The organism is Pantoea sp. S18 (genome assembly GCF_045689705.1).
Classification (GTDB): Bacteria; Pseudomonadota; Gammaproteobacteria; order Enterobacterales; family Enterobacteriaceae; genus Pantoea; species Pantoea symbiotica.
The window spans coordinates 403,005-460,675 of record NZ_CP142688.1 but is presented as its reverse complement, the minus strand read 5'-3'; the positions used below and the strand labels follow the sequence as shown (position 1 = coordinate 460,675).

Below are 57,671 nucleotides of genomic sequence, written 5' to 3'. Positions count from 1 at the left end.
ACGCGCGCCGGTTGCCGCCAGCGCATCGATATCTTTGTTGGCCCAGCCCCAGATTTCGACGCCAAAGCCCAGTTCATGAATGCGTTTCACGCGCTCGACAAAAGGCAGATCGAGAAACACCATTTCGGCACATACCGACAGCTGATAACCGGCCATTAGCGACCTCCCAATTTGATCGGCTGCTGCTGCTGCACCGAGTCGATACAGGCCAGCGCGATCTCCAGCGCGTTACGCGCATCTTCACCGGTAGCGCGCGGCGTCTCGCCACTGCGAATGCAGCGGGCAAACTCTGCCATCTCCGCCACATAGGCTTCGCGCAGCAGATCTGAATCCATGCGTGAGGTTTCAATCGCGATGCCATCCTGGTGATAGCGCACGCAGTTGTTAACGTTGATGTGGCCCGCCTGCAACATGCCTTTGCTGCCGAACACTTCGCCGCGCACGTCGTAGCCGTATACCGCCTGGAAGTTGGCTTCAGCGGTGGCGATCGCGCCGTTATCAAAGCGTATGGTGACCACCGAAGTATCGAGCAAGCCTTTGTCTTTGAAATCCGGGCGCACCAGCGCATCGGCCAGCGCATAGACTTCCACCGGCTTCGCGCCAGGGTTGAAGTGCAGCAGCGTATCGAAATCGTGAATCAGTGTTTCGAGGAAGATCGTCCACTGCGGGATGCGCGAAGGATCGTGCAGGCCGGGATCGCGCGTCAGCGATCGGCTCAGCTGCGTGGTGCCATTCTCACCCGCTTTCACTGCAGCGATCGCCGCCGCAAAACCTGAATCAAAGCGGCGGTTAAAACCGACCTGCAACACTACGCCAGCCGCTTTCGCGGCGGCAATCGCGCGATCCGCCTCATCCAGCGTTACCGCCATCGGCTTTTCGCAGAACACATGCTTGCCGGCCTTGGCGGCTGCGATCACCCATTCGGCGTGCGTACGCGCCGGCGCGGCAATTGCCACCGCCTCAATCTCAGGATCCTGTAGCAGCGCATGCAGATCGCTGTAGGCTTTGGCGACGCCCAGCTTGTTGGTCAGCGCTTCGGCCGCGCCCGGTTGCGGATCGGCCACCGCCGCCAGGATCGCTCCCGGCACGCGCCAGGCCAGGTTTTCCGCGTGGAAGCTGCCCATGCGTCCGGCGCCAATCAGGCCGACGCGTACTGGCTTAAGATGAAATGTCATGACCTATTCCTTTTTGTTTTGGATGTGCTCATTCGAGCGTAGGGATGTGCAATCTGTAGTGCAAAGGCGATGCCAACTGCAATCCGCCGCTTTATGTGAGGCATAACACAGATATAGCTCACAATCTGGCAACAAAATTTACATGTCAACTTCACATGTCAATAAAATGGACATTCCATCTTGGTCAGGAGTGTTACATGCGTGCCAGTGAGCGTTTGCCGTTTAAAGATGAAAGCGATCCGATCTTCAGCTTGCCGGACAGCGCCGAGGTGGGTGAATGGGATACGTTGTTGTGGCAGGGCTGGCACAGCTTCGAACGCGGCGAACAGCCCGGCTGGATGCGGCACAGTATTTTGCAGTCGTGGCAGCGATCGCAGCAGAGCGCGATCGATCCCGCCACCTTCGCCTATGTCTCGCCGCCCGCAGCGGAACTGGCGGCGATCCTTGAGCACAACGCCGAGTTGATCCTCGCGGCGCGCAGCATCATGGAAAACCTGCTGGCGTATAACCCGGATGGCCACATCAACCTGACCGATGCGCAAGGCGTGACGCTGCATTTCTGCGGCGCGGATCTGACGCCGGTCGGCAGCATCCTGCGCGAAGAGGTGCTCGGCACCAACTGCACCGCACGCTGCCTGATTGAGCAGCGGCTGGTGTATGTATTGAGCGGCGAGAACTGGAAGCTGGATCTGCGCAAACGCCATCGCCAATGCGCCGCCGCGCCGGTGCGTGATGCCAGCGGCCAGTTGCTGGGCGTACTCACGTTGACCGCCACGCCCGACAACTTCAATGCGCACACGCTCGGCACGGTGCAGGCGGCAGCGGAAGCGGTCGGTCAGCAATTGATGCTGCGCCGTTTGCTGGCCGAGCAGCAGTCGATCCTCGAAACCCTGAACGAAGGCGTGATCGTCTGCGATCGCCACGGCCGCATCAAAACGCTGAATCGCTATGCCCGCCAGATCTTTAGCGGCCTCGATCCCAACGCCGGGCCGATCGACGTGCTGCTGCAACCACAAGGCGGATCGCTGCTCACCATGCCGTTCTGCAATGACCGTGAACTGCAATTTATGCCAGATGGCGTGAATCCCCTTTCCTGCCTGATTTCGCTGATGCCCGCGCCCGACGGCGGCCGCGTGCTGTCGCTGCGCGAAAACCAGCGTATCCGCGCCATTACGCGCCGTGTGATGGGCGTGGGCGCCAGCTACACCTTTGAGATGATTCGCGGGCACGCACCGCGCGTGCTGCAAGCGATTCAGAAAGCGCGCGCCAGCAGCCGCTCTGACAGCACCGTGCTATTAACCGGCGAAAGCGGCACCGGTAAAGAGCTGTTCGCGCAGGCGATTCACAACGCCAGCCCGCGCCAGCAGGAAGCCTTTATCGCGCTCAACTGTGGCGCGCTGCCGCGTGATTTGGTGCAGAGCGAACTGTTTGGCTATGTCGATGGTGCTTTTACCGGATCGCGGCGCGGCGGCTCAGCGGGCAAATTTGAGCTGGCGGATGGCGGCACCTTGTTCCTCGATGAGATTGGCGAGATGCCACTCGAGGCGCAAACCAGCCTGCTGCGCGTGCTGCAGGAAGGCGAAGTGGTGAGAATCGGCGCGGCGCATCCCATCAAGGTTAACGTGCGTATCATCGCCGCCACCCACTGCAATCTGCTGGATGCGGTGGAGAAAGGCGCGTTCCGCCGCGATCTCTACTATCGCCTGAATGTAATTTCGCTAGAGATTCCGCCGCTGCGCGAGCGTCAGGAGGATATTCCCGGCCTGGTGAATACCTTTATTCAGGCGCTCTGCACCCGATTAAAGCGCATCGCACCGCAGCTCTCCGCCGAGGCAATGAGCTGTTTACAGGCGTGGCACTGGCCCGGCAACGTGCGCGAGCTGGAGAATCTGGTCGAGCGCATGGTGAATTTGTGTGAAGGGCTGGAGATTGATCGCCACGATCTGCCGGAAGAGATGGTGCAGCGTAACGCGCCTGTCGCCAGCGAATTGAGCTCGCTGCAGGAGAATGAGCGCCAGCATGTGATGCAGGTGGTGCGCGAGCAGAAAGGCAACCTGCGCCAGTCCGCGCAGCTGCTGGGGATTTCACGCACTGCGCTGTATAACAAGCTGAATCAGTGGCAGGTGGATGTGGCAGAATTGCGACGCTGATTATGTAGGGTCGCCATTCATGGCGACCTGGTTTTCAACCGCACAACTTACAACGACGCCCCACCACAGATCACCAACTCCTGCCCGGTGATCGCATCAGCGGCCGGCGACAGCACAAATCCCGCCAGCGCCGCCACTTCCTCTGGCCTGATATAGCGCCCCATCGGCGGCAGCTTTGGCGGTGAACTGGCGCGGCCGGGCTGCAGCAGCATGGGCGTCTCCGTCGCGCCCGGCGCAATCACATTCACCGTGATGCCTTTGGGTGCCAGTTCCGCCGCCCAGCTGCGCGCCATGCCCACCATTGCCGCTTTGGTGCTCACGTACTGGCTGCGATTCGCCGCGCCGCGTGACGTGCGGCTGCCGATCAGCAAGATACGATCGCCCTGCGCCATCTGCGGCTGCAAGGCATTCGCCATGATCTGCGCCACCTGCACGTGCAAGTACCACAAACGCGTGCTCTGCTCTTCATCCAGCTCACCGAGCGGCGCAGCCGCCATCATGCCCGCGGCGTGCACCAGCGCATCCACCTTGGGCAGCGCCAGTAGCGCCTGCTTCAGCAGATTGGCATCCAGCAAATCCACGCTAACCGAGGTGAACGCCGAATGATCTTTCTGCACCGGTGTGCGGCTAAAACCGGTCACCTGCCAACCTTGCTGCAACAGATGGTCAGCGATCGCCGCGCCAATGCCAGAGCTGACGCCCGTCACCAGCGCGTGTCGCGGCCTGCTCATCCTTTCACCCAGCTTTCATCGACGCGCACGTATTTAATCGCCTGACGAAAATAGGTGTAAGCCACATGCAGCGCGCCATCGTCACTCTGCTTAATGCTTGGATAAGAGAACTCGCGGTTGAGCTTTTGCTGCGAATTATTGGTCATGCAGTAGCCATCGCCTTCGTCGAGATTGCGCTGCCATGGCCAGCTTTTGCCGCCATCGGCGGAAATCGCCAACGTCATTGGCGCGCGGGGTGCGCCCCAAAATGCGGTGCGTCCGCTGTGCACCACCGGCTCGGCCGCCACCGCCACATCGCCGTCATCCTCTTCATCTTCAATTTCGTCATACAGCGATAAACGGCGCTCGCTGGCATCTTTGGCGCTCATGGCATTAAACACCAGCGCCAGATGGCCGTTGCGCAGCGTAGTGACCTGAATCGACGAGTTGTTGTTTGGCAGTTCAGTCGCCAGCGGCGCACTCCAGCTTTCGCCGCCGTCGGTCGAACGGCTTTGATAGATAAAATCGGCCCAACGGCTACGATACAGCGCCAGCAAGCTGCCATCCTGCAGCAGCGTAATGTTCATATGCACGCAGCCCAGGCTGTCTGGCACCGCCACATCGCGCCAGCTTTGGCCTTTATCGCTGGAGATTTTCACCGCGCTGATATCATCGTTACCCACCCATTTCACGCCTGGCTGCGTTCGGCAATAAAACACCGGCAGCAGCCAGTTACCGTTTGGCAGCACCACAATCGGCTGGCGAATAAAGGTGCCGGGCTGATCGAGCAAGGTGTCGATGGCGCCCCAGCTGCGGCCGAAATCACGTGACTGACGGTAGCGCACAATCGCGGTGTCCTGATTGCCGGATTTCTGCGCCGTCCACAGCAGCCAAAGCACCTGTTCGGGATCGAGGAACAGCACCGGATTCTGCTCGGATCGCGTGGGATCGTCCGACAGCTTTTGCGCCTCGCTCCACTGCGTGCTGCCGTTTTCCAGCCGCGAGCACCACACAGAAATGTCGGCGATCCCTTCCTGCGTGCCACCAAACCATACGCACAGTAGGTCGCCATTGGGCAGCGGTAACAGATTCGCCGCGTGATTCTGTGGGCAGACCGAAGGCAGCATTGCCGTGAGCTGTTGCGCATCCTGTGTGTGCGGAGAGAGGTTACCGCTGCGTTCAACGGTAAGGATTAAATCACTCATTTCAGGCTCCACTGTTTTGCATTGAAGATTTCGGGGCTTTTTTCTCATCGGTTTGGCTTGACGGGATCAGGCGGTCAATCACCATGATCACCGCAGGCGTAATCAGCGCCACATACATGTTGTTGATACCAAAAGGATCGCCGAGCAGATACCACACCGAGGTCATGACGCAGGCACCAATCAGGCCGGCATTAGCGCCACGCGTGCTTTTAAAGAACGGCAGATAGAAGGCGATGATCGCCACCACTGAAATCGACAGACGAATGGCGCGGGTGAAGAATGAGAGCTTCAACACTTCCGGCACGAACAACACGAAAATCAGCGGCAGGAAACCGATCAGCAGCGACAGCCAGCGCGTCATGCGGAACTCGCGCTCCGGCGTCGGATTGCGATAGGGCACGTAGAAATCTTTCACCACCAGCGAGGCAATCGCCAGCGCTACGGTGCTGACACTGACAAAGATCGACGCCACTAATGAGGTGGTGACAATCCCCGCCAGCCACGGGCTCATGTCCTGCAGAAACACCGGCAACGCATAAAGACTTTTGATATCGGGATGCAGGTATTTCGCCGCCACGCCAATCAGCGCGATGGCAATGGCAATCGGCATGCAGAAGAAGAACGCCACCCAGGTCGCACGTTTGGCGGACTCGGCACTTTTGGTTGAGGCAATCGCCTGAATCACAAACTGCGTACAGAAGATCGAGCCGATGGTGCCAATCATCCAGGCGAAGATAGTGCTGCCGCCGACGTTGCCATCCCACGTCCAGTAGAAATGCGGCATCTCTTTGATCATCGGGCTGACGCCGCCGGTCATGTGCAGCGCCACGCCGAGAATGATCAGAATACCGATATATTTCAGTCCGCTGTGCAGCAGCGTGACCCAGGCGATGCCTTTCATGCCGCCGAACATAAAGTAGAACGTACTGACGATCGCGGTGATCACCGCTGCGGTGGTGAGATCGAGGTTGAGCACCGTGGAGATTGCCGCCGCACCGCTAACGTAGTTACCGACGTTAACCAGCAGCAGCGCATAGATCATGATCAGCGAGATGATGTTTTTGGTGGAGTTGCCATAACGTTCAGCGATCGCCGCAGAGATGGTGATTTTGCCGGTGTTGTAGATGCGTTTGACCAGCAGAAAACCAAACAGCGGGAAACCGATGGCGGCACCAATCACCGACCATGACGCGGCAAAGCCATCCTCGAAGGCCGCCTGAGCCGTGCCGATGGTGGATTTAGCGCCGATGTATTCCGACATCAGCATCACGCCCACCACAAAAGCCGGCATCACATTGGATCCGGCCATAAAGTCACCGCTGTTTTTACTGCGCAGGCGCCAGGTGAGCCAGGTGGTGAACAGGATGTACGCAATGACAATCCCGACGATAATCACCATCCCTTCTGTAGAGAATTGTTTCATTTCAGCCTCATCGATAACGTAGGGTCGTGGAACGCGCTGGGCTTCACGCGTTCCGTTGATGAGGTGGCCGATGTTGTTATTAACGCGTGTCTATGCACTTCGCCACCCCACTTACGCTTATGATTCATTTCGCTCAAACAAGAATGAATTTACGCATAATGGAGGCAATTTATAGGATAAACAGGGCTGAATTTGTTTGATACTGCTCACAAATCATCAATGATGATTGTAAATAATCAAAATAGACTTATTAATTACAGCTCCGTCTGCAGGAAATCAACAAACGCGCTGATGCGTACCGGCAGCTGACGCTGCGGCTGCCAGACGGCAAAAATGTCGCCATCAGTGGCGCTCCACTCTGGCAGCACATGCAGCAGTTCACCGCGTTTAATGCTGTGCTGCGCATCCCACCACGAACGCAGCAGAATGCCATGCCCATCTAACGCCATTTGCATTGCCACTTCGCCATCGTTGGTGATTAAGCTGCCGCGCACCTTTTGCGTCAGTTGCTGTGTGCCATCGCCCAAACGCCACAGCGCGAAATCACTGTCGAACTGGCGCAGTAAAATGCAGTTGTGCTGCGCCAGCCCGGCGATGCTTGCCGGCATGCCGTGGCGCGCGGCGTACGCAGGTGAGCAGCACAGCACGCGCGGATTAGTGCGCAGCTTACGCGCAATCAGTCGCGCATCGGGCGGCTCACCGACGCGGATGTCGATGTCCACGCGCGCATCGAGAAAATTGAGCGGCTGGCTGCTGAGCTGCAAACTCATCGCCAATTCGGGGTGCAGCGCGGCAAAACGCGACACGCAAGGTGCGACGTGACGCCGCCCAAAGCCGAAAGAGGCGTTGATGTTGAGCGAGCCGCGCAGCACCGAGGTTTGGCTGCTCACCGATTCCTCCAGCTCCGCCAGCTGATCCAGTAGCGGACGCGCACCTTCCAGATAGCGTTTGCCCTCCGCCGTCAGCTCCAGCCGCCGCGTGGTGCGCTTAAGCAGTTGCACGCCCAGCCGCTGCTCCAGCTGGCTCAGGCGCTTGCTCACCGCCGGAAGCGATAAGCCAAGTTCGCGTGCGGCAGCGGTTAAGCTGTCTAGCGCCGCCACGCGCACGAAGAACGCCAGATCGTCAGTTGAAGTGCGCGATTCTCTACTTTTATTCAACATTGGCTTATCGCTCAGGCTAATTATTTCCCACAGATGCATGGTTATACTGCGTACAGAACATCAACAGCAACCTGCGAGAAACCCTATGAGCGGCAAAACCTATAAAATCGCCGTCATCCCTGGCGATGGCATTGGCAAAGAAGTGATGCCTGAAGGCATCCGCGTGATGGATGCAGCGGCAAAGAAATTTGATATTGCGCTGGAGTGGCAATGGTTTGATTTCGCCAGCGCCGAATATTGGCAGCAGCACGGCAAAATGCTGCCCGATGACTGGTTCGCCACGCTCAGCCAGTTCGATGCCATCTACTTTGGCGCGGTGGGCTGGCCGGATGTGGTGCCGGACCACGTGTCGCTGTGGGGATCGCTGCTGCAATTCCGTCGCGAGTTTGATCAGTACGTCAATCTGCGTCCGGTGCGTCTGATGCCGGGCGTCAAAGCGCCGCTGGCCAATCGTCAGCCGGGCGATATCGATTTCTACGTGGTGCGTGAAAATACCGAGGGCGAATACTCGTCGGTGGGCGGCACCATGTTCCCCGGCACCGATCGTGAAGTGGTGATTCAGGAAACGGTGATGACGCGCGTTGGCGTCGATCGCATCCTGAAATTTGCCTACGAACTGGCGCAGAAGCGCCCGAAAAAACACCTCACGTCGGCGACTAAATCCAACGGCATCGCCATTACCATGCCGTATTGGGACAGCCGCGTGGAAGCGATGGCACCGAGCTATCCTGATGTGAAAGTCGATAAATATCATATCGATATTCTTACCGCCAACTTCGTGCTGCATCCGGATTGGTTCGATGTGGTGGTCGCCAGCAACCTGTTTGGCGACATCCTGTCGGATCTCGGCCCGGCTTGTACCGGCACCATCGGCATTGCGCCTTCGGCCAACATCAATCCGGAAGGTAAATTCCCTAGCCTGTTTGAGCCGGTGCATGGATCGGCGCCAGATATCGCCGGTAAAGGCTTGGCCAACCCGATTGGCCAGATTTGGTGTGGCGCGATGATGCTGGAGCATCTTGGTTACGCTGAAGCGGGCGCGGCGGTGCTGGATGCCATTGAGCGCACGCTGGCAGCGGGCAACAGCCTGACGCGTGACCTCGGCGGCAGCGCGTCAACCGAGGAGCTGGGCGCGGCTATCGCGCAGGCGCTGTAACATCCAGGTGCGCATAAATGCGCACCCTACGAAAACCTGTTTTACGATGTCAAAAATTCGCACCATGCCGTTGTAGGGTCGCCATTTATGGTGACCTCTATTATCGGTGCGCATAAATGCGCACCCTACGAAATCTGCACCGTTTCCGCATGCCAGCCGTGCGGCAACGGTTGCGGGCGCGCAATCACCACGTTATGCAACTGCAGGTTCTCCACGCCGCGTGCAAACACGCCCGGCAAGCCATCCGGATAGGCGGCAACGCCGTACGCTAAGCCCGATGCGCTATCCAGTTTATACGCATTATCGAGACCCATGCCGGTCGGCGATTCAGGGTTACACGGCGGGCGCACATCGTAATGCCCTTGATCCGCGCCTGTCGCCACCACTTGCCGCAGCTGCACATTCGCCAGCATCACATCACGAATCTGCCCCGGCTGTTCCGCATGCAGGTTAATTGCTCCTTCCATCACCCCGCTGACGTTGCTGAATTGCAGTTGCTCGATGCTGCCCGGTGCTATCGCCGGATCGCGCGCCCGCACCGAAACAAACAGCGCATCGGCTTTACCCCAATGACACGGCGGCGCATGGCGGCAGGCCAGCGTGATATTGCTGAACAGCAAACGGCGGAACTGGCCGCCATCGCGCGATAGCAAGCCAATCGCGCGGTTGGAATCAAAGATGGTGCAGCCGGAGACGGTGACGTCTTCCACGTCGTCGAAGGTTTCGGTGCCGATTTTGAACGCGCAGCTGTAAGAACGCAGCAGGCAGTTACTGATCATGATTTGTCGCGCGGCACGCCGCAGATGCGCGGGTTTGTGTGTAGTTTTGATGCAGATGGCGTCATCGGCCGCGCTCAGGTAGCTATTGCTGACAAACACCGCTTCACAGCTGTCGATATCCAGCGCATCGGTGTTCGGCATGCTCATGCTGTTATCGATGGTGAGATGATCGACGTGCACATGGCGGCAACTCACCAGATGTACCGTCCACATCGGCGCCTGGATAATGGTGAAATCTTCCAGCGTCACCTGCTCGCAATCCTCAAACACCACGATGCGCGGGCGCTGCGGACGCGGCAGGCGATATCCCTGATCGTCCTTTTCTGCGGCAAACCAGGCATCGCCGTTACCGTCGATCACTCCTTTACCACTGATGCGGATATTGCGCTGTCCGGCGGCGTAGAGCAGCACATGCTGTGACAGTTCAGCCTGGCTCTGCGCCAGCTGCTGCTGATAATCCTCAACGCGGGAACTGGCGAGCAGCGTGGCGCCCGCTTCGAGATGCAGATTGATGTTGGAACCCAGCGTCAGCGTGCCGAGATGATAGCGACCGGGCGGCACCGACAAAGTGCCGCCGCCGCGCGATGCCAGATGATTTAAAGCGCGCTGGAAGCAGTGAGTATCCAGCGTTTCGCCATCGGCGATGGGATAGAAATCAGCCAGTGAAACGTGCATGCGGTTCTCCTGAATAGCGGCGATGCGCTATTGCAGCACGCGCCGCATGACCAAAACCTTTTGCTGGTGGACAATAAGTGCCGTTATGTATCGTGCGTTCATCACGAAGGTCGCCATAAATGGCGACCCTACGACGGTGGTGTGTGGATGTTGTAGGGTCGCCATTCATGGCGACCGTGATGATTGTGGTGTGCGACCCTACTTGACGGCGCCTTCGGTGACGCCGCTGATAAATTTGCGTTGGAACACCAGGAACACCGCCACCAGCGGCAGAATGACAATCATCGCGCCCGCCATCAGCACCGGAATATCGATGGTATTTTTGTTCTGGAAAAACATCATGCCGATCGGCAAGGTGCGCAGCTCGTCTTTGTTCACCAGAATCAGCGGGATAAGGAACTCGTTCCACGTCCAGATAAACAGCAGCAGCGCCAGCGTGGACAGCGTCGGCCAGATTGCTGGCACCAGCAAACCCCAGAGAATTTTACGGCGCGATGCGCCATCCATCACCGCCGCTTCCACCAGCTCGCGCGGCACCTGCTGCAACGCGGTGGCGATCATCAGCGTGGTAAACGGCAGCGACAAGGCGATTTGCGGCAGAATCAGCGCCAGATAGGTGTTGGTGAGCCCCATCCAGCGCAGCTCGTGATAGAGCGGAATAATAAAGGCTTCACTCGGCAGCACCATGCCAAGGCCCAGCAGCGCGGCAACCACCGTTTTGCCGGGGATCTTCAGCCAGGCAAAACCGAATCCCGCCAGAATGCCGAGCAGGATGCTGCAGATCACCACCGGAATCACCACCAGCACCGAGTTCATGAAGTAGACGTTGAAATGTCCCTGCTGCCACGCGGTGACATAGTTTTTAAAATTGATTGATGATGGCAAGGTGAACACGCCCTGAAACAGCTCCATCTGGGTTTTGAACGAGGTCATCAGCGCCATTAAAAACGGCAGAATGGTCATCAGCGCGACAATCCAGATCAGCGCGCGTGAGACAGTTGGCGTGCCGCGCATCAGTGACGCTCCCGTAAACAAAGATGAATTAAGCCGTTGATCATCAACACAATCAGCATACTGAATACCGCCACGGCGGAGGCGTAGCCGAAGTAGTGCAGATCAAAGCCCTGCTTATACATAAAGATGTTGGTCACCATGGTTGACGTGCCCGGTCCGCCCTGCGTCATCACGTAGACCAGATCGAAAGCTTTGAGGCTGGCGATCACCGTCAGCAGCAGCGCGATGCGCAGTTCGGGACGCAGCGACGGCAGCGTGATGCGCATAAATTTCTGGCGGCGTGATGAGCCATCGAGATCGGCCGCTTCCAGCAGTGAGGGATCCATGCGCTGCAAGCCCGCCATAAACAGCACTAAGCAGAAACCGAAGAAGTACCAGGTGGCAACAAAGCCCACGGCGGGCAGCGCCCAGGTAAAATCGCCCAGCCACGACTTCGCCAGCTGCGGCAAACCGACGGCACGCAAGAACTGATCGATCGGACCAAACGCCGGGTTATACAGCCAGCGCCACACCACACCGAGCACCGCCATCGGCATGATGTACGGCAGGAAGAAGAGGATACGCAGCACGCTGCGCTCTTTGTTATTGCGCGTCTCATACAGGAAGCTGCACAACAGCAGCCCAACACCAATCGGAAACAGCGTGTAAAACAGCATCAGCAAGGCGTTATTGCCGAGCGCCACCCAGAACACTGGATCCTGGAACATGCGCAGATAGTTGCCCATGCCGATGAAAATCGGCCACGAAGTGCCGTCCCATTCAGTAAAGCTGATCCCTAACGAGGCCAGCAGCGGCAGCAGCAGAAACACCGCATACACCAGCACCGCGGGCAGAAGATAGAGCGCATTGCGCCAGGCAGATTTATTCAGCATAACCGTACTCGCTTGCGGGCCTGTTCGCGGCCCGGTCACTTACACCGGGCCGCACGTCATCAGTGCTTGAGGGTTTTCAGGTAACGTTGATAGTTGTTATCGAAGTTGATCACCATCTGATCGGCGGTCTGACGTCCCGCCAACAGCAGCTGCACATTCTGATTCAGTTCAGCGTTCATGGTTGGTGTGGCCCAGTCGAGATAATGGCCGAGACCATCGTTGTCATTCAGCGTGACCCAAACCTGATACGCTTCCGCCAGCAGCGGGTTGTCCGCTGGAATCTGCGCATTTTTGCTGGTGCCAGCCGGCAGGAAGCCCACTTTTAACCAGCGGTTCGCCATCTCATCCGAGACGATGTAATCGATGAATTTCGCCGCTGCGTCCTGCTGCGCTTTGTCTTTAGCGGTGCTGGTGATCGAGAACGCCAGATCGGTGCCGCCCACCATCAGCGGATGCTGCACGCCCTCGCCCGCTGGCATCGCGGCGAAGTGCAGATCTTTGTTGTCTTTAAACTGGCCGAGATACCAGGTTCCACTGACCAGGAACGCCGCCTGACCATTCTGGAACAGGGTCGCAGCATCATCGTGCCCAATGCCCTGGAAGCCGGGGAACAGATAACCTTTGTCGTTCCAGCCTTTCATCAGATTGGCGGCTTTCACCAGCTTGTCGTCTTTAAAGGTGCCGCCCACGTCGTAAATCAGATCGTCGAGTTTTTTCCGGTCGCTGCTCTCAATCTGCGCTTCCCACAAGGTGCTGAGCAGCTGCTGGCCCATGTTGCCGTCGAGCAGACCTAGCATCATCGGCGGCGTGCCGGCGGCTTTGAGTTTCTCCATCGCCTGCTCAAGTTCCGGCAAGGTTTTAGGCACCGCAACACCGGCTTTATCCAGCAGCGCTTTGTTGTAGTACAAACCCACCATCTCGCCGAGGCTTGCCACGCCGTAGAGTTTGCCGCTGCCGAAATCTTGTTTATCTGACCAGCGGTTACGTTTCAGGATCGAATCCGGGAAGCGCGTGGTCCAGCCGTAGGTTTTGGCGTAATCATCCAGCGGCCACAGCAGCTTGTCTTTCACCAGCGAGCCCATATCGCCGCCGCCCTGATTCACCTGCACAATCTGCGGCCCGTCACCGGCGGTCAACGCCAGCTTGAGCGGAATGCGTGTGTCTTCAAAGGAGTGCACCGAACGCTGAATCACAATGCCCGGATTCTTTTGCTGGAACGCTTTTACCGCTTCATCCACCGCTTCGGTCTGCTGCGGATAGTTGTAAATATCCCACTCATTCAGGGTGACGGCCTGCGCGGCTGCCATGGTCGCACCGAGCAAAATCCCGGCGGAGACCAGACGCGACACGGTGCGCAGTGAGCTTTGCAAACGGGAAGGACGATTGGTTGAATCACACATCATGCTCGGTTTCTCCAACAGATGACTGGCATCCCTTCATCTCGACACCTGCGATTCCCGGCAGGTTGATTCAGCAGCGACAACGCACATAATTCATACTTACTTTATGCACAAAAGAAAGTCAAACATCGCCACTGCGGAATTTTTGCTCTGTGATACAGTGCAAAGAGTAAGAAGAAAAGCCACTGGAACAGCAGAGGATGCTGCGATTCAGTGCGCAAACCAGACGGCGTTGAAGATTAAAGCCTGAGCATCAGTATAAATCACTCAGGCAAACGAAGCGCTTTAACTCACTGATAGAGCATATGAAAATCCTATAGTTATTATCATTACGCTGCGAGAGCCAATGGCAATGTGTCGTGATCTGGCGTGTGAACAGGCGTGGTGCGTGAGTTTGTCAGGCGTTCCGTCATGCTTTGTGGTTATAGTTCGCATCAGCTTTGTGCGCCAGCGCAATTATTACACCTTGAAAACTAAGTCGGCTTTCTTTACCGTAAAATCTGTTCATCTCCTGACCACAGAGGCTCCACCATGACGGCTGAAGGTGTTATTCGTCGCGCCAGCGAGGCTGATTTCCCCGCCTTGTCGCGCATCTGCTTAGAGACCGCCAATGCCGGCACCGATGCCAGCGCGCTCTACTCCGATCCCGCGCTGCCCGGCCTGCGCTTTGTCATTCCCTACGCGCGCTTTGCGCCCGAATTTGCTTATGTGCTGGAACAGCACGGCGAGGTAGTCGGCTACGCGGTTGCCGCGCCCGATACGCGCGCCTTCGAAGCAAAGCTGAATAGCGATTGGTGGCCACAGCTGCAGCAGCAGTATCGTGATTACGCGCCGCAGGCTGCGCTCGACAGCAAAGTGCTGGAAGCGATTCATCAGCCCGATGCGGCTGCGGATCAGTTGGTGACGCAGTGGCCTGCGCATCTGCACATCAATCTGCTGCCTGCCGCACAGCAAGGCGGCTGGGGGCGCAAGCTGATTGAACAACTGCTGCACGATCTGCGTGCTGCAGGCGTGCCGGGCGTTTACCTCGGCGTCAGCCTGCAAAACGAGCAGGTGTGCGGTTTCTATCAGCGCCTCGACTTCACGCCGATTATGCGCAGCAACGCCATTTATATGGGCCAACTTCTCTGATTCGAGGCATCGCATGACTAGCCTGCATCTGCAAAACGTTAAGAAGTCCTACGAGAATGTGAACGTGATTCACGGCATCGATCTCACCATTAACAGCGGCGAATTCGTGGTGTTTGTCGGTCCTTCCGGCTGCGGGAAATCCACGCTGCTGCGCATGATTGCCGGGCTGGAGGAGATCACCGACGGTAAGTTGCTGATTGAAGGTGCCGACATGACCGATCAGCACGCCACCGAGCGCGGCATCGCCATGGTGTTTCAGTCCTATGCGCTCTACCCGAACATGACGGTGCGCGGCAATCTGGCCTATCCGCTGGAGGTGATGAAGCGCCCGAAAGCGGAAATTGAACAGGCGATACAAAAGACGGCGGCTCGTCTGCATCTCACTGAATTCCTTGATCGTTTACCACGTGCGCTATCAGGCGGGCAGCGGCAGCGCGTGGCGATTGGCCGCGCGATTATCCGCCATCCGCGCATTTTCCTGTTTGATGAGCCGCTGTCGAACCTCGATGCCGAGCTGCGTTTGCAGATGCGCATTGAGATTGCTCGCCTGCATGCCTCGCTGGGCAACACCATGATCTACGTGACGCACGATCAGCTGGAGGCGATGACGCTGGCGGATCGCATTGTGGTGCTGCGTCAGGGCCGCATTGAGCAGGTTGGCGCACCCATGGCGCTGTATCGCGATCCCGACAACCTGTTTGTCGCCGGATTTATTGGCTCGCCGAAGATGAATTTCCTCAATGCCGAAGTGGCGGCGATCGCGCCGGGCGCGGTGCAGTTACGTGTGCCCGCGCTGGGCATCAATCAGCTTACGCTGCCGATCGCCGCGCCGTGCCGCGAAGGGCAGAAAATCACGCTGGGCGTGCGCCCGGAGCATTTCCAGCCGGTAGGCAGCAACGATGATGCCGTGAGTTTCAGCGGCGAATTGTCGTTTAGCGAGATGCTGGGACACACCAATTATCTCTATCTCGATATCGGCGAAGAGAAGCTGCTGGTGATTGAGGAGCGTAACGTGGCGGAACACGCGATTGGCGAGAGGATGAGTTACCAGCTGCGCGCCGAGCATTGTTTGCTGTTTGATGAGCAGGGTTTGCGATTACGTTGAGGGGTGCGGTGCGTTGGTGATGACGGTCGCCATAAATGGCGACCCTACGAAAATCCCGCAGAATAATTGTAGGGTCGCCATTTATGGCGACCGTCCCAACGCGCGCACAAAATCACGACGCGATATCCTCATCTGCCTGCGCAGCCAACAAATCCAGCAACTTATTCACCGCAAACCCGGCAGCGCCCTGCGCCCACATGCGGTTGGATTCGGTGAGGAACTGCAGCGGCGTCATGTGCGGCGTCAGCTTCAAACGGTAGGTCTGGAAACTCTGCGTAATATGATCAAGCAAAATGCGCGAAGCCATTTGCGGCTCCATCGCCAGATACACCACGTCCGGATCGTAAGCCACCGACAGATTCGCCAGCGACATCCCTAAATGCTGCCCGGCCTCGGCCAGCGCGCTCAGCACCTCCGACGTTGGACGCACATCGAGATCGCGCAGCGTGAGCGGCGCCTCTTCTTTCGCGGTGGCCGCCACGCGCTGTAAAATCGCCTGCGACGATGCCACATCCTCCAGCAAACGCTCAGAACCATCGCCCAGCAGCGACACACCAATCTCACCGGCTTTGCCGTGACGACCGCGATAGAGCTGGCGATCGAGCAGAATCCCCGCGCCGATGCCTTTGCCGAAGGTAGCAATCACCGCCGACTGCGCGTGACCAAGCTGACCAAACACCAGCGCCGCCATTGCCAGCGCGTTAGCATCATTTTCAATAAATACCGGCAGCGAGAAACGCTCTTCCAGCAGCCGGGCAATCGGCACGTTATCCCAGCCCAACGCGCGTGACAGCACGCAAACGCCGTTGCTGGCATCAACCAAACCCGACAGCGCCAGACCAATCGCCCCAACCTTTTTGCCTTCAACGCCGCGCAAAAACTTCGCCAGCGCATCGCCCAGCTGCTTGGGCGTCATCGCGCCAGAAGGAATCTGCTGTTCACCGATGATGTTACCGCTGAGATCGGTCAACACCATCAGATTGCGTTCGGCGTTGAGCTGAATCCCCACCACGCTGGCGTGATCCGGATTAAGGCCAAGCAGCGTTTTGGGTCGCCCCATCGAGACGCGACGCAGCCCCAATTCCTGCACAATGCCGCCGGTCAGCAGACGATTGGTGGCTTGCGATACCGTCGACATGCTTAGGCCGCTGCGCACTTTGAGATCGGATTGACTAATAGGCGCATTTTCGACAATCAGCCGCAGAATGCGCGCGGTTACGTTGGGAGCGCTCATGAGCCTCTTTATCTGAAATTAAGCGGGAAGTGTCAGGCTGAACTGCGTGGCGAGGCGAATCGCACCGCTCAGCGCATCGCCCTGCGGCGGCACCAATAGCGCAGCGATATCCGCCGGCAGCCACGCCTGAATGGGTTCGGCTAATCCGCCCATTAAGGCCAGTTTGCCGTGGCTGCGCGCCAGCAGCGGCTGCACCATCTGCACGATATCCGCTGCGCATTGAGTTACCAGCGCAATGCCGTGCACATCGCCCTGCTGCGCGGCAGCGAACACCTCAGGCACCACGCGGCCCCAATCGGCAGGCGTCGCCTGTTTCGACCAGATCAGCAGTTGTTCCGGGCTGTTTTGATAGCTTGCCATGATGCGTTGCGTTAACGCCGAGGCGGGCACAATCTCTTCGTGCGCCAGCAGCGCCAACCGCAGCGCGCGTTGGCCGAGAATCGCGCCCGAACCGGCATCCGACAGGGCAAAACCCCAGCCGCCGAGCAGCGTGAAGTGCGCACCATCCCAGGCCGCGCCCTGGCTGCCGGTGCCAATAATAAACACCGCGCCAGGCGCACCGGCGTGTGCACCGGCACAGGCGATTTCGACATCGGTAAATAGATAGCGCGCCTGACAGCGTGGCTGCCAGCTGGCGAGACGGGTTTGTACCGAGGCGACATTCGCGCCCGCCAGCCCGGCGACAATCACCGTGCGGTCGCGCGCTTCAACGGGTAAATTCGCCTGCGTAAACAGATCGTCGATGACCTGTTCAATGGCCACAATGGCGGTATCAAACTGCGACCAGACGTTAGCAGGACCGCCTTTGGCTTCCGCCAGCAGCCGTCCGGCGCTGTCGGTCAGGCGTCCACGACAGTGCGTACCACCGCCATCAATACCCAGCATTAGTGATTGCACGCGCTTCCTCCTGCCAGCCCGAAACGGTATGACGCTTATAGATGTGCGAAAGATAGGGGAAAAAAACTTAAATCGCAATAACAAATAAATAGGCAATCCGTATAGTTAATTAAAATAGATATAAATCATATAAATAACAATTTTTCACCAATTGAGATCCGCCACACGGATTGACATTAGTTTTTCTGTCGTAATAAGTTAACGGTCAGATTATCAGCAGCCTGACAGGTCGGGCGGCTTACAGGCAACGGGCTTCAGGGGTACAACATGAAAGTGGGCATTATTGGTCTGGGCTTTCGTCTTTCCCATGTGGTGAAAGAGTTCAACAAAGCCGACACAGCGTTTTCCGTAGTGGGTTATGTCGACCCCGCTCCGGCAGGATTACCGAATCTGCACAGCTTTGGCATCGATGCGGGCACCGCGTTTGACAGCGTGGATGCGCTGCTGCAACACGGCGGCTTTGATCTGCTGCTGGTGGGTTCGCCGAACTTTATGCACCTTGAACATATTCGTCAGGGCTTAGCGGCGGGCTACACAGTATTCACCGAGAAACCGGTGGTGATCAACGAAGAGCAGACTATGGCGATGGCACAGCTGGTGCAGCAATATGGTCACGAGCGCATTCTGGTCGGTTTGGTGCTGCGCTACTCGCCGCTCTATCGCGACCTGCTCACCGCGCGCGATGAAAATCGCCTCGGCGAAATTACCTCAATTGAAGCCACCGAACATATCAAGCCGTATCACGGTGCGTTCTTCCAGCGCGACTGGCGTCGTCTGGAGAAGTACGCTGGCCCGTACATTCTGGAAAAATGCTGCCACGATATCGATCTCTATCAAGGTTTGGTCGGCGAGCGTCCAGTGCGCGTTGCCAGCTTTGGCGGACGCAAAAACTTCACGCCGCAGCATGCGCCTAAAGGTGCGGTAACGCCGCAGTCTGAGGTGTATCACGTTAAGCCGAGCGGCTGGTCAAGCACCGATGCGGTGTTTGATGGCGATGCCGATATCGTCGATTACCAAACCGCGCTGATTGAGTATGCCGGTGGCGCCACCCTCGCCTTCCACGCCAACCTTAACGTGCCGGATGAGTTCCGCCGCTTCTGCGTGATGGGCACCGATGGCATGGCCGAAGGTGACTTCGTGCGTAACTATTTCCGCGTGCACAACGCCCGCACCGGCGAGCGCGAAGTGGATACCGAGTATGACGGCAACGCTTATGACGGCCATTACGGCGCCGATGCGCTGATGGCAGAAGAGATTGTGAAACACATTACGCAAGGAACGCCGCTGAAGGTTTCCGTGGTGGATGCGCTGGAAGCGGGCCTCACCGCGATCAAAATCGATGAAGCGCGAAAATCGAAAACCGTGGTGGATATGACGGAGAGCTGGAAAACCTTTGACGCCAGCCTGGGGAAAGCAATAAAGGTGTGATGTTGGGGGATCGTGCGGGTTGTGAAACGGTGCGCATAAATGCGCACCCTACGCCGTAGGGTCGCCATTCATGGCGACCGTCAAAATGGACGAACGAAGTCATGACGACCAACCCATCAAACCACGGTTTCGTTTTCCAGCTTCTGACGCTTACGCAGATGCGGGAAAATCGTCATCCACACGCCCACCACGATCAGCGTGCCGATGCCGCCAATCGCCGCTGCGGGTACCGCGCCCATCCACGCCGCCAATAAACCTGACTCAAACTCGCCGAGCTGATTCGAGGTATTAATGAAGATAGCGTTGACCGCATTGACGCGGCCGCGCATGTCATCCGGCGTATCCAGCTGCACCAGCGCGCCGCGAATCACCATGCTGACCATATCGAATCCGCCCAGCGCTGCCAGCGCGATCACCGACAGCCACAGCTGGGTGGAGAGCGCGAACACCAGCGTCGCCACGCCAAAACCCGCCACCGAACCGAACATGATCATACCGACGTTCTTTTCCAGCTTATGACGACTCAGCCACACGCCAACCAGCAGCGCGCCGACCGATGGCGCACCGCGCAGGATGCCCAATCCCCACGGCCCGGTATGCAGGATATCCTGCGCGAAGATCGGCAACAGCGCAGTCGCACCGCCCAACAGTACCGCGAACAGATCGAGTGAAATCACGCCGAGCACATCTTTGCGATCGCGGATAAAGCGTACGCCGGCAAACAGGTTCGGCAGATTCATCGGCAAGCGCGCCTGTGGCGGCCGCTCATAGCGCAGTCGGCTCACCAGCACGATGGAGAACAGATAGAACAGCGCCGAGACGCCATACACCACATCCGGACCCGCAACATAAAGGAAGCCGCCGAGCGTTGGGCCGATAATCACCGCCGCCTGTCCGCCCACCGAACTGGCGGCCATGGCGCGGGCCAGAATCGGCGGCGGCACCAGCGCGGGCAGCATCGAGGTAATCGCTGGCCACTCAAGCGCCTTGGCCACGGAGATCAGGAACACCAATCCCCAAATCTCAATCTTGCCCGCCCAGTTCATCAGCGTGAGCGCAACCAGCCCCAGCAGCGCCAGCCACTCAATGCATTGCCCGAGCAACACGATGCGGCGACGGTCGAGCTGATCCGCCAGATGTCCGGCGGGCAGTGCCAGCAACACGGAAGGTAGAAATTGCATCAGACCGATCATGCCAAGCGCCATCGCGCTGTGGGTCAGCGCGTAGATTTGCCAGCTGACCGCGACCGAGAACATTTGAAAACCAAACGATGAACAGGTGCGCGCCAGCCAAAAGGCGACAAACGACCTGTGCCGCAGCAACGAATCCTCTGCTGCGGATACTGTAGAGCCCATAGTTTTATCCCATCCTAAATCATTACATCGGTTAGCGTCGTTGCACCAACCTGGTGAAAAGCCACATCATGGCTTCCGCTTTATTTTTTCAGGCCACAGAGTGCGGCATCTTGTTGAGCCAGGCAATGGCTAGCCGTGCTGTTTAAAAACAGAAGCTTATCCAAAATTTAGCTAAGCATAGCGCTCTTAATATTAGCCGGCTGATGGTTATAACGTGAAAATATCATCACAGATAAGATGAGTGTGAATTATCGCAACCGCTTCACTTAATATCTCTCTATCAGAGACAATTAAAAAAGCTCAACTTTATTAAGTAAAGGGTTTATATTGTCGCGATTAAGATTTCACCAGACGCCCGTTCTTATAATAATTAAGACGTTCCATCCAATTAATTTATTCACAGAGATAAATGGAAAACAGATCTTATAATCCTTATGTTACTGAGCGCATTCGCCGTTTCGACGGTGCGCTAGCTGGCGTGTGTTATTCAGCACCTTTTATGCATTGCGAACAGGAAAGCACGACAACACTTAATGGATGCAACATAATTTCGCTGCATAACCAGTTGCCGGATGCACCCGAATTAATAATCATCCCGTTAACGGGAAATAACCTTCTACGCTTTTTACAGGCACCGGATAATTATTCCTGCCTGCAGAATGAGAATGTACAACTGGCGATCAATTATGCCGATTTAGTTCAGCAAGATAGTGCATTACGCCAGGCCGCAGAGCGTTTCTCATTTTGGCTATATGATTTAGCACCACCCGGCACCTGCTGGAAGAATATATCCACCTTTCCTTTTCGCGGTATTGTGCTGACCGATGAGTTTTTTAACGATAATTACCTCAAGTTCAGCTTTCCTTTTCTGCTGGAGTCCTGTCGCGAAAGAGAAGCGGAGGTAATATTACGTACCCAGCAGTTAACGCTGCCTGCTGAACACTATGCGCAACTTAATTTGAGTGGCTGGCAACAGCAACGTACCAGCAGCATGCTGCTCGAAGGGTAAACGTTTACACAAAGTGTTGCTCTTAGGTGTTATGGCCCGATCTAACCGGACATAACACCTTTATTCCCCCATAAAATGTCGCACTACTTCCTCCCCACGAGTGCAAAGCACTAAAAATATCAAACCCTTTAACGTTTTTAAGATAAAATTTAACGCAAAGGGAACATCTCGCCGCACGGAAAGCGTCGTTCGAACCGTTTCGTTATTTCGTACTCTATGTCGGGAAGCAACCCAACGCGTTGTTTCCTTTTTAGTTTTTAATGGCAAAGAAAGAGGTCAATATTATGGGGAAAGCTTCCTCATCTTTTGGCGTAATCCGTTTTCTCACAGTGCTGTTTGCACTGCTGACGGGCGCGTTTATGCTGGTTGGTGGCGTTTGGTTAGCCGCCATTGGTGGTTCCTGGTATTACGTTATTGGCGGTGTGGTCATGTTGATCACCGCTATTCTGCTGTGGCGCCGTAGCGGCTCAGCATTACTGCTGTACGCATTGCTGCTGTTGGCAACGCTGGTGTGGGGCGTGTGGGAAGTCGGTTTTGACTTCTGGGCGCTGGCACCGCGTACCGATGTGCTGGTGATCTTCGGCATCTGGCTGGTTCTGCCGTTTGTGTATCGCGGTCTGAATAATGCCGGCAAAGGCGCTCTGGCGCTGTTGTCAGTGGCGCTGCTTGCCAGCGTACTGGTGCTGGCGTGGGCAGTGTTCCACGATCCACAAGAGCTGAACGGTGAAATTCCAGCGGCAGCCTCAAATGCTCCGCAGGCACAGCCGCTGAGCAAAATCGATGATGCTGACTGGCCTGCGTATGCACGTGACCAGCAAGGCACCCGTTTCTCGCCGCTGAAGCAGATCAACACCGGTAACGTTAAAGAGCTGCAGGTTGCCTGGCAGTTCCAGACCGGCGATTTGAAGACGCCAAACGATCCGGGCGAAATCACCGATGAAGTCACGCCAATCAAAATCCGCGACACCCTGTATCTGTGCTCACCGCACCAGATTCTGTTTGCGCTGGATGCCAAAACCGGTAAGCAGAAGTGGAAATTTGATCCGGGTCTGAAGCCGAATCCAACCTTCCAGCACGTGACCTGCCGTGGCGTTTCTTATCACGAAGTCCCTGCTGCAGCTGATGCGGCCAATACCCAACCTGCGCTGTGCTCACGCCGTATTTACCTGCCGGTAAATGATGGCCGCATGTTCGCGCTGGATGCGGAAACCGGTGAACGTTGTGCTGCCTTTGGCAACAACGGTGAACTGGATCTGCAGCACAAGCAGCCAGTATTGACCCCAGGTCAGTACGAGCCGACGTCACCGCCGGTCATCACCGACACCACCATCGTGGTAGCAGGTGCGGTCACCGATAACTACTCAACCCGTGAGCCGTCTGGCGCCATCCGTGGCTTCGACGTTAACACCGGTAAACTGTTGTGGGTGTTCGATCCGGGCGCGAAAGATCCAAACGCGATTCCACAGGATGAACACACCTTCACCATGAATTCACCGAACTCATGGGCACCGGCGGTGTACGATCCGAAACTGGATATCGTTTACCTGCCAATGGGTGTGTCAACGCCAGATATCTGGGGCGGCAACCGCACAGCAGAGCAGGAGCGTTATGCGAGCAGCGTACTGGCGCTGAACGCCACCACCGGTAAGCTGGTGTGGTCGTATCAGACCGTGCATCACGATCTGTGGGATATGGACCTGCCGTCGCAGCCGACGCTGGCCGATATCACCACCAAAGATGGCAAAACCGTACCGGTAATTTATGCACCGGCGAAAACCGGTAACATCTTTGTGCTGGATCGTCGTACCGGCGAGCCGGTTGTCCCTGCGCCGGAAACCCCGGTTCCACAGGGCGCCGCTAAAGGTGACCACGTTTCACCGACTCAGCCGTACTCCGAACTGACCTTCCGTCCGAAACAGAATCTGACGGACAAGGACATGTGGGGCGCGACTATGTACGACCAGCTGGTGTGCCGCGTGATTTTCAAGCGTCTTCGCTATGAAGGTCCGTTCACCCCGCCGTCTGAGCAAGGTACGCTGGTATTCCCAGGTAACCTCGGCATGTTCGAATGGGGCGGTATCGCGGTGGATCCACATCGTCAGATTGCGATTGCTAACCCAATGGCGCTGCCGTTTGTTTCCAAGCTGGTTCCGCGCGGTCCGGGCAACCCGATCGAGCCACCGGCTGACGACAAAGGTGGTTCAGGTACTGAAACCGGTATCCAGCCACAGTACGGCGTACCGTACGGCGTGGAGCTGAATCCGTTCCTGTCACCATTTGGTCTGCCGTGTAAACAACCGGCCTGGGGCTATGTCTCAGCGGTTGACCTGAAGACCAACGAAACCGTGTGGAAAAAACGCATTGGTACGGTTCGCGATAGCGCGCCAGTACCATTGCCGTTCAAAATGGGTATGCCAATGCTGGGCGGCCCAATCACCACCGCAGGTAACGTGTTCTTCATTGGTGCTACTGCAGATAACTATCTGCGTGCCTTCGACACCAATACCGGTGAAATGCTGTGGCAAGCACGTCTGCCAGCAGGCGGCCAGGCAACGCCGATGACCTATGAAGTGGATGGCAAGCAGTACGTTGTTATCGCGGCAGGTGGTCACGGTTCGTTTGGTACCAAGCTGGGCGATTATGTGATTGCTTATGCACTGCCAGATGCGAAGTAAGTTTTCGCGTTGAGGTAACAAAGCGGGCTTAGGCCCGCTTTTTCGTAGGGTCGCCATTTATGGCGACCTTCATGATGGGCGCACAGCACCGCAAGTTTGTGCGGTTTTTGCAAAGGTCGCCATGAATGGCGACCCTACGAGTTAGCGTTTACGCAGCACGCGGGCGTTTAACAGCGCGCACAGCGCCATAATGACGCAGGTCGCCAGAAACACTGGACGCATACCAAACGCGCCGCCAATAAAGCCGCCGAACAGCGGACCTGAAACCTGGCCGACATACTGCGCCGAAGTGGAATAACCCAGCATCTTACCCACCTGCGACTGCGGCACGCTGTGACGAATCAGCGCCGTAACGCACGGCATCAATCCCCCCAGCGCCATGCCCATCAGAAAACGCAGCACCACCAATTGCCACGCTTCGCTGATAAACGCCTGCGGGATCAGCAGCAACGCGCAGGCTATCAATCCGTAAACCAGCACGCGACCATGTCCAACGCGATCGGCCAGCCGTCCCAGACGCGGCGCGGAGATAATGCTGCCGAGCGCGGCGGCGGCCATCACCAATCCGGCGGTGACGGTTATTGCGTGATCGCCACTGACAAACTGACCGATATACAGCGTGATGATCGGCTCAATCGACATATTGGCGAAAATCAGCAGCATGCCCGACAGCCACATCAGGCGCACCACCGGCAGATTCGGCGGTGCCTCATCGGCTGCACTGCTTTGCACGGTTTTCTTACCGGAGGAGCGCGGCACCTCTTTCAGTAAAAAGGTGGTGGCGAGGAAGGCGAGGAAAATCACCGCGCCGGTCAGCCAGAAGGTGTGACGAATGCCAATCAGCGGCGGCAACACGCCGCCCAGCAGCGGCCCCACCACGTTGCCCGCCATAATGCCGGACGACAACACGCCGAGCGCCCAGCCGGTTTGCTCTTTCGGCGTTTGCGCCGCCACCAGAATGGTCGATCCCGAGGCATAACCGCCGAGCAAACCTGCCAGTAAGCGCAGCGCCACCAACTGCCACGGCGCGGTGGCCATGCCAATCAGCGACATCGCAATCGCCATGCCGAGGCTGGCGCGGATCAGCATCAGTTTGCGGCCATAGCGATCGGCCAGTTTGCCCCACAGCGGCGCGGTCAGGGCGGCGCTGAGGAAGGTGGCGCCGTAGGCTGCACCCGACCAGCGCGCAATCGCCGCCGGTTCCTGCACGCCGAGTTGCTGTACGTAGAGCGGCAGAAACGGCAACAGTAGCGTCATCGCCACGATGGTGCTGAACGAACCCAGCACGCAGACAAATAAATTTCGCTTCCAGTGTTGCTGTTCGGGCGCTAACGCGAGTGGAGGTTGCTGCATGGTGATATCCCTGTTTTTTGCTTTTTTAGCAGGCTAACAGCGAGCAATCAGAGAAAACAGGGTTGTGATGATAATTGCCAGGCGGCGCAACATTGTTGCCAGATAACAACAATTACGCTGTGCTGAGCGCATTAATTAATGCATCGCACAGCAAGGTTACCGGCGAAGAGGGTTGCGGCTGCTCTTTCAGCAGCAGATAGCTGTGCAGGCGATCCATTTGCCATTCCGGCAGCACCTGCTGGATTTCGCCGCGCGCTAAGGCATCCTGCGTCATATAAGCGGGCAGATAAGCGATGCCGGTGCCCGCCAGCGCCGCATTGAGCAGCGCCATGCTGTTGTTAGCGCGGAAACGGCTATGTACATCCAGCGCCAGCCGCTGTTTATCACGGCGGAACGGCAGCGCGGCGGTGTGCGCAGGACCGTGAAACAGCAGTAAGTCGTGGCGCGTCAGGCGGTCGGGATGATCGATGGGCGCATGCGCCGCCAGATAATCCGGCGTGGCGTACAAGCCCCAGTCAATGCTGGCGAGTTCACGATAATTGGCTGCATCGGGCGCACGCGCGCGGATGACAATCGCCACGTCGGCGCTGGGTTGCGGGTCATCGCTGGTGGTGAGTTCGAGATCGACATTGATATGAATATGGCGGCGAATAAAGTCATTCAGCGTTGGCACCACGCACTGGCAGCCGTAGGTGATTGGCGCCTGCAAGCGCACGTTGCCGGCGGGCAGTTGATGCACCTGCTGCACAAAGGCGTCGGCGCGATGCATCTCTTCCAGCATGCGCACACAGAACGGATAGTAAGCCTGGCCGAGCTCCGTCAACACCACTTTGCGCGTGGTGCGCTGCAGCAGCTTGATGCCGAGTCGCACTTCCAGTCGCGCCACTTCGCGGCTGACGTGGGATTTGGAAACGCCTAAAGTGCGTGCGGCTTCGCTAAAGCTTTGTCGTTCCACTACGCGTGCAAACAGCATCATGGCGGAGAGATTGTCGCTGTTATCCATGTTCTCTGGCAGTTAAGAGAGTGAGAACAGCAGATTACAACACATCCCCGAGCCCGGTCGCCATTGGGTTTGTGCGGTTGGTGAAACGGTCGCCATAAATGGCGACCCTACGCGACCGCCAATGGGAACAATAAGCGATCTGGCTCGACGCGACGCTGGCGGCGCAGCTGGCCTGGCGTGACCATGAAGTAGTTTTTGAAGGTGCGAGTATAAGCCTGCTGCGTATCGAAGCCGTAACTCATCGCCACCTGCAAAATCGCCTCATCGCTGTTAATCAGCGTCAATGCAGATTCGGTTAAGCGGCGCTGGCGAATGTACTCGGCCAGCGAAAAACCGGTGTGCTGACGGAACAGACGTTGCAGATGCCAGCGGGAGTATCCCGAGCGGCGTGCTACTTCATCCAGATGAAGATCGTGCCCTAAGTTATTCTCTATCCAGTCCAGCAAACTACGGATAAATTCGCGCTGATTCATGGGATTCTCCTGCGTTGGCAATATGTCCAGTGCAGCCACAATAGCGCGTTAAATTTATCCCTTAATTAGCAGAAAATTAGCGCAGAATTAGCAAACGGGAAAACGGGTATAATTCTGGCCTAATTATCTGTCGCTACACTGCGTTCAGTTAAGTTGGAGGGCATCATGCGTGTGCTGCTGGTAGAAGATGACGAAATGATTGGCGCGAATCTGCAGCAAGCGCTGGAAGCGGCAGGTTGGTCGGTGGATTGGGTACGCGACGGCGTCTACGCCAGCAATGCCTGGGCCGAAGGCGGCTATACCTGCGTGTTGCTGGATCTTGGTTTGCCGCGTGAAGATGGCCTGCAGGTGCTGCGTCGAGCGCGCACGCGCGGCGACATGACGCCGGTGCTGGTGCTCACCGCCCGCGATACTGTGCAGCAGCGCATTCAGGGATTGGACAGCGGCGCGGATGACTATTTGCTGAAACCCTTTGATCTGCAAGAGGTGCTAGCACGTATGCGCGCCATTACCCGCCGTCGTCACGGTGCGGCAGATTCTCTGCTCGGCAGCGGCGATGTGCAGATCGACATTATGACGCGCGAAGTGCTGTACAAAGGTCAGCGCGAACAGCTCACCGCACGCGAATATGCCCTGCTCTACGCCTTGCTGGAGCGACCCGGCGCGATCCTCTCACGCGAACAGTTAGAAAACCGCATTTACGGCTGGGGCGAAGAGGTCAGCAGCAACGCGGTGGATGTACTGATTCACGGTATGCGTCGCAAACTGGATAACGAAGTGATCCGCAACGTACGCGGACTTGGCTGGCGGGTACCGGCAATATGAAACCTTTCACCTTTATGCGCTCGCTGCGTAACAAACTGCTCGCCACGCTGGTGATTCTGCATCTTGCGATGATTGGCGGCGTCACCTGGTATTTCTATCACTGCTACGGCGACATGATGGGCACCATGAAGGACGATCAGCTCGCCAAGATCGCCGATGCCTGGGCCAGCAGCCAACGCATGCCCGCACTGATGCCGATGGTGATGCATGAAGAGAAACTCAAAAGCACCTATATCGTTCAGCTGTGGGACGAGAGCAACCATCTGCGCGCCAGCTCGTGGCCGGGCCTGCATGCGCCGTTGCAGCTGAAAAAAGGCTGGACCGATTTGAAAGTCGGTGACTGTGGCGACGACTGTGAATGGCGTGTTTACACGCGGCCCGGCGAGCTGGGCAGTGAAATCGGCAATATTCAGGTGCTGCATAATATCGGCTACATGAAAAGTATCATGGTTAAGCGGGCGCTCTCCGCCATCATTCCGTTGGTGCTGATGATGCCGCTCTCACTGATTGTGATATGGCTGGTGGTGCGGGCGATAACGCGCGATTTGCGCGTGGCGTCGCGCCATATCGCAGCCCAGGAAACCCTGCATCCGCATAGCGTTTCACCTGATGGCTTGCCGGATGAAGTGCTGCCGCTGGTGGCAGCTTACAACGCTTTGCTGGATAGACTGCGCGCGGCATGGTCATCGCAGCGCCAGTTCCTCGAAGATGCGGCGCATGAGCTGCGCACGCCAGTCACCGCCGTGACTTTGCAGCTGGAGAATCTGCGGCAACATATTCAACCCGGTGAAGCCAGCCGCCAGTTCGATCAGCTGGAAGCGGGCGTAACGCGCACGCGCCATCTGGTGACGCAGCTGCTGAATATCTCACGTCAGGAAGATCAATCGGTGGTCGCCACGGTAGAAAGCATCGAGCTGGACGACCTGTTGAAAGAGAGCATTGAGCAGCTGATGGTGGTGGCAGATAAGCGCGGCATTGATATCGGCTTTAACGGCACCACGCATTATCGCCTGCACGCCAGCCGCTCCGATCTGCGTAGCCTGTTCGATAACCTGATCGGCAATGCGATGCTGCACACGCCGGAAGGTAGTTTGGTCGATGTGCTGCTGCATCGCGTCGGCAATCACACCGTGGTGGATATCGTCGATAACGGGCCCGGCATGGCGGAATCCTTTATCGAACGCGCCTTTGATCGCTTCACCCGTTCACCAGATGTGCAGGCGCAAGGCAGCGGCTTAGGCTTATCGATTGTGCGCAGCGTGGCGCAAAAGCATCAGATGCAGGTTGCGCTGTCGAACCGCCACGATCAGCAGGGCCAGATTGCCGGCCTGCAGGTGCGCGTTACACTCCCATAACCCCGCAAGGTCGCCATTCATGGCGACCTTGCAACCTATCGCACCATCCCCTCAACACCTTTTTCCCGACGAACGCGACAACGTAAACGGTTGCGGGGTTCCATTCGCCTCACGGCCTTTATGTGATAATGATCACATTTTCAGTGAATCAAACTGCAACACTTTTTGACAAACGTGACCAAAATCTATTTTCTATGCCTCTGTTACAGGCACATTACGCAAGCTTGAAAATCTGGCGACACAGACCGGATACGACAACTCACTGCCCATCCCCTGGGATCAATTTCACCCGATCGCGGCGACGGCCCGGCGATCAAAAGCATGTGGTTAACAATAATGAAATATAAAGCGTTGATAGCAGGGGCCTTATTGGCCAGCAGCTGGACTGGTGCGGCACAAGCGGCAGACAGCGATCCGCAGTACGTTTCTGACTGGTGGCATCAGAGCGTGAACGTGGTGGGCAGCTACCACACCCGTTTTGGACCACAGTTCAACAACGACGTGTATCTGGAATACGAAGCCTTTGCTAAAAAGGATTGGTTCGATTTCTATGGCTACCTCGATTTGACCAACTTCTTCGGCGTGGGCAACAGCAACGCAAACGGCGTGTTCGACCACGGTTCGCCGATGTTCATGGAAATTGAGCCACGTTTCTCGATCGATAAGCTGACCGGCACCGATCTCTCTTTTGGTCCGTTTAAAGAGTGGTACTTCGCCAACAACTACATCTATGACATGGGTCGCAACAGCGATAGCCGTCAGAACACCTGGTACATGGGTCTCGGCACCGACATCGATACGCACAGCGATATCGGCCTGTCGCTGAACGTTTACGCGAAATACCAGTGGGAAAACTACGGTGCGGCGAACGAAAACAGCTGGGATGGTTATCGCTTCAAGGTGAAATACTTTGTGCCGATTACCGACCTGTGGGGCGGCAAGCTGAGCTATATCGGCTTCACCAACTTCGACTGGGGTTCAGATCTGCGTGATGAGTCCGATCGTTCACGTACCAGCAACTCGATTGCATCGAGCCACATTCTGTCGCTGAACTACGATCACTGGCATGTTTCAACTGTGGCGCGTTACTTCCACAACGGCGGCCAGTGGGCTGACGGCCAGGAGCTGAACTTCGGTAACGGTCCGTTTGAAGTGAAATCGACCGGTTGGGGTTATTATTTGGTGGTGGGTTACAACTTCTAATCGCGTGAAACGGTCGCCATGGGATGGTGCAGCCGGTAAGAAGGTCGCCATGAATGGCGACCCTACGGTGTAGGGTGCGCATTATGCGCACCGTTTTAATGACGATGATGAAAGCCAACTCATTAATGCACACCTGGTTGAACACCGCACTCACCTAAATCTGCGGCTTATACGCATTCACCATCCACGGCACGCCGAACTTATCGGTCAACATGCCAAAGCCATTGGCCCAGAACGTCGGAGCCCAGCTTTTCGTCACTTCACCGCCCGCTGACAACGCCTCAAACCAACGCTTGCCTTGCGCCTCATCCGGCGTGGATAAACTCACGGCAAAACCGCCATACGCCGCCTGCGGTGCGCCGTCGCTCATCATAATCTCGCCCTGCCCGATGCGCAGATGGGCATGCATAATCTGCTCCGGCGAAAAGCTCACGCCCGAGATACAACCTTCATCCTCAACCGGCGTTTCATCCGGCATATCGCCATAAGTCATCTTGAACAGCAGCTCGCCATCGGTGGCGTCGAGGTAGAAGGCAATCGCCTCTTCGCAGCGACCGCTGTAAAACACATACGGGGTAACTTGCATGGTCTGTACTCCATAAAGGGAACGTCCACTGCAAGTGTAGTGCGCATTATTTATACAGTTGCGAGCCAGGCCGCACTCTTACCTTTGCTGACAGTAGCGCCGAAACAGCTGCGCCATATAGGCGCTCATCGGCGTCAGCGCGGTGTCTTTGCGCTGGATAAGATAGAAAGTGGCTTTCGGTAAGGGTTCGTCGAGTTCGAGGGAAATCAGCTGGCCGCCGTGCGTCGGGTCTTCAATCACATCGCGCGAAATAATGCTGACGAAATCGCTCTGCGCCACCAGGCTGGTGCAGGCCATAAAGGTCTCGCAGGTGACGACGATTTTCGGCGCCATGCCACGTTCGCCAAACAGATCGTGCAGCAGCCGATAATAGCTCCCTTGCGGCGTCGGCATGGTCCAGTCGCAATGCTGCAGCTCGGCCAGCGTGCGCGCGTGCGCCATCGGATGCCCTTTGCGCATCACCACCTGATAATCACGCTCCATCAGCCGTTCAAACACCAATTCCTGATCGAGATGATTTTTATCATAGGTGTTGATGGTGAAATCCAATTCGCCCTGACGCAGTTCATGCACCATCGAAACCAGCTGGCCTTCAACAATTCGCACCTTAACCAGCGGATACTCGCGATGAAACTGATTGATCACCTGCGGCATGACGGTGCGCGCAATACTGCCGCCCACGCCGATGTTGACGCGCCCGCCGGCTAATCCCAGCCGCTGCTGAATATCTTCCTGCGCCACCCGCAGCTCTTCCAGAACCAGGCTGGCGTGCTTAAAAAAGTTATCACCGATATCGGTCAGCGTAACGCCCTGCTGTCGCCGCTCGAACAGACGCGCGCCCAGCGCCAGCTCCAGTTCCTGAATCGCTTTGGTCAGCGCAGGCTGTGAAAGTCCGGACAAGCGGCTGGCGGCGCGGATGCTGCCCTGACGCGCCACGTCAACAAACGCGCGCAGCTGATGAAGTTTAAGATTGGCAGTCATAGTTTGATGATAACCGTTGTTTATCAGTAGCAAGATATTCGCATCTTATGCGCGGCAAAACCAATGTGTAGATTCGGATGAATGCATAAAAAACCAACACAAAGGAAATGCCGATGAAAACCCTTTCTGACCTCGTCAACGCACGCATCCCGCAGATGCAAGCCTGGCGACGCGATCTGCACCACTTTGCCGAATCGGGCTGGCTGGAGTTCCGCACCGCCACGTTGGTGGCTGAAGAGCTGCATCGTCTTGGTTATCAACTCAAGCTGGGCCGCGAGGTGATCGATGCCGACTCGCGCATGGGATTGCCCTCTGATGAGGTGCTGGCACAGCAGGAAGCGCGCGCGCTGGAGCAAGGCGCGCTGCCGCAGTGGCTTAAGCACTTCTCCGGCGGATTTTGTGGCGTGGTCGCCACGCTGGACACCGGTCGTCCGGGTCCGGTGATGGGTTTCCGCGTGGATATGGATGCGCTCGATCAGAACGAAAGCCGCGCCGCCGATCATCTGCCAACGCGCGAAGGCTTTGCCTCCTGCAATCCCGGCATGATGCACGCCTGCGGTCACGACGGCCACACCACCATCGGCCTGGCGCTGGCGGGCGTATTAATGGAGATGAAAGCGCAGCTGAGCGGCACCATCAAACTCATTTTCCAGCCTGCCGAAGAAGGCGTGCGCGGGGCGAAAGCAATGGTGGCGGCGGGCGTGGTGGATGATGTTGATCTGTTCACTGCCATTCATCTCGGCACCGGCGTACCGGCCGGAGAAATCGTCTGTGGCAGCGACAGCTTCCTCGCCACCACCAAACTCGACGTCAATTTCACCGGCGTCGGCGCGCACGCCGGCGGCAAACCGGAAGAGGGTCGCAACGCCTTGCTGGCAGCGGCGCAGGCCACGCTGGCGCTGCACAATCTGCCGCAGCACAGCGGCGGCGTGGCGCGCGTTAACGTTGGCGTGTTGCAGGCCGGAACCGGCCGCAACGTGGTACCCGACTGTGCGTTGATGAAGGTGGAAACGCGCGGCGTCAGCAATCAGGTTAACGACGATATCTATCAGCAGGCGCTGCGCGTGATTGCCGGTGCGGCGGCGATGTACGGCGTGGAATATGACGTCAAACTGATGGGCGGCGCGCGCAGCTGCACGCCGAGCCCGCCGTGGGTGGAATTCATCCACCAGCAGGCCGAGGCGCTGGGCATATTCAACTCGGTGATCGATACCAAACAGCAGGCGGCGGGCTCGGAAGATGCCACTTACATGCTGGAGCGCGTGCAGCAGCGCGGCGGCCAATCCTCCTACGTAATTTTCGGTTGCGATCTGGCGGCGGGCCATCACAACGCGAAGTTCGATTTCGACGAAGCGATCATGGCGACTGCGGTGCAGACGCTGGCGACGCTGGCACTCAATCACGCACAGTTTGGAGGCCAGCGATGAGCCACAGCGAATTTATCGATCACTACATCAACCAAAACCAGCCGCGTTTTACCGCCCTCAGCGATGCCATCTGGGACGTACCGGAAACTCGCTTTGAAGAAACCCAATCTTCCGCGCTGCTGGCCGATGCGCTGGAGAGGGAAGGTTTTCGCGTTGAGCGCGGCGTCGGCAACATCGACACCGCGTTTATCGCCAGCATTGGCAGCGGCAAACCGGTGATCGCCATTCTCGGCGAGTTCGATGCGCTGGCCGGTTTAAGCCAGCAATCGGGGTGCGCCACGCCGCAGCCGCTGGTGGAAAACGGCAACGGCCACGGCTGCGGACACAATCTGCTCGGCACCGCCGGTTTGGCTGCCGCTTTCGCTATCAAAGCCTGGTGGGCCAAACACGGCCAGCGCGGCACGCTGCGCTTCTACGGCTGTCCGGGCGAAGAAGGCGGCTCCGGCAAAACCTTTATGGTGCGCGAAGGCTTATTCGACGATGTTGATGCGGCAGTGACCTGGCATCCCGAAGGTTTCAGCGGCATGTTTAACCTCAGCACGCTGGCGAATATTCAGGCCGCCTTCCGCTTTAAAGGCGTAGCGGCGCACGCGGCCAACTCACCGCATTTAGGACGCAGCGCGCTGGATGCGGTGACGCTGATGAACACCGGCGCCAACTTCCTGCGCGAGCACATCGTGCAGGAAGCGCGTTTGCACTACGCGGTGACCAATGCCGGCGGCGTCTCCCCCAATGTGGTGCAAGCCGACGCCGAAGTGCTGTATCTGATTCGCGCGCCGCAGCTCGATCAGGCGCAGGATATCTATCAGCGCGTCATCAACATCGCCAAAGGCGCGGCCCTGATGACCGACACGCAGATGACGGTGCGCTTCGATAAAGCCTGCTCCAATTACGTGCCGAATCGCGCGCTGGAAAGCGTGATGGAGCGTTATTTGCATCAGTTTGGTTTGCCTGACTACAGTGAAGCGGAGCAGGCGTTTGCCGCCGAGATTCGATCCACGCTAAGCAAAGACGATCTGCGCAACGCGCGTCTCAATGCAGCGCGCACCGGCGGTGAAGCGGGCGTTGCCTGGACCGAAGCGTTGGGCGACAAGATTTTGATGGATGAAGTGGCTCCCTATGCGGTGACGCGCGAGATCCTGTACGGCTCAACCGACGTCGGTGACGTGAGTTGGGTGGCGCCCACCGCACAGTGTTTTGCGCCCTGCTTCGCCTTCGGCACGCCGCTGCACACCTGGCAGCTGGTGGCGCAGGGCCGCACTTCGATTGCCCACAAAGGCATGTGTCTGGCCGCCAAAGTGATGGCCGCCACCGCGCTGACCTTGTTGCAGGATGACGAAGCGCTGGCGCGCTGCCGCGATGAGTTCCAGCGCGTGCGCCGCGAGCAGCCTTACGTCTGCCCGATTCCAGCGGATGTCACACCGTCGAAGTTGAAATGATTATGCGATTCGTAACACGGTGCGCATAAATGCGCACCCTACGAACCAACCGGAATGAAACACCGTCGTAGGGTCGCCATTCATGGCGACCTCAGAAATACCAAACATAAAAAAATATAGCCCCCAGCGGGCATGCAAACATAACAAGACGAGATGAGGACCTGCAATGGAAGCCACCACGGAGAACCGCAGCCCCGGAAAGCTGTTTAGCTGGATTGAACGCGTCGGCAACAAAGTGCCGAATCCATTCTTACTGTTCGTCTATTTGATTGTGGTGCTAATGGTCGCCACCGCCATACTCAGCAGCCTCGACGTGGCGGTGAAAAACCCGGCCAACGGCGAGCTGGTGCGGGTGAACAACCTTCTGAGCGTTGCCGGGATTCAGTGGATCCTGCCCAACATCATCAAAAACTTCAGCGGCTTCACGCCGTTGGGATCGATTCTGGCGCTGGTAATAGGTGCTGGCCTGGCGGAAAAAGTCGGCCTGCTGCAGTCGCTGATGGTGAAGATGGCTTCGCGCGTGAGCCGTCGCTACGCCAGCTATATGGTGCTGTTTATCGCCTTCTTCAGCCACATTTCGTCCGATGCCGCGCTGGTAGTAATGCCGCCGCTCGGCGCGCTGATCTTCCTCGCGGTGGGACGCCATCCGGTGGCGGGATTGATGGCGGCGATTGCCGGCGTGGCATCGGGTTTTACCGCCAACCTGCTGATTGTCACCACCGATGTGCTGCTTTCTGGCATCAGCACCGAAGCCGCCAAAGCGGTGAGCGATACCGTGCACGTTAGCGTGATCGACAACTGGTACTTTATGGCCAGCTCGGTGATTGTGCTGACCATCGCCGGTGCGCTGCTGACCGACAAGTTTGTCGAGCCGCGCCTGCCCGCGTGGAACGGCGGCAACAACGATCGTTTGCCGCCGCTCACCGCGCTGGAGAATCGCGGCCTGAAAGCTGCCGGTATCGCCGCGCTGGTGTTTATTGCGCTGATGGCGCTGCTGGTGGTGCCGGAACACGCACCGCTGCGCAATCCGAAAACCGGCGGTATCATTCCGTCGCCGTTTATTCAGGGCATAGTGCCGATCATCATCCTGTTTTTCTTTGTGGTGGCGATTGCCTATGGCGCGGTGACGAAGCAGATCCGCCGCGCGGATGATATCCCACAGCTGCTGGTGGATCCGATGAAGAGCATGGCGGGCTTTATTGTGATGGTGTTTCCGCTGTCGCAGTTCGTTGCCTTCTTCAACTGGAGCAACATGGGCAAGTTCATGGCCATCGGCCTGACCGATGTGCTGGAGAGCGCGGGCATTAGCGGCGCACCGGCGTTTATGGGCTTGATGTTTCTGTCGGCGTTTCTGTGCATGTTTATCGCCAGCGGCTCGGCCATCTGGTCAATTCTGGCGCCGGTGTTTGTGCCGATGTTTATGCTGCTGGGCTTCCATCCGGCGTTTGCGCAGATGATTTTCCGCATCGCCGATTCTGCGGTGTTGCCGCTGGCACCGATGTCGCCGTTCCTGCCGCTGTTCCTTGGCTTCCTGCAGCGCTATCAAAAAGATGCACAGCTGGGCACCTATTACGTGCTGATCTTCCCCTATCCGCTGGTGTTCTTCACCACCTGGATTGTGCTGTTGCTGGCGTGGTATGCGCTGGGTTTACCGATCGGTCCGGGCGTCTATCCGAGCCTGCACTAAGCCTGCGCCACGGATGGCGACTACTTTTCTGTGAACTGCAACGTATGTTGCCAAAATGTCACCGTCCCGCCTCTCGGCAACTCTCAGCGAATTTATTATCCTGCTATTCCTTCGCTTGCTAACGGTTAATTATTTTTAAAACCAATCTCAGCCGTCAGCGAGTTCTGCAAACACCGAGGTTTACACAACAATGACAACAATCACGTCGACAGGGATGGCGAACGATCACATGAGCGCGGATCGCCGCACCTTAGCCGGGCGCATTGATGCGCTGCCCTCTTCCGCCGGTCTGTGGCGCTTTATCACGCTACTGGCGCTCGGCGGCTTCTTTGAACTCTACGATCTGTTTGAAACCGGCTACATCAGCTCCGGCCTGGTGGCGGCGGGCGTGTTTCATACCGGTTCTGCCGGCGTGTTCGGCGTCGCCGACCAGGCGGCATTTGCCTCCGCCACCTTCCTTGGCCTGTTTGTCGGCGCGAGTTTGCTTGCGCCCTACGCCGACCGTTTTGGCCGCCGCCTGACCTTTATGTGTGCGCTGGCGTGGTACGGCGCGTTTTCGCTGCTGATGGCGTTCCAGCAGAGCGCGGAGATGATCATCCTGTTCCGCTTCCTCGTTGGCATTGGCCTTGGCGTTGAGCTGGTGACCATCGATACCTATCTTTCCGAATGGGTACCGGCACATCTGCGCAGCCGCGCGTTTGCCTTCTCCTTCTTTATCCAGTTCCTGTCGGTACCGGCGGTGGCTCTGATGTCGTGGTGGCTGGTGCCGCAAACCATTCTCAACCTTGAAGGCTGGCGCTGGGTGGTGATTGCCGGTGCGGTCTGCTCGCTGGTGATCTGGCTGATTCGTAAAAACCTGCCGGAATCCGCACGCTGGCTGGCGCAACAAGGACGGCATCAGGAAGCGCATCAGGTGTTGAGCGCGATGGAAGAGCGCTGTGGTATCGCGCCGGGCGAAGACTTTTCCAACAGCGATGCTGCGGCACAATTACCAAAAAAAGGGCGTTTCAGTGAGATTTGGTCACCCGCCTATCGCAAGCGCACGCTAATGCTGGTGGTAATGAACTTCTTCCAGGCGATTGGCTTCTTTGGTTTCGGCAACTGGCTGCCAGCGCTGCTGTCGGGCAAAGGCGCGACCGTCACGCACAGCCTGCTGTATGCGTTTTTCATTACGCTGGCCTACCCGCTCGGCTCGCTGATTTGCAGTCGCTACGCCGACAAGCTCGAGAATAAATGGCAGATCGTGTTTTCATCGTTGATGACGGTGGTGTTCGGCACGCTGTTTGCGTTTATGACCAATCCGGTGCTGATGATCATCTGCGGCTTCCTGATCACCTACAGCAACGCATGGCTGACCTTCAGCTATCACGCTTATCAGACCGAGATTTTCCCAACGCACATTCGCGCCCGCGCGGTGGGTTTCTGCTACTCGTTTAGCCGCCTGTCGACGGTGTTCAGCAGTATTTTGATTGGCATTATTTTGCAGTATGCCGGCAGCCAGGGTGTGATCGCCTTTATCGTGCTGAGTATGCTGATGGTGATGCTGTCGGTGGGAATTTACGGGCCGAAAACCCGTGGGATGGATTTGGAGAATATTTAAAGATTGCAGGTGCGGTTTTGTAGGGTCGGCATTCATGCCGACCTGGTTAAAAACCGCACCCTTTCACTTTACTGCCCTTCCAACACCTTAATATCCGCATTACCCTGCTTCGGCTGCACGGTTTCGTCTTTACGCAGTTCGGCCACATCCTTCGCAGAAACGCTCGACTTCACGCCATTGCCCCAGCTGCCACGGATAAAGTTCACCACGTCCGCTACCTGCTGATCGTTCAGGCGCCAGCCGAACGCCGGCATGGTGATCGCCGTGGGTGCACCTTGCACGCCAGGTAAAGTGCCGCCAACCAATACGATATGAATCAGCGAGGTCGGATCGTCTGCCATCACCACCGGATTGCCGCGCAGCGCCGGATAGAAGCGCTGATAGCCGCTGCCGTCGGTTTTGTGGCACGCCGCACAGCTATCGACATAAGTCGATGCGCCTGGCTGGCTGTCGTCACCTTTCCACAACGCCTGTGACACCGCATCATCCTGCTTAAACACCGCCTGATTTGGATCTTTCGCGCCGAGGGATTTCAGATACTTAGCAATCGCGCTGATATCGTCATCGCTCAGATATTGCAGGCTGTGCTGCACCACATCGGTCATGCCACCAAACACGGCGGTGTGATCGTTGCGGCCAAAGCGCAGGAACTGCTTGAGATCCTCTTCGCTCCAGCGGCCTAAACCATCGCGGTTGTCGCCACGCAGGTTGCTGGCGGTCCAGCCATCAATCGGCGCGCTGCTGCCAGCAAGATAGTTGTTGCCTTCGCCGTTGTTGAGCGCTTTTTCCTGCATGGTGATGCTACGCGGCGTATGGCAAGCGCCACAGTGGCCGAGACCTTCCACCAGATAGCGACCGCGTGCCAGTTGCGGATCTTCCTGTGCCGCCGGCTGGAACGCTTTCACGTCCGGCGCAAACATGCCGCGCCAGATGGCTAACGGCCAACGCATCGACAGCGGCCACGGAATGTCGCTCTCTTTGTTCGCCTGCGCCACCGGCTGCACGCCGTGCATGAAGTAGGCGTAGAGCGCCTTCATGTCGTCATCGCTCACCACCGCGTAAGACGGATAGGGCATCGCCGGATAGAGCGTGTCGCCGTTTTTCGCTACGCCGTGACGCACCGCTTTCTGGAAGTCGTCATAGCTGTACTCACCAATCCCGTTGGCTTTGTCCGGCGTGATGTTGGTGGAGTAAATGGTACCGATCGGCGTCGCCATCGGCAGTCCACCGGCAAAAGGTTTACCACCTTCGGTGCTGTGACAGGCCACGCAGTCGCCCGCGCGCGCCAGATACTCACCGCGCTTCACCAACGCGTCCGAACCTGCCTCGTCCGCCACTGCGGCGAACGTCATCGTGCCCAGAAACAGGGCTAAAATGCTTTTGATCATCGCCGTGTTCCTTATGCCTGTACCAGCGGGCCGGGGTTTTTCAGATACTGTTCACGAATCGCTTTGGCTGACCAATAGGTCAACGCTGCGACCATGCCCGTTGGGTTATAGCCGAGTCCCTGCGGGAACGCCGAAGCGCCTGGCACAAACACGTTCGACACATCCCAGCTCTGCAGATAACGGTTCACCGCGCTGGTTTTCGGATCTTCACCCATGATCGCGCCGCCGCTCATGTGCGTGGTTTGATACACGGTGGTATCGAAGTGCGAGCCCGGCCCTTTCGCGCCGCCGATGATCATTTTCGGGTTCATCGCTTCGGTGATTTTGCGCATTTTGCCGATCATGAACTGCGCCATCTTTATGTCGTTATCCTGCCAGTCAAAGGTCATACGCAGCAGCGGCTGGCCGTAGGCATCTTTGTAGTTCGGGTCGAGATCGAGATAGTTGGCGCGATAAGATTGGTGCGCGCCGTGCGCATCCATCGAGATGTGATGGTTGTAGGTATCCGCAACCGCTGATTTCCACTGGCTGCCCCAATTCGGCGTGCCTTTCGGCGTCGGCAAACCGGAGATCGGCTTGGTACCGGCCTGATTCACCCAGAATGGCGAACCGCCCACGAAGCCGTGCGGACCGTGATCAAAGTTGTCGGCGTTGAAATCATCCACCGCCACACCTGCGCCACCGGCACCGATAAACGGGTTGGTGGTGGTGTTTTTGTCGAACAGCGCTTTCAGCGTCGAGATGTTCTGATAGGCAAAGTTACGGCCGACCACACCTTCGTTGGAAATCGGGTTATACGGCTTGCCGATGCCAGAGAGTAGCATCAGGTGCACGTTGTGGAACTGGAACGCCGACAGGATCACCAGATCCGCAGGCTGCACCACTTCGCGGCCCTGGCCATCGAGATAGGTCACGCCGGTGGCGCGTTTTTTATCGTCGGTCAGATTAACGCGCAGCACGTAGGAGTTGTTGCGCAGCTCGAACTTAGGTTCCTGGCGCAGCGCGGGCAGGATGTTGACGTTCGGCGAGGCTTTGGAATACATGTAGCAGGCGTAACCGCTGCAGAAACCGCAGAAGTTGCACGGCCCCATCTGTGCGCCGTAAGTGTTGGTGTACGGGCCCGAGGTATTGGCCGACGGCATATCATAAGGGTGATAACCCACTGATTCCGCCGCTTGCGCGAACAACTGCGCCGAGTAAGTGCGCTTCTGCGCCGGCAGCGGGAAGTCGCTGGAACGATCGGGCGCGTACGGGTTGCCGCCCTTCTCTTTGCCCAGCAGCTTGCCTTTGATTGACCAGGCGCTGCCCGAGGTGCCGAACACTTTCTCGGCCTGATCGAAGAAGGGTTCCAGCTCGTCATAGTTGACGCCGAAATCCTGAATCGTCATGCCTTCCGGGATGAAGTTTTTACCGTAGCGCTGCTCGTAATGGCTGCGCAGGTTCAGCTCAACCGGGTCAACGCGGAAGTGCACGCCTGACCAGTGCAGACCTGCGCCGCCGGTGCCGGTGCCGGGCAGAAACGCCGCCAGTTGGCGGTAAGGGACGGCGGTTTGCGAGGCATCGTGACGGATGGTGACGGTGCTTTTCGACAGATCCTGGAACAGCTTTTTGCGGATGTTATAGGTCAGTTCGTCAATCGACTGCGGATAAGATCCATCCGGATAGGTATCGCGATGCGGACCGCGCTCCAGCGCCACCACATTCAGGCCCGCTTCGGTTAGCTCTTTCGCCATGATGGCGCCCGCCCAGCCGAAACCGACGACGACCGCATCCACTTTTTTCAATTCATTTGCCACGCTTACGTCCTCTCCCCGCGAATATCCACTGACGGGAACGGATAACGTTCACCGCGTTCCACCCAATCCATAAAGTCAGCACGCGCGCCTGGGAAGCCAATCAGCTTCCAGCCCACCATGCCCTGATTGCCACCGTGGATCGGATCGCTGAAATAACCCTCGCGGGTGTTTTGCAGCAGGAAGGAGAAGAAGGTTTTGGCTGGCAGCTGCGGGAACTCGGCCGTGCCGCTTTCAAACGCGGTCAGCAGCGCGTCTTGCTGTTCGCCCGTCAGCTCAGCAAACACCTTACCGTGCTGTTTTTTGCTCCAGCCATCGGCATCGGCGAGGCCGAGACGGTAGATCTGCTGCGGCACCAGCGGCAGCTGATAACCCAACTCTTTTGGCAAATCGGGATTGAACGGGCCTTGCATGTACCAGTTGTTACCGGTGGCATACGGCGTGTTCATTTGACGATCGATAAACTCCGGCACGCCAGCTTCAAGTGCGCCAGGGCCGCGTTCATCGTTGGGGATCAGGCGCGCCACGGCCGCGGTGATAAAGGCAAACTCTTCGGCGGTGAACCAGTTTGGCTGGTAGCTACGCGCCTGGTGTGGTGATGCGTTTTGTTCTGCTGCCCCAGCGGCCATCGGTGCCACCAGCGCGCCCATCGCCGTACTGCCCACCGCCATTGCCGGCGCCAGGGTGATGGTTCTCAGCAGAAAATCCCTGCGAGTGTGACCATTTTTTTGTTCTGACATGACATTGCCTCAGTACCACATATAATGCGGCATGAAAGTTAAGTAGTTGCGTTGTATTGTTTTTTTATTGATAGCTTAAGGGATACAGCAGCGCTGTTACCGGTAACAGTGCAAATATTGTAACACCATTGCTGTGGATAATTTAGTTCTTAGAAACAAATTCGCACTAATTACTTAACAATTGCCGCTGTCGCTTTACATCGCAGCGGCGAAGCTGTCATCGTCAGATACAACCGACAACAGACAGATAGAGGTCTGAAGCGGTATAAAAGAGTACACACAACAGCGGAGTGCCTATGTTTAAGTCCTTTTTTCCGCGGCCAACGCTGTTTTTCAGCTCAGCTGCGATTTGGAGTTTAGTAGCAATTTTTGCCTGGTTCGGCTTTTTCAGTGATTTCCCGGCGCGCTGGCCTGCGCTCCAGGCGGCGATGCACGAACCTTTGCCAACCAATGCCAGCCGTTTTATTCACATCAGCCAACTGTGGTTTTACGCCTATTACTGGATTGTTGCTGGCATCTTCGCGCTCACCTGGCGTGTGATTGATAACCATCCGTGGCAGCGCTGGTCGGTTTGGGGATCGATTCTGATCATCTTTGTCACCTGGTTTGGTGTGCAGGTCGGCGTGGGCGTCAACGCCTGGTACGGCCCGTTCTACGACATGATTCAACAGGCGCTGACCAAAGCCGGTTCCGTTGCCATCCACCAGTTCTATGTGCAAGTGCTGGCGTTTCTCGGTATCGCGCTGATTGCGGTGGTGATTGGCGTGATGAACTCGTTCTTCGTCAGCCATTGGGTGTTCCGCTGGCGTACCGCGATGAACAATTACTACATGCACAACTGGCAGCGTCTGCGTCTGGTTGAGGGTGCGGCACAGCGTGTGCAGGAAGACACCATGCGCTTCGCGGGTACGTTGCAGGATTGGGGCATCAACTTTATTCAGGCGATCATGACGCTGGTGGCGTTTCTGCCGGTACTGGTCACGCTGTCGCACCATGTCAAAGAGGTGCCAATTCTTGGCAGCATTCCGTATGCATTGGTGATTGCCGCGCTGCTGTGGTCGCTGTTTGGTACCGCGCTGCTGGCGTTGGTGGGGATTAAACTGCCGGGGCTGGAGTTCCGTAATCAACGGGTGGAAGCGGCCTATCGTAAAGAGCTGGTGTACGGCGAAGACGATCCTGAACGCGCTTCACCGCCGACGGTGCATGAGCTGTTTAGCCGCGTGCGTCAGAACTATTTCCGCCTCTATTTCCACTATTTGTACTTCAACATCACGCGCATTATGTATCTGCAGGTAGATAACGTGTTCGGGCTGTTTGTGCTGTTCCCGTCGATTGTGGCGGGCACCATTACGCTCGGCCTGTTGAACCAGATCACCAACGTGTTTGATCAGGTGCGTTCGTCGTTCCAGTATTTGATCACCTCGTGGTCAACGCTGATTACGCTGATGTCGATCTACAAACGTCTGCGCAGTTTCGAGCAGATTTTGCAGGATATTCCGCACGAAGAGATGATGCGCGAAGCGGCAGAGTAAGCCGCGTCCATTGAAACGGTGCGCATGAATGCGCACCCTACGTAGGGTCGCCATTCATGGCGACCTCACTTTTTTACTGCGCCAATACCTTAAACACCTTCTCAATCGCATACGCGCCCGGATCTTTCACCCCATCCAAACTCTGCTGATTCAGATACGCGGAACGCCCCGCTTTGGCGCTCTGCATCTGCGCGGTGGCGTCGGCGCCTTTCTGCGCCGCTTGTGCCGCTGCTGCCAGCGACTCGCCTGCCACTAACGCTTCCAGCGCCGGTTGCAGCGCATCCACTAAAGTGCGATGGCCTGGCTGCGCGCCGCCGTAATGCTTCATGCGTTCCAGCCCGTGCATCAGCGCCTGCGGCAGCGTGCTGCCCTCTTCCAGCTGCTGACCGGCGCTGGTGAACAGAATCGACATCAACACGCCACTCGATCCGCCCATCACCGTGGCCAGCTGCTCGCCAATCAGCGCCAGCAAAGTTGGCAGCTCATCCAGCGGCAGCTGTTTTTCCTGCAAACCGCGCTGAATTTTCTTCGCCCCGGCGGCAAAGGTTGAACCGGTATCGCCATCGCCCACTTTGGCATCCAGCGCGTTCAACTCGCTTTCCAGATCGATCAGCGTCTGCGTGACGCTTGCGACAATCTTCGCCACCTCAGCATTCTCAGAGGCATCAAAATCCAGCACGCTGCCGATCTTCTCAGCACGTTGCAGACTGATCGGCGCAAAGTCATACACTGGCACCCAACCCAGCACCTGAACCTGCGCGTTTAATGCTTCCAAAAACGGCTCTTCCAGCGCCAGCAGCGTCAGTGAGAAACCCTTCATATCCAGCGCACTGACCAGCGTTGCCGGACCCAGCAAATGCGTAATGCGTGCCGCCAGCGGCGACTGCAACACCTCACGCGTCAGCAGCGCCAGCTCCAGCTGCGAGAAACCACCGAGATTGTTGATCAGCAGCAGCGCCTGTTTGCCGTCCGGCAGCGTCTGCGCCAGTTTATCGGTCATGATGCTGGTGATGTTGCGGCTGTCTTGCGTATCCAGCGTGATAACACCCGGCTCGCCGTGAATGCCCATGCCGAGCTCGCTATGTCCAGGCTCGACGCGTTCATCACGTTTTTCTCCCGGCACATGGCAAGTGGCGAAAGCTAAACCGATGGACGATGTGGCATCAATCGCGCGCTGTGCCAGCGCTTTAACCTCATCCAGCGATTGTCCCTGCTCCGCCGCAAAGCCCGCAATTTTGTGGACCAGCACGGTACCGGCGATGCCGCGCGGCTGCGGGTTTTCCGGCAGCGCGATATCATCCTGCACCATCACCAGCTCAACCTTGTAGCCGAGGTTTTTAGCTTTCTCCGCCGCCAGACCAAAGTTGAGGCGGTCGCCGGTATAGTTCTTCACAATCAGCAGACATCCGGCATCGCCGGTGACGTTAACGATGGCGTTCAGCACCGCATCAACGCTTGGCGACGCGAAGATGTCGCCGCACACCGCCGCCGTCAGCATGCCTTTGCCGACAAAGCCGGCATGCGCCGGTTCATGTCCGGAACCGCCGCCGGAGATCAGCGCCACTTTGCTTTTATCCCAGTCCGAGCGCACCACCACGCGAATCTCATCACCGAGATCGAGGCGACTGAGGTTATGCCACGGCGTGCTCAGCAAAACCCCTTCGATAGCTTCGTTAACCAGATCGTTTTTCTCATGCATAAAAAACTGGCTCATTGCATCCTCTCCATTGGTGTTGTTGCTCTACAAGGTAGCGTATGTACGGCGATAAAAACGGCGCTGATGGCAGAAATGCAAAAGGCGGCATAAGCCGCCTCTCAGTTTCAGAAAACTACCGATCAGAGTTCGATGCGCAAAACGCTATCGGGATTTTTTGGTGGCTCTTTGCGTGAACCCGGCTGTTTGATGCTGACAAACAGGGTTTTACCATCCGCGGAAACCGCCAGGCTGTTTGGCAGGCCCGGCGCTTTCACCGTGCGTTTCACTTTGTAGCTGCTGGCGTCGATGATGCTGATTTCGCCCGCTTTGCGGTGCGTAACGTACAGCTCATCACGATCGGCATTGAACAGCACTGCCAGCGATTCTGGCACATCGATCTTGTGGATCACCTGCTGCGTGCGGGTATCCAGCACCAGCACCTGCGACTGTTTTGAGTCGCTGAGGAAGGCGCGATGGCCTTGAGTATCCAGCGAAATATTCAGGAAGAAGTGATCTTTATCGCCATCGATTTTCTGACGCTTTTCAATCGCGTTCAGGCGCGTATTGATGGTAACCAGTTCGCCGTCGGAATTAGTGACATACAGTTTCTGCGCCGCAGAGTCGATCGCCAAACCGGTGCCCATTTTGCCGGTGTTCGGCACGGTGCTGATCAGTTTCAGGGTTTTGCCATCCACCACCCACACCACGCTCTGCTCACCGAGGCCGGTGATATAAACGCGATCGGTTGCCGGATCGACGGCCAGCTGACGCGGCTGCAGCGGACGTACGGTTTCGCTGCGCTGACGGCCATCCAGCAACAGCGTGTTGATCACTTTGCCGCTGGTGGCATCCACTGCGGTCAGTGAACCGTCACGCGTGTTACCGAAGTAAAGAGTGTTGGTTTTCTGATTGATCGCCGCGCCAAAGGTCGGCAGATCGGTATTGATGGTTTGCTTCACCGCCAAATCCTGCGGATCGAGACGATAAACGGTGCCGCCTTTTTTGTCGGTTGTGCTCTGCGCGGTCGCGAGGAACAGCGCGTTATCGCTGTTACTGAATGCCAGTTCGTAAGCGCCTTTTGAGATCACTTGATTCAGCGGCTGAGATTCTGCCGCCATCACCGTAGAGGTCGAGAACAGCGCCGTTGCCAGCAGCAGTGGACGCAGCGCCCATGATTTTTTATTCGCCTTCATAACTTCTCCATAGCAAAAACACCGCCTGATGGCAGTGAAGTGAAAGCCCGACATTACAACCAATATTTAAAAAGACAGCCCGAGGCGAGCCGACGAAGGATGCTACTTTTTGAGAATAGTAATCATTTCGAAGGGAAAGTGACAGGATTTTATCAGGTTACCAACGCCGCCAGGGCGCCCGAAGGCACCCTGTCAGCACAGAACGTTAACGCAACTTATTTGGTCAGTTCGGCAGTCATGTGCACGCCGTTGTTGAAGTTGGCTTCGGTCACTTTATAGGAAGCACCAGCTTCGTGCGCCTGAGCAGCGATTTGCGCTTCTGCACCATCCAGCGTTGAAGCGGTTGCAGTGATGCTTTGCGCAAAGCTAGCGAATGGCAGAACGGTCAGAGCGATAACAGCAGCAAAAGTTTTGATAGATTTCATGGTCAATTCCTTAATGTATGTTTGATTGAGTAAGGCGTCATCGCCTTGTTGAGATACATAATAGTCGTAGAGTTGATCAGTAAAAAGCGGAGAGATTTGCCGTTGTTGTTCGAATATTTTGAATGTAAAAAGCACGTTTGGGTTAACCTTTGTGCAAAGGGTTAAAAATCTGACATTTAATTAAAAGGCAGGATTTATGGCTGTGATAGGTGATGGTGCGATGATTAAAAAGGTCGCCATAAATGGCGGCCTTTTGATTCGTGCGGTTGTTGGCAAGGTCGCCATGAATGGCGACCCTACGGTTAACCGTGGTGGCGGACGCGGGTGAAGATGGTGATGGCGGCGAGCAGCATCAGCACGCCGCTGGCGAGGAATACGCCGCCAGCGCCTTGCAGATCGAACATCCAGCCACCGGCGGCGGCACCGGCGGTGATCGCCAGCTGAATGGTAGCGACCAGCAAACCGCCGCCCGATTCAGCATCGTCCGGCACCGCGCGGGAAATCCACGTTGACCAGCCGGTTGGCATCGAACCAAACGCCAGGCCCCACAGCGCTACGCCCGCCGCGACCAGCCATGACACCTCGCCGAAACTCACCAGCAGCAGCGCGGTCACGCTCATCACCAGCGCCATCGCGGTTAACGTCAGCGATACGCTGCGCGTCACCAGATAACCGGCCAGCGAAGTACCAAAGAAGTTCGCCACGCCAAACGCCAGCAGCACCAGCGACAGCTGATTGACGTTGAGCTGCGCGCTGCCTTCGAGGAACGGACGCAGGTATGTAAAGAAGGCGAAGTGGCCGGTGAACATCATGATCACCGCAAGCATGCCCCAGCGCATCACGCTTTTACGCAGCAGATCCAGCACGCCACCGCTGCGCGCTTTATTGACGGGCGGCATCGCGGGCAAGGTGAAGAACTGCCACAGCAGCGCCAGCACGCCCAGCGCGGCGGTCAGCATAAAGATGTTACGCCAGCCAATAATGCCGCCCAGATAGCTGCCGAGCGGCGCAGCAATAATGGTCGCCAGCGAAATGCCGCTGAACACGATGGAGAGCGCGCGCGGCACCTGATCGCTCGGCACCAGACGCATGGTAATTGCCGTGGAGAGCGTCCAGAAGCCGCCAATCGCCACGCCCAGCAGCACGCGGGCCAGCAGAATCATCGGCAGATTCTCAGCAAAGGCCACCAGCAGCGCGGAGGCAATCAGCAGCAGCGTAAAGGCCAGCATCACCACGCGACGATCGAGCTGACGTGTCACATTGCCGATCACCAAACTGGTGAGCAGCGCCACCAGCGCAGTCACGGTAACGGTTTGTCCCGCCTGCCCTTCGCTGATGTGCAGCGTGTCGGCAATCGGCGTCAGCAAACTTACCGGCAGAAATTCCGCGGTAATCAGGCCGAACACGCCAAACGCCATGGCAAACACTGCGCCCCACGCCGGTTTATCCACTTCTAGTGGTGTTTCGATAACTTCAGTATCCAGGCTCATCTGTGATCCCCATCACAAAATATTTAGCGTTAAGCATAGTGACTGATCATCAGACGATCTATGATGCAGAAACTTTGTTTTTTGATTATTCGTCTGGATTCGTATGAGCCGCTATGAAGATCTGACCAGTGAACTGCTAATGGGCATGCGCCTGTACGGCGTCAAATATCAGCGTATCGCGCTGCATGCACCCTTTGGCCTGCAATATGAGGACGCGCCAGGCAAGGCGCAGCTGCACTTTGTTGGGCGCGGATCGTTACTGATCCGCTCGGCATCGGGCGTGATCTATCCGCTGCAGGCGGGCGATGCGCTGCTGATCCCGCACGGTAAGCCGCATGCGTTGATCTCCAGCGAAGAGGCAATCTGTGAACCCATTTCGACTTTTAACAGCCGCCCGATTTGCGACAGCGTCTGCGCCATCGGCGACGGCGTAGACGTATGCCCGGATGACAGCGATGTGATTCTGTTTAGCGCCTGCATGGCGTTTGAACTCGGCGGCATGCAACCGCTGGTGCATACCATGCCGGATGTGATGCTGGTGAGTACGCTGCTGGCACAGTACCCGGAAATCCAGCCGATTCTCGATGCGATGGAGCGCGAAACGCGGCAGCGCAAAGCCGGTTTCGCCGGGATTCTGTCGCGGCTGGCGGATGTGGTGGCGGCGCAGATTGTGCGTGGCTGGGTGGAGAATGGCTGCGGCAAAGGCAGCGGATTGGTGCAGGCGCTACGCGATCCGCGTCTTAGCCTGGCGATGGCGGCGATGCATCGTGAACCTGGCGAAAACTGGACGGTGGAACGGCTGGCGCGGGAATCTGGCAGCTCGCGCTCGGTGTTTGCCGCCCGCTTCCAGAGCGCAACTGGCATGACGCCGCTGCGCTATCTTACCGAGCTGCGTATGCGCCTGGCGGTGGAACGTATCGTTCATGAAGGCGAAGCGGTGGAAAGTGTCGCTTTCCACCTCGGTTACGGTTCGCTGGCTGCGTTTAGCCGCGCATTCAAACGCATTGTTGGCACGCCGCCTGGCGCACTGCGCGCCGAACGTGAAATGCGTTAACGAAACACGCTGATCGCTTCCACCAGACGATTGGCCTGATGCTTCATGCGCCCCGACGCTTCAGCGCTTTCCGCCACGCGTGCGGCGTTTTGATGGGTGATATCGTCGAGATCTTCCACAGCGGTGCTGACCTGCGTTAGCGCGATGGCCTGCTCAGCAGTTGCGCCGCTGATCTGCGCGATCAATGCGGTGACATTCTGCACCTGATCGACAATCTCCTGCATGGTATGTCCGGCCGCATCAGCGTGATCGCTGCCCGACTGCACGCGACTGGCGCTGGTTTCAACCAGGTTTTTGATTTCGCTGGCGGCTTTGGCGCTGCGCTGTGCGAGGCTGCGCACTTCACCGGCCACCACCGCAAATCCTTTGCCCTGCTCACCGGCGCGCGCCGCTTCCACCGCCGCATTCAGCGCCAGAATGTTGGTCTGGAATGCAATGCCGTCAATCACGCTGGTGATATTGGCGATACGTTTCGAGCTGTCGGCGATCTCCGCCATCATTCCCACCATCTCCTGCATCACCTTGCCGCCTTTGATCGCCGCGTGACTGGTGTTTTCCGACAGGCCATTCACCTCTTTGGCGGTATCGGTGTTGCTCTTCACCGTGGCGGTCATTTCATTCATGGTGGCAGCGGTTTGCTGCACGTTGGCGGCAGCTTGTTCGGTGCGGCGGCTCAGTTCGTCATTGCTGCGCGCAATAGCATCGCTGGCGCTGAGCACGTTAATTGCCTGACCGCTAACATCATCCACCAGCCAGCGGAACATCAGGCCGAGCTGGCCGATGGCGCGCAACGTGACGCCAATCTCATCGACGCGATCGATCTGTTCCACTTTATGGCTAGCGCCGGTCGCCACGCTTAATGCCTGACGGCACATGCGTTCCATTGGACGTGAAATTTGCTGCTCCAGCCACAGGCTTGCCAGCAGCAAGAGGCCCGCCATGCCGCCGGCGAAGCAGCCTATCGCCAACGGAGCCAACCCAAGTAGCCAAACGCCCAGCACTGAGAGCGGCAACAGCGTTAATAAGGTAGAGCGAATACGCCAGCGCAGCGGCAGCGTTTTCAGGATTGAGCTAAGAGCACGCCAGCCGGTGCCGACAATTAATCCTTTATGGAAGCGACGCCCTTTGGCGCGGCCTTCACGGAAATCGCGGTACAGCGCTTCGGTCTGACGTATCTCTTGCGCTGACGGTTTGGTGCGCACCGACATAAAGCCCTGCACCTTGCCCTCACGCACCACCGGAATGGCGTTGGCGCGCACCCAATAGTGATCGCCATTCTTACGACGGTTTTTCACCAGCGCCGTCCACGGTTCGCCCTGTTTGAGCGTCGTCCACATATCGGCAAAGGCTTCCGGCGGCATATCTGGATGGCGCACCATGTTATGTGGCTGGCCATTCACCTCTTCCGGGCTGAATCCGCTAACTTCAATAAAGGCGTCGTTGGCGTAGGTAATGAAGCTATTTAAGTCGGTTGTCGACATCAGCGTGGCGTTATCGTCGAAACTGAATTCACGCTGAGTGACAGGCTGGTTGTTACGCATGTGTGTGTCCTTGCAAAACGCAGGCGAAAAGAAAAAATCGATTATGCTTTTTTATCTTTTCGGCAGCGCATGTGCTGGGCTTTAGCGTGGCGGGCTGTTTTTTGTCTTGCCGTGCATGGCAATAAGGAATGGCTCACAAAATCCGCGGGAATGATAACCGATAAAAATTTATTTAGAGTAATTTAGATTCCAGTTTTGCCGCGAAAAGGATGCTGGCGATGCGGGGACGTTAAGAGGCAGAGATATAACAAATAATTTAAAAAATAAATAAAACATAATTCGTTGAATTTTATAAATAAAAAACAAAAAAGCAGTTTTAACAGAACGCTTAAGCTTTATTGGGACATTTCTCGTCATTTTATTACATGAAGTTCTAAATACTGCATCAGTTTTTTCCATGAGCGCAGTATGACAATAGGACTGTAAATATGAGCACCACTAAAAACCAAAACGCAACACGTACAGCGCAAACCAGCGCCAATACTGCTTCCATCGCAACCGCTGCGGCGCAATTACCACCGATTGTGCCTATCAAGTATAACGAAGCAATCATAGATACCATCCGCACCCCACAGAATAACAAACTGACCCCGATTGAATCTGGCGGCGATGCGGAAAAAGGCGTGTTGATTTTCGAAGGTCGTGCTACAGCGAACAAGCAAATTATCATTTTTGATAACGGCGTTGAGATTGCACGTATCAATGCCACGCCAACCGGTAAGTGGGTTTGGTCGTCTGATGCGTTTACCTCAGGCGAACACCAATTCACCGTGCAGGTTGCGGGCGCGGGCAACCCCGTTTCAGCCAGCTATGATGTTTCAGTAGCTACTCAGCCTGAACAGCCTGTTCTGGTGGCACAAGCCATTGATGACAGTGCGGGCTATGCCCAATATCTGCAGTCTGGTAGCACCACCAATGACACCACGCCACGTTTCACCGGCAGTGCCACGCCAAACTCCGTCGTCAAAATCTTTGATGGTGAGAAGGAAATCGGCTCGGTGCAAGCTAATGGTAATGGCCAGTGGAGCTTTACTGCCAAGCTGGACGGCGGTGCGCATAGCCTGACCTTTGTATCGGGTAAAACGTCAAGCGAGCCTTATATCCTGAACGTTGTGACGCCTGACGCTCAGCAGATAGAAATTTATACCGTTGTTGATGACATCAATCGTTACGGTGAAATCTATCTTAAATCCGGGGACACTACGCAGGACACCACGCCACGTTTCAGCGGCAAAGCCGGTGGCAACGTCATCGTTCGCCTGTTTAATGGCGATCAGGAAATTGGGTCTACCCTTTCCTCGGCAAGCGGCTTCTGGTATCTGAACCCTACTCTGCCTGCAGGCAGCTACAACCTGGTATTCAAGGCCGGTGAAGGGTCAGAGAGCAAGCCGTTCGCGCTGAACATCGTTTCTGCCGATTCGCAGCCAATCGAAATTTATACCGTCGTTGATGACATTAATCGTTACGGTGAAATCTATCTTAAATCCGGGGACACCACGCAGGACACTACGCCACGTTTCAGCGGCAAAGCCGGTGCGAATGTTATCGTTCGCCTGTTTAATGGCGATCAGGAAATTGGCTCTACCCTTTCCTCGGCAAGCGGCTTCTGGTATCTGAACCCTACTCTGCCGGCAGGTAGCTACAACCTGGTGTTCAAGGCCGGTGAAGGTTCAGAGAGCAAACCGTTCGCGCTGAACATCGTTTCTGCCGATTCGCAGCCAATTGAAATTTTCAGTGTTGTTGATGACCTTAATCGGTATAGCGAAACCTATCTCAAATCTGGTGACTCCACCCAGGACACCACGCCACGCTTCAGCGGCAAAGCCGGTGCTAACGTCATCGTTCGCCTGTTTAACGGCGATCAGGAAATTGGGTCTACCCTTTCCTCGGCAAGCGGCTTCTGGTATCTGAACCCTACTCTGCCGGCAGGCAGCTACAACCTGGTGTTCAAGGCCGGCGAAGGTTCAGAGAGCAAACCGTTCGCGCTGAACATCGTTTCTGCCGATTCGCAGCCAATTGAAATTTTCAGTGTTGTTGATGACCTTAATCGGTATAGCGAAACCTATCTCAAATCTGGTGACTCCACCCAGGACACCACGCCACGCTTCAGCGGCAAAGCCGGTGCTAACGTCATCGTTCGCCTGTTTAACGGCGATCAGGAAATTGGCTCTACCCTTTCCTCGGCAAGCGGCTACTGGTATCTGAACCCTACTCTGCCGGCAGGCAGCTACAACCTGGTGTTCAAGGCCGGTGAAGGTTCAGACAGCAAACCGTTTGCGCTGAACATCGTTTCTGCCGATTCGCAGCCAATTGAAATCTCCAATGTCTATGACGATAGCGATCGCTACTACTACAAGCCGCTTAAGTCTGGCGACAGCACGCTAGACACCACACCACGCTTCAACGGTAAAGCCGGTGCAAATGTACTGATCCGCCTGTTCGACGGCGAGAAAGAGCTGGGTTCAACTTACTCAGATGCTTACGGTAACTGGAGCCTGACACCAACATTGCCAGCAGGTAGCTACAATCTGGTGTTCAAAGCCGGTGAAGGTTCAGTGAGCAAAGCATTCGCGCTGAACATCACCTCTGCCGACTCACAGCCGATTGAAATTTATGCCGCGTTAGAAGACTCAAACGGCTATAACCGCAACCTGGCGCCAGGCGCCACCATCAAAGACACCACGCCTTACTTCTATGGCAAAGCCGGTGCTAACGTGGTGATTCGCCTGTATAACGGCGAGCAAGAAATTGGCTCAACCAAGTCTGACGCTTACGGCAGCTGGAGCCTGACACCAACGCTGACTTCAGGTAGCTACAATCTGGTGTTCAAAGCGGGCGAAGGCTCTGCCACCAAACCATTCCCGGTGACCATTGTTTCTGCAGCAGCAGAACCAATTGAAGTGTCGGGTGCATTTGATAACTCAGCTGGCTACAACCAACTGATTGGTTCAGGTGCAACATCAATCGATACTACGCCACGCTTCTTTGGCCGTGCAGGCGCTAACGTTGTTATTCGTTTGTACAACGGCGACGAGGTTCTGGGCTCAACCGTGACCGATGCGTGGGGCAGCTGGACTCTGACGCCGGAGCTGCCGCTGGGGAGCTACAATCTGGTGTTCAAAACCGCCGAAGGCACCGCCAGTGCGCCGTTCGTTATCACCATTTCTGCGCCAGAAGCCACCAAGCCACAAACACCAGAGATCGAGTACATCCTCGATAACGTTGGCAAGGGCGGCTATGTTGAGAAAAATGGCACCACCGATGACGACACACCGAAACTGTCAGGTACCGCAGAGCCAAATAGTCTGGTACAAATTTTCGACAATGGTATCAAAATCGGCGAGCGTCGCGTTTCATCCACCGGTTTCTGGGAATTCACTCCGGTTAACCCAGCGTATCTGGTCAACGGCAACCACAGCTTTGTGGTGAAAAGCAGCAACGGTACAGAAACTGAAGCCTGGAATATTGTTGTAAAAGTTCCGGTTGATATCAGCTTCGTAGGCAGCAACTCAGGTGAAGAGACCGGCGATCGTGAAACGGCGGATACCACGCCACTGATCACAGGATACGGCCCTAAAGGTGTGTTGATTCGTCTATACGAAGGTGACAAAGAGATTGGTTCCGTGGTCACCAGCGTTCGTGATGGCAGCTGGATTTTCAACGTAACCGATCCACTGTCTGTTGGCACTCACAGCATCGTGGCGAAAGTTGGCAACGACAACGCTAGTGCGCAATTCGACTTTGTGATCACTAAGCCAGAGCCAGAAGTACCGGTTGAGCCAGAAGTGCCAGTTGAGCCTGAAGTACCCGTTGAGCCTGAAGTGCCCGTTGAGCCTGAAGTACCCGTTGAGCCTGAAGTACCCGTTGAGCCTGAAGTACCCGTTGAGCCTGAGAATCCGTTCAATATTACTCAGGTAATGGATCAATTCTTCGGAACAGGCATCGTCAAAGCGAACGGTATTACAGATGACAACCGACCAAACCTGGTAGGTAATGCACCTGCTAATACGCTGGTCCGTATCTATGATAACGGTATCGAAATCGGTTCTACTTTGGCAAACAGCTTTGGTACATGGGCATTTAAACCCGCATCAGATCTCCCCTTAGGTGCGCATGCCATCACTATTGGTGCAAATGCTAATGATACCAGCGAAGCATTCTCCTTTAATGTTGTGGCAGCACAGGTCGTTACTCCGTGGGTGCTGGGTGGCATCAGCGACTTCAATGGTATAGATAACTTTGGCTACAACGCCACAATCTATGACAACACGCCAGTATTAAATGGCATAGCGGTTGCCGGCACGCTGGTCACCATCACCATCGATGGCAAAGTTGCAGGCAGCGTTATTGCCAATGAGTACGGTCGCTGGAGCTTCCAGACCACTGAACCATTAGCGGCTGGCGGACACGAAGTGATTGCCACCGATGTTGCGGGCAACAAAGGCGGCACGCTGATCTTCAGCCTGGTTGAACCTGAAAATATCGGCATCAACTTCAACGTTTACGACGATAACGCGGGTGAAGCCCTGATTGCATACGGTGCGGTGACAAAAGATTCAACGCCGCTGCTGCGTGGCATTGCGGGTCAGAATATCGTGCTGGAAATCTACGATAACGGCGAGTTGGTTGGCAGCGTGCGCACCGAGCAAGATGGCACCTGGTCTTACTCACTGAAGCTGGCTAATGGCGATCACAGCATTTCTGTCCAAAATGAAAACCAGGATAGCTTGCTGGCTCGCAAGTTCACTGTCGAAGCGGATGCCGCGAGTATTGATGCTGTTTCTGGTCGATTCTTCGATTTCGACACTCGCCAGCCTTCCGATGGCGAAGCGATTCAGGATCATCGCGTAGTGATTTACGGTTCAGGTGAGCCGGAAGCAGTCGTGGAACTGCTGACAACGGATGGCCGTTCTCTGGGCTTCACCGGTGTTGCTGCCAGCGGTAAGTGGTATATCGAAGTGGATACTCGCTTTGATGATGGCCAATACAGCGTATTTGCCAAAGTTAACGGCGTGGAAACCGAGCCATTCGTCTTCCACATTGGCGAGCGTCCGGTCGCTGAAACGAAGAGTGAGATGTTCAGCCTGTTCGATATTTCAGGCGCAGAGTTGCTGAGCGATGCGGAAGAAACTCTGCTGGGTAACAACGTTGAAGCGGAAGCACAGCAGGTTAACCTGAATCTGACTCAGGCCGACCTGTCTGTTGTCACCACTTCAGGTATTGCCACCAGCACCGTTGCACCGATTGCATTGCAAGATGAGCAGTATCAGGCAATCTAACGCCTAAAATGCCATGAGTTAGGGCAAAACGGATGGTTCGCGCCATCCGTTTTTTTATGCCTGTCATTTGGCGGTCGCCATAAATGGCACCCCTACAAAGGCAGAGTTCGGTTTTCGTAGGGTGCGCATTTATGCGCACCTGGAATTTTGGCGGTCGCCATAAATGGCGCCCCTACGAAGGCAGAGTTCGGTTTTCGTAGGGTGCGCATTTATGCGCACCTGGAATCAGAACTGCCACCTAACGCCAACGTTATAGCGCCAGCCTTTGGCACCGTTGCCTTCGATCTCTTTGCGATAATCCGCCTCAGCATACAGCGACACATCCTTCTGCAAGGTCGCTGTACCGCCTGCGCCCAGCTCCCACATTTGACCAAACTTCCCGCTGCTGAAGGTGGCGCCAAACGCCGGATTATCCACCGAAGACACTGATGTATCCGCCGTGCCGCCCCAACCTTTGTAGTAGTTAGCACGCAGATAAGGCGTGTATTGGCGATTGCTGTCGTCGGCCCACGTACGATCGAGCCGCGCGCCCAAACGACCAATGGTTTGGTTATAGTCGCCGTAACGCACCTTGTTGCCATCTTTATCGGTGAAGTCGTCCATATTCAGCTTCATGTACATCAGCTGCGCTTGCGGCTCCAGTTTGTAGCCATCGCCCAACTCAAACGGATAGCCGCTCTCCAGCGATGCCGTCCAGCCATTACCTTTCAGCTTCGCCACCTCTTGCGTGCGCGCAATATCGGTTTCGCCGCGATGCCAGTCAAACGACAGCACACCATCCAGATAGAAACCGCTTTGACGCTGCCAGGTGCCGTAAAACGCCAGGCTGTCGCTGTCGAAGGTGGTGCTGCTGTAGCCGTCGGCCGCATGTGGACGAATACGCGTATTACCGCGCGTATAGGCTAAACCGCCGCGCAGGCTATCTTGCTCGCCGTCGAGACGCAGCAGATTGCCGCCCACCTGCACCGCGCTGTAATCGAGGTCAAAGTCATAGCCAAAGTCGCGGAAACTCTTATCACTCTTGTACTTCAGGTTCGAGCCGATGTAGCGCAGGA

44 protein-coding genes (2 of these 44 cut by a window edge) are annotated in these 57,671 nt (G+C 56.7%); 17 read left to right on the top strand and 27 right to left on the bottom strand.

Translation table 11 applies throughout. The features are described 5' to 3' along the window. Both VIJ98_RS01995 and VIJ98_RS01990 read right to left on the bottom strand, forming a co-directional pair. On the bottom strand, nt 1–156 hold the 5' end (the start) of the coding sequence (locus VIJ98_RS01995) for a TIM barrel protein (protein ID WP_154154599.1). Its footprint begins 624 nt before the window's first position; 156 of the gene's 780 nt are visible here — the first part of the coding sequence; the start codon lies at nt 154–156; its stop codon lies beyond the left edge, outside the window. Further along, nucleotides 156–1,175, bottom strand: coding sequence for a Gfo/Idh/MocA family oxidoreductase (locus tag VIJ98_RS01990; RefSeq protein WP_154182562.1), 1,020 nt, complete (start codon nt 1,173–1,175; stop codon nt 156–158). The genes VIJ98_RS01995 and VIJ98_RS01990 overlap by 1 nt, the downstream gene beginning before the upstream one ends. A gap of 197 nt (nt 1,176–1,372) precedes the next feature. Between VIJ98_RS01990 and VIJ98_RS01985 the strand changes: the two genes are divergently transcribed. Further along, nucleotides 1,373–3,325 (top strand): sigma 54-interacting transcriptional regulator, encoded by a 1,953-nt coding sequence (locus tag VIJ98_RS01985; RefSeq protein ID WP_323272019.1) that lies wholly within the window; start codon nt 1,373–1,375, stop codon nt 3,323–3,325. Between the two features lie 47 nt (nt 3,326–3,372). On the opposite strand, the gene VIJ98_RS01980 is transcribed toward VIJ98_RS01985, so the two are convergent. From VIJ98_RS01980 to VIJ98_RS01965, 4 genes are all read right to left on the bottom strand, one after another. After that, nucleotides 3,373–4,056 (bottom strand): SDR family oxidoreductase, encoded by a 684-nt coding sequence (locus tag VIJ98_RS01980; RefSeq protein ID WP_323272017.1) that lies wholly within the window; start codon nt 4,054–4,056, stop codon nt 3,373–3,375. Further along, a complete protein-coding gene (locus tag VIJ98_RS01975) occupies nt 4,053–5,240 on the bottom strand; it encodes an exo-alpha-sialidase (RefSeq protein ID WP_323272015.1) in 1,188 nt (395 codons plus the stop codon). The genes VIJ98_RS01980 and VIJ98_RS01975 overlap by 4 nt, the downstream gene beginning before the upstream one ends. Before the next feature lies 1 nt (nt 5,241). Then, nucleotides 5,242–6,663 (bottom strand): sodium:solute symporter family protein, encoded by a 1,422-nt coding sequence (locus VIJ98_RS01970; protein WP_154182552.1) that lies wholly within the window; start codon nt 6,661–6,663, stop codon nt 5,242–5,244. A 254-nt stretch (nt 6,664–6,917) separates the two neighbouring features. Then, entirely contained in the window at nt 6,918–7,823 is a 906-nt protein-coding gene (locus tag VIJ98_RS01965) for a LysR family transcriptional regulator (protein WP_323272013.1), read from the bottom strand. Nucleotides 7,824–7,908: 85 nt separating this feature from the next. Between VIJ98_RS01965 and VIJ98_RS01960 the strand changes: the two genes are divergently transcribed. Continuing rightward, nucleotides 7,909–8,979, top strand: a complete 1,071-nt coding sequence (locus VIJ98_RS01960; RefSeq protein ID WP_323272011.1) for a tartrate dehydrogenase — start codon at nt 7,909–7,911, stop codon at nt 8,977–8,979. A gap of 125 nt (nt 8,980–9,104) precedes the next feature. On the opposite strand, the gene VIJ98_RS01955 is transcribed toward VIJ98_RS01960, so the two are convergent. The 4 genes from VIJ98_RS01955 to VIJ98_RS01940 all read right to left on the bottom strand — a co-directional run bounded on the left by VIJ98_RS01955 (nt 9,105) and on the right by VIJ98_RS01940 (nt 13,722). Continuing rightward, the gene (locus tag VIJ98_RS01955; protein ID WP_323272009.1) at nt 9,105–10,433 is read right to left on the bottom strand and encodes a glycoside hydrolase family 28 protein; all 1,329 of its coding nucleotides are present in this window, start codon (nt 10,431–10,433) and stop codon (nt 9,105–9,107) included. Nucleotides 10,434–10,631: 198 nt separating this feature from the next. Continuing rightward, nucleotides 10,632–11,447 carry a carbohydrate ABC transporter permease gene (locus tag VIJ98_RS01950; protein WP_312664495.1) on the bottom strand — a complete coding sequence of 272 codons (816 nt, stop codon included), beginning with the start codon at nt 11,445–11,447 and terminating at the stop codon, nt 10,632–10,634. Next, a complete protein-coding gene (locus tag VIJ98_RS01945) occupies nt 11,447–12,319 on the bottom strand; it encodes a carbohydrate ABC transporter permease (RefSeq protein ID WP_061718332.1) in 873 nt (290 codons plus the stop codon). The genes VIJ98_RS01950 and VIJ98_RS01945 overlap by 1 nt, the downstream gene beginning before the upstream one ends. Nucleotides 12,320–12,378: 59 nt before the next feature. After that, nucleotides 12,379–13,722, bottom strand: a complete 1,344-nt coding sequence (locus VIJ98_RS01940) for an extracellular solute-binding protein (protein ID WP_323272007.1) — start codon at nt 13,720–13,722, stop codon at nt 12,379–12,381. A 528-nt stretch (nt 13,723–14,250) separates the two neighbouring features. On the opposite strand from VIJ98_RS01940, the gene VIJ98_RS01935 reads away from it, so the two are divergent. Further along, nucleotides 14,251–14,850: a GNAT family N-acetyltransferase gene (locus tag VIJ98_RS01935; protein ID WP_323272006.1), complete on the top strand. Its 600-nt coding sequence runs from the start codon at nt 14,251–14,253 to the stop codon at nt 14,848–14,850. A gap of 13 nt (nt 14,851–14,863) precedes the next feature. Further along, nucleotides 14,864–15,955 carry an ABC transporter ATP-binding protein gene (locus tag VIJ98_RS01930; RefSeq protein ID WP_154193233.1) on the top strand — a complete coding sequence of 364 codons (1,092 nt, stop codon included), beginning with the start codon at nt 14,864–14,866 and terminating at the stop codon, nt 15,953–15,955. A gap of 112 nt (nt 15,956–16,067) precedes the next feature. Here VIJ98_RS01930 and VIJ98_RS01925 read toward each other — a convergent pair whose 3' ends face one another. Together VIJ98_RS01925 and VIJ98_RS01920 are read right to left on the bottom strand one after the other, a co-directional pair. Then, entirely contained in the window at nt 16,068–17,189 is a 1,122-nt protein-coding gene (locus VIJ98_RS01925) for an ROK family transcriptional regulator (RefSeq protein ID WP_323272004.1), read from the bottom strand. Nucleotides 17,190–17,207: 18 nt separating this feature from the next. Then, a complete protein-coding gene (locus tag VIJ98_RS01920; RefSeq protein ID WP_323272002.1) occupies nt 17,208–18,086 on the bottom strand; it encodes a BadF/BadG/BcrA/BcrD ATPase family protein in 879 nt (292 codons plus the stop codon). 267 nt (nt 18,087–18,353) lie between these two features. Between VIJ98_RS01920 and VIJ98_RS01915 the strand changes: the two genes are divergently transcribed. Beyond that, on the top strand, nt 18,354–19,514 hold the full coding sequence (locus VIJ98_RS01915; RefSeq protein ID WP_323272000.1) for a Gfo/Idh/MocA family oxidoreductase: 1,161 nt from the start codon (nt 18,354–18,356) through the stop codon (nt 19,512–19,514). Between the two features lie 116 nt (nt 19,515–19,630). Here VIJ98_RS01915 and VIJ98_RS01910 read toward each other — a convergent pair whose 3' ends face one another. Next, nucleotides 19,631–20,869, bottom strand: coding sequence for an MFS transporter (locus VIJ98_RS01910; protein WP_008105588.1), 1,239 nt, complete (start codon nt 20,867–20,869; stop codon nt 19,631–19,633). A gap of 409 nt (nt 20,870–21,278) precedes the next feature. Here VIJ98_RS01910 and VIJ98_RS01905 point away from each other — a divergent pair, with 409 nt between their 5' ends. After that, nucleotides 21,279–21,878, top strand: a complete 600-nt coding sequence (locus tag VIJ98_RS01905) for a hypothetical protein (RefSeq protein ID WP_154154634.1) — start codon at nt 21,279–21,281, stop codon at nt 21,876–21,878. Nucleotides 21,879–22,162: 284 nt separating this feature from the next. After that, entirely contained in the window at nt 22,163–24,553 is a 2,391-nt protein-coding gene (locus VIJ98_RS01900) for a glucose/quinate/shikimate family membrane-bound PQQ-dependent dehydrogenase (protein WP_323271997.1), read from the top strand. A 141-nt stretch (nt 24,554–24,694) separates the two neighbouring features. Here VIJ98_RS01900 and VIJ98_RS01895 read toward each other — a convergent pair whose 3' ends face one another. From VIJ98_RS01895 to VIJ98_RS01885, 3 genes are all read right to left on the bottom strand, one after another. Further along, nucleotides 24,695–25,906: an MFS transporter gene (locus VIJ98_RS01895; RefSeq protein WP_323271995.1), complete on the bottom strand. Its 1,212-nt coding sequence runs from the start codon at nt 25,904–25,906 to the stop codon at nt 24,695–24,697. Nucleotides 25,907–26,018: 112 nt separating this feature from the next. Further along, complete coding sequence (locus VIJ98_RS01890; RefSeq protein WP_323271994.1) at nt 26,019–26,909, bottom strand: LysR family transcriptional regulator; 891 nt, start codon at nt 26,907–26,909, stop codon at nt 26,019–26,021. Between the two features lie 107 nt (nt 26,910–27,016). Beyond that, nucleotides 27,017–27,382 (bottom strand): helix-turn-helix domain-containing protein, encoded by a 366-nt coding sequence (locus tag VIJ98_RS01885; protein WP_008105596.1) that lies wholly within the window; start codon nt 27,380–27,382, stop codon nt 27,017–27,019. 165 nt (nt 27,383–27,547) lie between these two features. Here VIJ98_RS01885 and VIJ98_RS01880 point away from each other — a divergent pair, with 165 nt between their 5' ends. The 3 genes from VIJ98_RS01880 (at nt 27,548) to VIJ98_RS01870 (ending at nt 30,765) form a co-directional block, all read left to right on the top strand. After that, nucleotides 27,548–28,207 carry a response regulator transcription factor gene (locus VIJ98_RS01880; protein WP_008105599.1) on the top strand — a complete coding sequence of 220 codons (660 nt, stop codon included), beginning with the start codon at nt 27,548–27,550 and terminating at the stop codon, nt 28,205–28,207. Further along, entirely contained in the window at nt 28,204–29,562 is a 1,359-nt protein-coding gene (locus VIJ98_RS01875) for a HAMP domain-containing sensor histidine kinase (protein ID WP_008105600.1), read from the top strand. Before VIJ98_RS01880 ends, VIJ98_RS01875 begins: the two co-directional genes overlap by 4 nt. A 336-nt stretch (nt 29,563–29,898) precedes the next feature. Further along, nucleotides 29,899–30,765, top strand: a complete 867-nt coding sequence (locus VIJ98_RS01870; RefSeq protein ID WP_154154643.1) for a nucleoside-specific channel-forming protein Tsx — start codon at nt 29,899–29,901, stop codon at nt 30,763–30,765. A 154-nt stretch (nt 30,766–30,919) separates the two neighbouring features. Here VIJ98_RS01870 and yjdN read toward each other — a convergent pair whose 3' ends face one another. Continuing rightward, a complete protein-coding gene (yjdN, locus tag VIJ98_RS01865; protein ID WP_008105604.1) occupies nt 30,920–31,351 on the bottom strand; it encodes a VOC family metalloprotein YjdN in 432 nt (143 codons plus the stop codon). Nucleotides 31,352–31,429: 78 nt separating this feature from the next. Continuing rightward, nucleotides 31,430–32,332: a LysR family transcriptional regulator gene (locus VIJ98_RS01860; RefSeq protein WP_154154646.1), complete on the bottom strand. Its 903-nt coding sequence runs from the start codon at nt 32,330–32,332 to the stop codon at nt 31,430–31,432. Nucleotides 32,333–32,445: 113 nt separating this feature from the next. On the opposite strand from VIJ98_RS01860, the gene VIJ98_RS01855 reads away from it, so the two are divergent. The 4 genes from VIJ98_RS01855 (at nt 32,446) to VIJ98_RS01840 (ending at nt 38,485) form a co-directional block, all read left to right on the top strand. Next, nucleotides 32,446–33,759, top strand: coding sequence for an amidohydrolase (locus VIJ98_RS01855; protein ID WP_323271991.1), 1,314 nt, complete (start codon nt 32,446–32,448; stop codon nt 33,757–33,759). Further along, the gene (locus VIJ98_RS01850) at nt 33,756–35,198 is read left to right on the top strand and encodes a M20 family metallopeptidase (protein ID WP_323271989.1); all 1,443 of its coding nucleotides are present in this window, start codon (nt 33,756–33,758) and stop codon (nt 35,196–35,198) included. Before VIJ98_RS01855 ends, VIJ98_RS01850 begins: the two co-directional genes overlap by 4 nt. 166 nt (nt 35,199–35,364) lie before the next feature. After that, nucleotides 35,365–36,885, top strand: a complete 1,521-nt coding sequence (gene abgT, locus VIJ98_RS01845; protein ID WP_154182518.1) for a p-aminobenzoyl-glutamate transporter — start codon at nt 35,365–35,367, stop codon at nt 36,883–36,885. Nucleotides 36,886–37,075: 190 nt separating this feature from the next. Further along, complete coding sequence (locus VIJ98_RS01840) at nt 37,076–38,485, top strand: MFS transporter (protein WP_323271986.1); 1,410 nt, start codon at nt 37,076–37,078, stop codon at nt 38,483–38,485. 68 nt (nt 38,486–38,553) lie between these two features. On the opposite strand, the gene VIJ98_RS01835 is transcribed toward VIJ98_RS01840, so the two are convergent. From VIJ98_RS01835 to VIJ98_RS01825, 3 genes are read right to left on the bottom strand one after another with little or no spacing between them, the layout of a single operon-like run. Further along, nucleotides 38,554–39,873 carry a cytochrome c gene (locus VIJ98_RS01835; protein ID WP_323271984.1) on the bottom strand — a complete coding sequence of 440 codons (1,320 nt, stop codon included), beginning with the start codon at nt 39,871–39,873 and terminating at the stop codon, nt 38,554–38,556. An 11-nt stretch (nt 39,874–39,884) separates the two neighbouring features. Then, a complete protein-coding gene (locus tag VIJ98_RS01830) occupies nt 39,885–41,669 on the bottom strand; it encodes a GMC family oxidoreductase (protein ID WP_008105620.1) in 1,785 nt (594 codons plus the stop codon). A 2-nt stretch (nt 41,670–41,671) separates the two neighbouring features. Next, nucleotides 41,672–42,406: a gluconate 2-dehydrogenase subunit 3 family protein gene (locus VIJ98_RS01825; RefSeq protein ID WP_323271982.1), complete on the bottom strand. Its 735-nt coding sequence runs from the start codon at nt 42,404–42,406 to the stop codon at nt 41,672–41,674. A 296-nt stretch (nt 42,407–42,702) separates the two neighbouring features. Here VIJ98_RS01825 and sbmA point away from each other — a divergent pair, with 296 nt between their 5' ends. Then, nucleotides 42,703–43,938, top strand: a complete 1,236-nt coding sequence (gene sbmA / locus VIJ98_RS01820; RefSeq protein ID WP_008105623.1) for a peptide antibiotic transporter SbmA — start codon at nt 42,703–42,705, stop codon at nt 43,936–43,938. Between the two features lie 73 nt (nt 43,939–44,011). On the opposite strand, the gene VIJ98_RS01815 is transcribed toward sbmA, so the two are convergent. The 4 genes from VIJ98_RS01815 to VIJ98_RS01800 all read right to left on the bottom strand — a co-directional run bounded on the left by VIJ98_RS01815 (nt 44,012) and on the right by VIJ98_RS01800 (nt 48,742). Continuing rightward, nucleotides 44,012–45,652 carry a dihydroxyacetone kinase subunit DhaK gene (locus tag VIJ98_RS01815; protein ID WP_323271980.1) on the bottom strand — a complete coding sequence of 547 codons (1,641 nt, stop codon included), beginning with the start codon at nt 45,650–45,652 and terminating at the stop codon, nt 44,012–44,014. Between the two features lie 122 nt (nt 45,653–45,774). Continuing rightward, nucleotides 45,775–46,827, bottom strand: a complete 1,053-nt coding sequence (locus VIJ98_RS01810) for a YncE family protein (protein ID WP_323271978.1) — start codon at nt 46,825–46,827, stop codon at nt 45,775–45,777. Between the two features lie 215 nt (nt 46,828–47,042). Beyond that, nucleotides 47,043–47,252 carry a DUF1471 domain-containing protein gene (locus VIJ98_RS01805; RefSeq protein ID WP_008105630.1) on the bottom strand — a complete coding sequence of 70 codons (210 nt, stop codon included), beginning with the start codon at nt 47,250–47,252 and terminating at the stop codon, nt 47,043–47,045. 302 nt (nt 47,253–47,554) lie between these two features. Next, the gene (locus tag VIJ98_RS01800; RefSeq protein ID WP_008105635.1) at nt 47,555–48,742 is read right to left on the bottom strand and encodes an MFS transporter; all 1,188 of its coding nucleotides are present in this window, start codon (nt 48,740–48,742) and stop codon (nt 47,555–47,557) included. Between the two features lie 103 nt (nt 48,743–48,845). Here VIJ98_RS01800 and VIJ98_RS01795 point away from each other — a divergent pair, with 103 nt between their 5' ends. Continuing rightward, a complete protein-coding gene (locus tag VIJ98_RS01795; RefSeq protein ID WP_008105638.1) occupies nt 48,846–49,796 on the top strand; it encodes an AraC family transcriptional regulator in 951 nt (316 codons plus the stop codon). Here the strand turns inward: VIJ98_RS01795 and VIJ98_RS01790 are convergent. Beyond that, a complete protein-coding gene (locus tag VIJ98_RS01790; RefSeq protein WP_323271974.1) occupies nt 49,793–51,337 on the bottom strand; it encodes a methyl-accepting chemotaxis protein in 1,545 nt (514 codons plus the stop codon). The genes VIJ98_RS01795 and VIJ98_RS01790 overlap by 4 nt on opposite strands. Before the next feature lie 428 nt (nt 51,338–51,765). On the opposite strand from VIJ98_RS01790, the gene VIJ98_RS01785 reads away from it, so the two are divergent. Further along, complete coding sequence (locus VIJ98_RS01785; RefSeq protein WP_323271972.1) at nt 51,766–56,616, top strand: Ig-like domain-containing protein; 4,851 nt, start codon at nt 51,766–51,768, stop codon at nt 56,614–56,616. Nucleotides 56,617–56,841: 225 nt separating this feature from the next. Here VIJ98_RS01785 and VIJ98_RS01780 read toward each other — a convergent pair whose 3' ends face one another. After that, nucleotides 56,842–57,671: the end of an autotransporter outer membrane beta-barrel domain-containing protein gene (locus tag VIJ98_RS01780; protein WP_323271970.1), read on the bottom strand. It continues 5,239 nt past the right edge of the window; only the last 830 of its 6,069 coding nucleotides appear in the window; the start codon falls outside the window, past its right edge; its stop codon occupies nt 56,842–56,844.

Bases quoted from the DNA above. Each gene is read 5' to 3' on its own strand.
- VIJ98_RS01990 (WP_154182562.1), bottom strand. From the start codon at position 1,175: ATGACATTTCATCTTAAGCCAGTACGCGTCGGCCTGATTGGCGCCGGA.
- VIJ98_RS01985 (WP_323272019.1), top strand. From the start codon at position 1,373: ATGCGTGCCAGTGAGCGTTTGCCGTTTAAAGATGAAAGCGATCCGATC.
- VIJ98_RS01980 (WP_323272017.1), bottom strand. From the start codon at position 4,056: ATGAGCAGGCCGCGACACGCGCTGGTGACGGGCGTCAGCTCTGGCATT.
- VIJ98_RS01975 (WP_323272015.1), bottom strand. From the start codon at position 5,240: ATGAGTGATTTAATCCTTACCGTTGAACGCAGCGGTAACCTCTCTCCG.
- VIJ98_RS01970 (WP_154182552.1), bottom strand. From the start codon at position 6,663: ATGAAACAATTCTCTACAGAAGGGATGGTGATTATCGTCGGGATTGTC.
- VIJ98_RS01965 (WP_323272013.1), bottom strand. From the start codon at position 7,823: ATGTTGAATAAAAGTAGAGAATCGCGCACTTCAACTGACGATCTGGCG.
- VIJ98_RS01960 (WP_323272011.1), top strand. From the start codon at position 7,909: ATGAGCGGCAAAACCTATAAAATCGCCGTCATCCCTGGCGATGGCATT.
- VIJ98_RS01955 (WP_323272009.1), bottom strand. From the start codon at position 10,433: ATGCACGTTTCACTGGCTGATTTCTATCCCATCGCCGATGGCGAAACG.
- VIJ98_RS01950 (WP_312664495.1), bottom strand. From the start codon at position 11,447: ATGCGCGGCACGCCAACTGTCTCACGCGCGCTGATCTGGATTGTCGCG.
- VIJ98_RS01945 (WP_061718332.1), bottom strand. From the start codon at position 12,319: ATGCTGAATAAATCTGCCTGGCGCAATGCGCTCTATCTTCTGCCCGCG.
- VIJ98_RS01940 (WP_323272007.1), bottom strand. From the start codon at position 13,722: ATGATGTGTGATTCAACCAATCGTCCTTCCCGTTTGCAAAGCTCACTG.
- VIJ98_RS01935 (WP_323272006.1), top strand. From the start codon at position 14,251: ATGACGGCTGAAGGTGTTATTCGTCGCGCCAGCGAGGCTGATTTCCCC.
- VIJ98_RS01930 (WP_154193233.1), top strand. From the start codon at position 14,864: ATGACTAGCCTGCATCTGCAAAACGTTAAGAAGTCCTACGAGAATGTG.
- VIJ98_RS01925 (WP_323272004.1), bottom strand. From the start codon at position 17,189: ATGAGCGCTCCCAACGTAACCGCGCGCATTCTGCGGCTGATTGTCGAA.
- VIJ98_RS01915 (WP_323272000.1), top strand. From the start codon at position 18,354: ATGAAAGTGGGCATTATTGGTCTGGGCTTTCGTCTTTCCCATGTGGTG.
- VIJ98_RS01910 (WP_008105588.1), bottom strand. From the start codon at position 20,869: ATGGGCTCTACAGTATCCGCAGCAGAGGATTCGTTGCTGCGGCACAGG.
- VIJ98_RS01905 (WP_154154634.1), top strand. From the start codon at position 21,279: ATGGAAAACAGATCTTATAATCCTTATGTTACTGAGCGCATTCGCCGT.
- VIJ98_RS01900 (WP_323271997.1), top strand. From the start codon at position 22,163: ATGGGGAAAGCTTCCTCATCTTTTGGCGTAATCCGTTTTCTCACAGTG.
- VIJ98_RS01895 (WP_323271995.1), bottom strand. From the start codon at position 25,906: ATGCAGCAACCTCCACTCGCGTTAGCGCCCGAACAGCAACACTGGAAG.
- VIJ98_RS01890 (WP_323271994.1), bottom strand. From the start codon at position 26,909: ATGGATAACAGCGACAATCTCTCCGCCATGATGCTGTTTGCACGCGTA.
- VIJ98_RS01885 (WP_008105596.1), bottom strand. From the start codon at position 27,382: ATGAATCAGCGCGAATTTATCCGTAGTTTGCTGGACTGGATAGAGAAT.
- VIJ98_RS01880 (WP_008105599.1), top strand. From the start codon at position 27,548: ATGCGTGTGCTGCTGGTAGAAGATGACGAAATGATTGGCGCGAATCTG.
- VIJ98_RS01875 (WP_008105600.1), top strand. From the start codon at position 28,204: ATGAAACCTTTCACCTTTATGCGCTCGCTGCGTAACAAACTGCTCGCC.
- VIJ98_RS01870 (WP_154154643.1), top strand. From the start codon at position 29,899: ATGAAATATAAAGCGTTGATAGCAGGGGCCTTATTGGCCAGCAGCTGG.
- yjdN (WP_008105604.1), bottom strand. From the start codon at position 31,351: ATGCAAGTTACCCCGTATGTGTTTTACAGCGGTCGCTGCGAAGAGGCG.
- VIJ98_RS01860 (WP_154154646.1), bottom strand. From the start codon at position 32,332: ATGACTGCCAATCTTAAACTTCATCAGCTGCGCGCGTTTGTTGACGTG.
- VIJ98_RS01855 (WP_323271991.1), top strand. From the start codon at position 32,446: ATGAAAACCCTTTCTGACCTCGTCAACGCACGCATCCCGCAGATGCAA.
- VIJ98_RS01850 (WP_323271989.1), top strand. From the start codon at position 33,756: ATGAGCCACAGCGAATTTATCGATCACTACATCAACCAAAACCAGCCG.
- abgT (WP_154182518.1), top strand. From the start codon at position 35,365: ATGGAAGCCACCACGGAGAACCGCAGCCCCGGAAAGCTGTTTAGCTGG.
- VIJ98_RS01840 (WP_323271986.1), top strand. From the start codon at position 37,076: ATGACAACAATCACGTCGACAGGGATGGCGAACGATCACATGAGCGCG.
- VIJ98_RS01835 (WP_323271984.1), bottom strand. From the start codon at position 39,873: ATGATCAAAAGCATTTTAGCCCTGTTTCTGGGCACGATGACGTTCGCC.
- VIJ98_RS01825 (WP_323271982.1), bottom strand. From the start codon at position 42,406: ATGTCAGAACAAAAAAATGGTCACACTCGCAGGGATTTTCTGCTGAGA.
- sbmA (WP_008105623.1), top strand. From the start codon at position 42,703: ATGTTTAAGTCCTTTTTTCCGCGGCCAACGCTGTTTTTCAGCTCAGCT.
- VIJ98_RS01815 (WP_323271980.1), bottom strand. From the start codon at position 45,652: ATGAGCCAGTTTTTTATGCATGAGAAAAACGATCTGGTTAACGAAGCT.
- VIJ98_RS01810 (WP_323271978.1), bottom strand. From the start codon at position 46,827: ATGAAGGCGAATAAAAAATCATGGGCGCTGCGTCCACTGCTGCTGGCA.
- VIJ98_RS01805 (WP_008105630.1), bottom strand. From the start codon at position 47,252: ATGAAATCTATCAAAACTTTTGCTGCTGTTATCGCTCTGACCGTTCTG.
- VIJ98_RS01800 (WP_008105635.1), bottom strand. From the start codon at position 48,742: ATGAGCCTGGATACTGAAGTTATCGAAACACCACTAGAAGTGGATAAA.
- VIJ98_RS01795 (WP_008105638.1), top strand. From the start codon at position 48,846: ATGAGCCGCTATGAAGATCTGACCAGTGAACTGCTAATGGGCATGCGC.
- VIJ98_RS01790 (WP_323271974.1), bottom strand. From the start codon at position 51,337: ATGCGTAACAACCAGCCTGTCACTCAGCGTGAATTCAGTTTCGACGAT.
- VIJ98_RS01785 (WP_323271972.1), top strand. From the start codon at position 51,766: ATGAGCACCACTAAAAACCAAAACGCAACACGTACAGCGCAAACCAGC.